This is a genomic window from Pseudomonas sp. GW823-FHT02F05 (genome assembly GCF_058797315.1).
This window is the reverse complement of sequence record NZ_JBXAJM010000002.1, coordinates 334,828-392,498: the sequence shown is the minus strand read 5'-3', so window position 1 is coordinate 392,498 and position 57,671 is coordinate 334,828. Positions and strand designations below refer to the sequence as shown.

Below are 57,671 nucleotides of genomic sequence, written 5' to 3'. Positions count from 1 at the left end.
TCGGCGCCGGCCTCTTCCCGGGATTTGAGTTGAAAGCCGGTGGGGTTCAGCGGGTCGACGGCCACATGGTGGCAATCGAGTCCTTCTTTAGTCAGGGTATCGACCACAAAACGCCCGAGGGAGTCGTTACCCACGCGGCTCAGCCAGGCCACGTTGAACCCCAGGCGCGACAGGCCGATGGCGACGTTGCTGTCGGCGCCGGCAATGCGTTTGTGAAACTGCCCGACCTGCGCCAGGTCGCCGGTCTGTTCGGCGACAAACATCGCCATGGTTTCGCCAAACGACAGGATATCGAGCTCAGACATGGGCGTTCTCCACATGGGGTTGGCCAAGGCGGGCCAGGGTCGCGACCTGTTGCGCGGTGACTTCGGTCAGGTCATCGCCCTGCAACGGAAATTCCACTGCCCGGGTAATACCTTGAGTCATGTGTTTAAGCAGTTGTTCCCACAGATGCAGGTCGGTGGCGCCCGGCGGCAAGGCGACGAGCTTGCCATCGGCGCGACGGGCCACGGCCTTGCAGTGCAGGTAATCCACATGCCGGCCCAGCAACCGCGCAGCAGTGAGCGCGGACTGGTCTTGCCACTGCCAGTTACCGATATCGAAGGTCATTTTCACCGGCAGGCCCAGGCGTTCGACTTCGGTAAAAAACCGTTGCATCGGTTCAATGCGCCCACCGTGCAGGGTCTGGTCGTTTTCCACCAGCAGCTTGACCGGGTGGCGATTGAGCAAGGCGTGCAGGCTTTCCAAGTCGTTTGTGTCGGTGAAGTAACCGAGGGACACCTTCAGCCAACCCGAGCCAAAGGCCTGGGCGCGGTCCAGGGTAGCGGCCAGCTCGGCATTGGGCTGGGCTCGGCCGGCGACCCAGAGTTCCAGGGGCGAGGAAAACACGCTGTCCAGGCCTTGCGCGGCAGCGGCCTGGGCCAGGGTGGCGGGGTGTTCGTCGGTCAGCAGCTCCTCACGCCATTCAATGCGCTGGGCACCGGCAGCGCTAAGCAATGCGACAAAACTCAATTGGCCCTGCTGGCGAACCAGGTCGGCGCCGTAGCTGGAAAGGCTGATGGAGACGGGGTATTTATGCATTGTTGTTTACCTCTGAAACCGGTTTCATTTTTATCGACAAGAACACACTGACTGCTTGTGGCGAGGGTCATAAGGGGGCGTCGAGCCGCGGATAATCAGCTCGGGTAAAAAATCCAGGGTGCGGGTGGGGGCGGTATCGCCGCGCAGGCGCTTGAGCAAACAGTCGAAGGCGCTGGCGCCAATCGCTTGCGTCGGTTGGGCGAGGGCGGTGATGCCGTTGCCCACCAGCGGGTACCAGTCCAGGTCATCCAGGGCGATCAAGCCCACCTCGCCGAACAGGTCGCAGCCCAGCGCCTTGAGCACCCGGGTGCAGGCCAGTGCGGCCACGCCGTTGGCGCAAAACAGTGCCTTGGGGCCGGGTTTGGCGAGAAAGGCTTGCAGACGCTTTTCCAGGTTGCCATCCAGTTCAACCACGGCGCCTGTCAACGCCGGGCGCTTGGCAATTTCGTGATTGAAACTCTCCAGGCGCTCCAAACGTGAACTGGTGCCGTCGGTGGTCTCGCTTACGAGCAGCACGTCGCGGTAACCCTGCAGCTCCAGGTGTCCCACCGCCATGCGCACCGCCGCCGGGTTATCCAGGCCCACCAGGTCGCTGTGCAGCGGCGCGACCTTGCGGTCCACCAGCACCAGGGGCATTTCCTGTTGCAGCTCCAGCAGTTGGTCGAGGTGATGGCCCAGGGTGTTCACGATCAAGCCTTCGATGTTGTACGAGCGCAGCGCCGCCAGGTGTTGGCGCTCTTGCTCGTCATCACGGTCGGTGTTGCACACCACCAGGCTGTAGCCGTGCTGACGGCAGGCGGTTTCGACGCCGTGCATCACGGCAATGGAATAGGGGTTGCGGATATCGGCCACCAGCATGCCGATCAGGCGGGTGCGGCCACGTTTCAAACCACGGGCCATCTGGTTGGGGCGGTAGCCAAGCTGTTCGATGGCTTGCTCGATGCGCAGCGCGATCGCGTCGGAGAGCAGGGCGCGGTCATCGCCGATAAAACGCGACACGCTGGCTTTGGACACGCCGGCGCGTTGGGCGACGTCGAGCATGGTGACACGGGTGCGCTGGGCGGCGGAAAAAGGAGTCACGGTCGCGGGCCTTTCTTATTGGAGTTTTCTGGGCCTCAGTCGGGAATACCCGGGCTGAAACCGGTTTCAGGAAACCTCAAGTCAACCGTTTCGTCAAGCATCCGATGTGGGTGGAATCAGCTACCAAGCGACGAATGGCAGTGCCTACCTGTTAGTTCTGACAGTATTCGATACCGCAGATTGCGCGTTTAATTGGTCACAGGCACGCCTTTGGGGTGTAGGTACAAGCGGTCTGACGGGAGAGTCTGATGAGCGCTCAAAAAACCACTGGAAGTAGACTTTCACGCAACGGCATTTTCCGATTGGTCGATATAGAGGTGCCCATCCTGGATGATGCTAATCCGCCGATTCCTGAGGGTTATATACCTCATCAATATCTTGATACCGATCTTGTTGTGCGCATTCCGCAACTGTGGGATGACGCTGCGCAGGCCGGTGAATTCAATATTGTCGAAATCGTTTGGTCACGCAGCGGAGGCGAAGGTGTCCCTCCTTTCAAGGAGCGGTGGGATGGCCCCATTACCAAGCCTTTCCCTTTTTCCGTCACCGTGCCGCGCGACTATCTGGAAAATGACGGTACCGTCCGGCTGGCTTATCGGATCACCGACGAAACCGGTATACCCACAACCTCGGACTTCCGTACCCTGGTAATTGACCGGACGCCGCCAAACAATAACGTTACGCCGCCAACGCCTGCCTTCCCGGTGGGTACGATAGATGAGGACTACGCGGCCCGGCATCGCACAGTCGATTTGGTATTGTCTGCTTACCTCGGCCGGCGGGCTTATGACAGGGTTTATTATTATATTTCGGACCAAAGTCCTCCACCTGATAGTGCTCCGAGTGGCTATGTAGAGTTTCCCGACGAAAATAGCCCACTTGTTATTCCCATTCTTGTGGATTTGTTTCGCCTGTACCGCAACGGAACTCAATACGTTCACCTGCGCCTTCAAGATCGCTCCGGTAATCGAGGCCCCAGGTCCGACCAGTCGCCCGTTGAAGTCCGATTAAAGGAAGCACCCTCAGACCTCAAACCTCTTGTCATCCCTGCCATGGCAAGTGGCTTGATCAATCGGCACGATGCACGGATTGGTGTGGTGGCCAACGTTCAGTATGACAACTGGAATGCTCGCGATCTTGTCACCATTCGGTGGGGCAGTACCCTGCTTGATGCGCAGGAGGTTACCGAGATGCCGTTCGGCGCCGGTATCCCGTGGTCGAAGTTGATAGCGATGGGCATGGGGTTTGCAGAAGGTTCGGCCACCTACACCATTACACGGTACGGCAGCAATACGCCCACGTTGCCCAGCCCCCCTACGTTAATCCGTTGGGACTTCAGGGTGGCAGGGCAAGACCATATCAACGCCCCCGCGTTGCTTAACCTCGACTTGCCAACAGTGACTGTGTTTGGCGAGGGCTCGAAGACGGACAACCATATTGATATACGTGATAAGGATCAGCGCGTATATGCCAGCGTCCTGCTTTATCACCAGCCTCGTGATGGTGAGGTGTTGGAGTTGTTCTGGGGGGGCTTCCCCAGTATGGATAAGCCGGTGGCAAGTTATATTGTGGATACCGGTAGTGGCGATGCTGAAGGCGTACGCGTGACGTTCAGTGATATTCCCTGGCAGGTGATTGTCGATGCAGGGAATGATGAAAAACTACGAGTGTACTACTCGACATTCAACGGCGTTAATGAGCAGCTTTCCAATTTTACTGAAGTCATGGTCGATGTTGTCCCTCCACAGGTATTAAGGCGTGTTGAGTTTCCAAGTGCCAATAGCAATATGTTTATAGGCTGTGACGCTAACCCGGCTATGTGGGATCACATACCTGTCCAGATTCTTCCGGAAACGGTCTTTCGCAAAGATGACGATCTTGTCGTGGAGTGGCAGGGCTATGAAGAGTTTGCGGGAGGGGGACAGGCGATTACATCAACTGCGGATACCCTGACGCATCGGCTGACTGAAGAAGAGGCGAAAAAAGGTTATACCTTCGAACAACGCAACTATGACGAGAAGATTAAACCCATCAAGTCACCAGATCCCCAGAGCCCGGGAAGTTCGGTGTCGGTTATCTATACGTTGTGGCGCAAAAACAGAGTGATAGGTTCCTCAAGATTACGCTATGCAAAAATTGATCGTAAAAGAGTGGGCAATATCTATTGCGGGCCGAATGGTGATGGCCCTGAAGACTAGAGGTATAAGCCGACTTGAGTAGTTGGTCGTCGATGTAAGTTGCAGCGTTTGGCAGTGGCAGCGCAACAGTTGTTCTATTTGAAACGTGTCTTGTTTCGAAGGCATGTGTTTGTTCGATTGTCTTGGTGTTACTCAGTGCAAAAGGAGAATACAGATGGCAACGTTGAGTAAGAAACAAAAGGCCGCCATTGCATCGCGCAAGGCCAATAAAGAACTGCTGTGCCAGCGCAGGGCGGGTGTGCTGGCGATGCCCCTGCCCACGTTTGATGCGTTGAATAATGATGGGTTGATTACTAAGGAGGCGTCGAAGAAACCGCTTACTGTAACCTTCGATATTGCGCAGTTTGCAGCGGACGAAGGTCTTGACCCTGCAATCACCAGACTCGCAGTTCATATGCGCGGTAAAGGCGCAACGAACTGGGGGGCGCCGATGTACATTGTAGACTTTAACCCAGCTTTTCCTGGCCACGAGCCTATTGGTCAACCGTTCACCCGTGATATTCCGGCGGCCCGTTTGGTGGAAGGGGAGCATGAGGTCGGCTATGTCATTCATGAAGGTAACTCGCAGACGGGATTGTTAAGAGGTGCTCCCCTGGAGGTCGACCTTACCCCGCCAGAAGACCCCAGGCACCCGGCAGCGCCCTTGTTCCCTGCTTATTTGGAGTCGAAAGGTGAAATTACTGAGCAGGATGTGGACGATCACCCAGCCGGGATGGAATGTACATTTCGCGACTATCCCATCTCTCGGCGCGCCGGTGATGATATCGAAGTCTTTTTTTCATCGGAATTTTCTTCACAGCTGTCTGAGCCTATTGACACCTTTCCTGTGGACGACTCGTTGAGTTTTACGCTGCCGTGGAACCTGATTACTGGTAATAAAGGAGGGCAGAACTACTTGTTCTACCGCCTGTGGGATCTTGCAGGGAATGTCAGCAAAGACTCGGTACCTGCGCGAATTGAGTTGAACCTGACACCAGCCCCTGATCCGCAGGAAGCCTATGTGCCGTTGGCGCTTCTTCCTGGTGACGGGCTGCTTGATTTACAAGACCTTTATGAGCCGAACGGGGTTTTCATTGCTATTCCAGAATATGAAAATAATTTAACCGACATTGACGTGATCGAATTGACCATCGGCACGCAGGCTCCGGAACGTTTTGACGTTAAGCTTTATCTGCCTTTTCCGTTAATGCTGCCTGTCGGCAGTGATACTCTTTTGGCCCATTATGGTGGAGGTGCTGGCGAGATTCCCATGACCATCGACTATTTTGTTGATCGCAATGGGACATCAACCGATGCGCCTACTCACACTATTGATGTCGATTTTTCTGCGCCTGGCCCTGCTCCGGGTGAAGATCCGGAAAACAGTTTGCTCGCGCGCGTGCGGGTCTTCGGCGTTGACCCGACTAAGGAAAATGAGCTCACAGACGCTGACTTCAATAGGGACGCGACTATCGAGACCGTGCTTTGGAGCACCCCTCTTCCCGCGCCGGGTACGATAATCAAATGGTATTGGGGGGATCTGGCCCACAAGTTTGATGAGTTGACACTGACGAACGAAGGGGGCGGTGACACTCTTACGCGAACGGTGCCTTGGTCAATCATTCGTGAAATCGGCAATAGAACGCTCCCAGTGTTCTATACGCTGGGATGGCCGACTAATGACAATACCCAGCGCTCACTTGCGCAGAATGTAGTTGTGGCGGCCAACAAAGTCGTATTGGAAGAGCCAAGGTTCGTCAAGGCGACCGCATTTTTGGCGTGTACCGACCTCAATCGAGCGACTCGCGAGGCGACGGTCAGGGTTCCTGGTAATACAGTGTATTTCCAAGAGCACATGGTCGTTCGATGCGAATTCCGCGTATTCAGTGACATTACCGGAGACACTCAGTTGGGCAATACACTGGCCCTAAGCTCGTTGCCGCTGACGCCCGATATGGTTTCCAACGGTTTCGACATAAAGATCCCCTATACGGCCCTTCGGCCAGCGGCGCGCAATTCGGTGGACTTTCACTATTTTGTGCCGATCCCGGGAGAAGGAGAGCAGCCTTCGGTAAGAGCCTGGACCCGTACACGGTTCACCGACTTGAACGGGTTTTTTTGCGAGGAGCAACCACCCACTGCATTGGAAGACGGCCTGGTAGAACAATAGACTGCGGACTGCGGGGTGCTTCGGCACCCTTCGGTTGCACTGCACGCGCTTTGCACTTTCACACAGCTAATCTCCCCATCTCTATCCTTATGTTCGGATTAATCCTACATATTAGGGTAAGCCTGATCTGTAACTTTGCGGCCTTGAATGGCCTGGCTCCACCCCTCTGGAAATAGGCCGAACAGTTCCGTTCTGGAATGCCTGTTAAATGAGTGGTGTCTTGTGAAGATCAATTCGTACTTTAAATTAAAACCCTTGGTTGCAATGATGCAGGTGCCATCTGTTGTGACCTTGTTGCTTCTGGCGCCAAATGCTCATGCTCGGTTGATCGAAAATGGCACCGAAACCATCCGGCACGATGATTATATCGATACCTTTGAATTGCAAAATGCCACGCTTAACGTCATACGGGGCTGGACGCAGGCCATTTATGCTAATGCCTCGAACCTGAATGTCAGCGCGGACAGTACGATCCTGGGGACGGTCGTCGCTCAGAACGGCTCTAATGTGGCTGTCGATAACAGTCGTGTCACTGCTTCCGGGGCTTACGAAACTGGCGTAACGCTGCTCAGCAGCACTGCGCAGATCAACGACAGTATGATTTCCAGTGCCGATTACCATGGTTTACTGGTGAGCAAATTTACAAACTCAACCGATATATCCACCGCGACGGTCAATGGCAGTGTCCTGGTGGGAGCAACCGGTGGTGCAGTTGTTACTGGTGGCAGTGCGTTGGAGTTGGTGCGCAGTCAGTCAATCGGCACGGGCGCCGACAGCTTTGGGTTGAGGTTGGAGAGCTCGGCGGCACGGGCGTCTGGGAGCAATATTTCAGGCGGACGTAACGGTATTGAAATGTCGTTTGACCGGCATGCGCCCGGGCCTAATACCCTTATCCTGGACGATTCTCATGTCACCGGTACCACAGGTGCTGCGTTGCTCGTAGACGGTGCTCGGGGCCAGGGTGCGGTGGCGAATATCGAGGTACGCAACGGTTCGACGCTCACCGGTGGTAATGGCAACTTGCTGGAAGTCAAAGGCGGCTCGACGGCGAATATGAATATCGCCAATAGCCAGCTCAAGGGCGATGTCGTTGTCAGCAGTGGTAGCCAGGCTCACCTTCAGCTCACTGATCTCGCCTCATTGACTGGCCGCCTGGAAAACGTTTCGTCGTTGAGTCTTGGCGAGCAATCCATGTGGGTCATGACCGGCAATAGCCAGGTGGGTGATTTGCGCCTTGCCGATAGCACGGTCAAGTTTGGGGATAGCGATGCGTTCTATCAACTTGACCTCAAGAGCTTGTCGGGCCAAGGCACTTTTGTCATGGGCACTGATTTCGCTCAGGGCCTGACGGACTTCCTGAATATTACGGGTGACGCAACCGGCCATCACGACCTGTTGCTTACCAGCAGCGGTACAGAACCGGTAAACCCAGGTGATGTGCATATCGTTCACACGGGTGGCGGTGACGCACAGTTTGCGCTGGTAGGCGGTAATGTGGATGTTGGGGCCTGGTCCTATGGCCTCCGGCAAGACGGTAATGATTGGTTCCTTGACCCGAATAATCGCACTGTCAGCCCAGGCACCCGGTCGGTATTGGCCTTGTTCAACACTGCACCAACCGTGTGGTATGGCGAGATGACATCTTTGCGTAGCCGCATGGGAGAGATTCGGCATAACGGCGCCGCAGCCGGTGGTTGGTTGCGTGCCTATGGCAATAAATATGAGGTCAGTGGTGGTGATGCGGGTGCCTATGAACAAAGCCAGCGCGGGTTCTCCTTGGGGGCGGATACCCCCTTGGGAGAAGGCCAATGGCTGCTGGGGGTAATGGCGGGCCATAGTACTTCTGATCTGGATCTCAGTCGGGGTACTTCGGGTAGTGTGCAGAGTTACTACGCAGGTCTGTATGCCACTTGGTTGGATGAGGAGAGTGGTTACTATTTTGACGGCGTCATCAAAGCCAACCGCTTGAACAATGATTCCACTGTCGGTTTGAGCGACGGCAGGCAAGCGAAGGGCAAATACAGTACAAATGCCTTGGGTGCGTCTGTGGAAGCGGGCCGTCATATCAAGCTGGATAATGATTTCTTTATCGAGCCTTTCGCCCAAGCGTCCGTGGTTACAGTACAAGGCAAGAGCTATAGCCTGGACAATGGTCTCAAAGCCAAGGGTAGCCACACCGACTCCGTGCAGGGCAAGTTGGGGGTGACAGTAGGCCGCGACTTTATGTTGGATGACGGCAGTATGCTTCAGCCTTACTTGCGTGGTGGCGTTGCCCACGAATTTGCCAAGAGCAACAAGGTGTCGGTCAATAACCAGACATTTGACAATAATCTGTCGGGGTCTCGTGTCGAGGTCGGCGTGGGTGTCGCCCTGACACTGTCCCAAAATATGCAATTGCATGCAGATTTTGACTACGGCCAAGGCAAGCACGTGGATCAGCCATGGGGGGCAAATTTCGGCGTGCGATATAGCTGGTAATCAGGCAGTGCCACTGGATTTCAACGATGCTTGAAAACGCCCCGAGGTTCGGGGCGTTGACTTTCATGCCGGGGTTTATCGAGGTTGAACGGTATTGACACGGGTAGGTCTGCGCCGCGTGGTTCTATCGAGGCTGAACAGCATTTGCACACGCAGTTCTTGGTTGTTGACGTCCATAAGATAGACGTCGAGTGCGCCTGTGACCGTATGGTCGTCGGAATTATGAAAGAATTCGACGGTGCCTCGATGTGCTTGATAAGCCGGGAGGGGCGTTTCATTAATGGTCATCAGGATGACGGCTAACTGATGTTCGTCACTGTCTTTCTCCAACTGATAACGGCCGGAGTCCGTGGTAGTGGGGTACTTGAAAATGACCACCTGTCTTGACGTTTCTGTGGGCGGTATCTTCATGGCGCCTTCCGCCAGCCAGAAGTTGTTTTTCAATTCATGTTTGCGAAAGTCCGCCTTGAAGTTTTCGCTTCCGATCGAACCTTGAAAAAAACGTTCTGCGGATTCGTGGCGGGCAGCTTTTCGGGCATTGGCATTGCTCATGGTACGGTTCTCCTGCGATGGGCGGTACGTGTGTGTGCGATGAGGGCGGTTTTGATTAATCGTTGGCACGGGAGCTGATTTCAGGGACAGGTTGTCAACCACGAGGAAGGTGGTGCCTATCACTTCTAAGGTGATCTCAGTCACGCCTGCAGGGATGGTCAGCGACGACGTGTAATTATCCCAGTCGCCACCCCCCCGAAGTTCTATCTGTGGCGTGTTACCGGGTGCAATATGGAACATCGCGAAACCGTGCCCTTCGGTTGGCGTCATGGCATCGATGGAAAAATCATAGGTCTGGCCGGGTGTGACCGCGATCTCTTGTTCGATGGACCCCCCGAGGTTTGCCTGGCACTCGTTGTCGGAAAATGTCACGGAGGAGCCCACTGGCCGGTTGGCTATCCAATGATCGCCGTTGTCGGCGAAATCACCGTTACGGATCAACTCGACAGGGACGACCACGCCGCCGTCTTCCACCAGATGGAGGCTATCGAACCAGACGTCGCCAGCATCACCCATCAGTTGTAGCGTCAGCCCGGTGGTGCCGGTAGGTGGGCGAAAGGTGCTCACATGATGGGTCCAGCCATGGTTCCCTGTTAGCGTGATTGTTTCAGTCGCCCCCGAGGGCTGCCATACCAGTCGGGCTGACCCGGCGCCGTTATAGGTAATCAACGTGTACAGGCTGAAAGAGTAGGAGGCGGTATCGGAAACCGATATGTCTTGTTCCGCCCGGCCTCGCCCCGTGATCACGCAATGCTGGCGGGAAAAATCAACTCGGCCTGGAGCGGTGGCAGTAACGTTCCAATAGCGTTCACGATGGGCGAAGTTGCCATTGAGCACCAAGTTACTGTTCATTGGTTGTGTTGACATGGATCAGCCCCGTGCCCTTGGATGGGTTGGTTGTGAGCGATTCAATTCAGCGCCATAAGCACGCGCTGCACAACTGTCAGAACTAACAGGTTTGCCGGTCCATTCGTCGGTTTTTCTTTACCCATACGCTTAGCCAGGCCTAGCCAAACAACCCTGCCGCAATATTGATTGAGAACCCCAGGATCGCGGTATTGAACAGAAACCCGATCAACGATTGCCCCAGCACCACTTTACGCAAGCTACGGGTGGCAACACCCACGTCCGATGTCTGCACGGCCACGCCGATGGTGAAGGAGAAATACAGGAAGTCCCAATAATTGGGGGTGAGCAAGCCCTCGGCAAAGCGCAGCGCCGGCTCCTTGCCTTGCCAGGTGTAATAGAGCCTGGCGTAGTGCACGCTGAAAATCACCCCGATCAGCAGCCAGGAGCCGATCACTGTCAGCCCGGTAAAAGCGTAATGCAGCAGACGTTCGGAAGTGGCCAGGTCCTTGCTGCCCACCAGTTCGAAGGTGATGGTGGCCAGGCTGGCGATGGCGGCGATGCACACCATGAACAGCACCAGGCCGGCGTTCTCGTCTTCGACTTCGGCGATGCGCTTGACGTCTTCGGCCTTGGCGCGAATGGTCAACCAGAGCATCAGTATCAGGTAGGTCCAGACCCCGGCGTTCCAGCCGATCAGGATTTTGCTGGCAAGGGTGTCGGCCGGCACCAGGAGGCCGACCGCAAGGCCCAGTACGGCGGCGGATGAGAGGCGAGGGTGGGTGCGGGCGAGGAAGGGCATGGTGGCTCACAAAGAACGCTGGAAACCATAGCCTATCCCTGTAGGAGCGAGCGTGCTCGCGAAAAACTTCAAAACACCGCGTGCATCCAGACGGCCCGCGTTATCGTTGACGATCTTCGCGAGCAAGCTCGCTCCTACAGTGTGGGCATTACTGGCGCTTGCGCACCAGCTTCATCACCACCACGAAGAACACCGGCACAAACACCACCGCCAATGTCGCCGTGATCATTCCGCCAATCACACCGGTGCCAATCGCCTGCTGGCTGGCCGAGCTGGCCCCCGTAGCAATCGCCAATGGCACCACGCCGAGGATGAATGCCAGGGACGTCATGATGATCGGGCGCAGTCGCAACCGTGCCGCTTTCAAGGTGGCGTCGATCAAATCCTCGCCCTGGTCATACAGGTCCTTGGCGAACTCGATGATCAGGATCGCGTTCTTCGCCGACAGGCCGATGATGGTGATCAAGCCGACTTTGAAAAATACGTCGTTGGGCATCCCGCGTAGCGACACGGCCAACACCGCACCCAGTACCCCCAGCGGCACCACCAGCAACACTGAGGTGGGAATCGACCAGCTTTCATACAGCGCGGCCAGACACAGGAACACGATCAGCAGCGACAGGCCCAACAGCAGCGGGGCCTGGGAACCGGACAAGCGCTCCTGCAACGACAAGCCCGTCCATTCCTGGCCCAGCCCGGCGGGCAGTTGGCTGACCAGACGCTGGATTTCGTTCATGGCCTCGCCAGTGCTGTGCCCCGGCGCCGCTTCGCCGCTGATGGCGATGGCCGGGTAGCCGTTGTAACGGGTCAACTGCGTGGGGCCCTGGGTCCACTTGGCTTCGACGAAGGCTGAGAGCGGCACCATCTTCCCGGCGTTGTTGCGCACGTGGATTTTCATCAGGTCGGCCACCTGGCTGCGCTGGTCGCCTTCGGCTTGCACCACCACGCGCTGCATACGGCCCTGGTTGGGGAAGTCGTTGATATACGCCGAACCTATCGCCGACGACAGCACGTTGCCTACGTCGGCAAACGACACACCCAGGGCGTTGGCCTGCTTGCGGTCCACTTCCAGCTGCACTTGTGGTGCTTCAGCCAAGGCGCTTTCACGCACGTTGGCCAGGATCGGGCTTTTCGCTGCAGCGTCCAGCAATTCGGTACGTGCGGCCATCAACCCGGCGTGGCCGACGCCACCGCGGTCCTGCAAACGGAACTCGAAACCACTGGACGTGCCCAGGCCGTCTACCGGTGGCGGCAGGATTGCATAGGCAATCGCGTCCTTGAGCTCGCTGAAGGCTATGTTCGCGCGATCGGCGATCAAGGAAGCGGAGTCATCGCTGCCACGTTCTGACCAGTCCTTGAGCGTGGTAAACGCCAGCGCGGCGTTTTGCCCGGAACCGGAGAAGCTGAAGCCCATGATCATGGTGGTATCACCCACCCCAGGCTCGCCTGCGTTATGTGCCTCGATCTGTTCGGCCACCTGCACCGTACGGTTCTTGCTGGCGCCCGGCGGCAACTGGATATCAGTGATGGTGTAGCCCTGGTCTTCCACCGGCAGGAACGAGGAGGGCAGGCGGCTGAACAACAGGCCCATGCCCACCAGTAATACCAGGTAGATCAGCAGGTAGCGGCCGCTGCGCTTGAGGGCATAGGCCACCCAACCTTCGTAACGGTTGGTGAGTTGGTCAAAGCGCTGGTTGAACCAGCCGAAGAAACCACCCTTGGCATGGTGCTCGCCCTTGGCAATCGGCTTGAGCAAGGTGGCGCACAGTGCCGGGGTCAAGGTCAGGGCCAGGAAAGCGGAGAACAGGATCGAGGTGGCCATCGACAGTGAGAACTGCTGGTAGATCACGCCCACCGAACCCGGCATGAAGGCCATCGGCAGGAACACCGCCACCAGCACCAGGGTAATACCGATGATGGCCCCGGTGATCTGGCCCATGGCTTTCTTCGTCGCCTCTTTGGGCGACAGGCCTTCGGTGGCCATGATGCGCTCGACGTTTTCCACCACCACGATGGCATCGTCCACCAGGATGCCGATAGCCAATACCATGCCGAACATGGTCAGCACGTTGATCGAGAAGCCCAGCAGCAACATGGTGGCGAAGGTGCCCATCAGCGCGATCGGCACCACCAGCGTGGGAATCAAGGTGTAGCGCACGTTCTGCAGGAACAGGAACATCACCGCGAACACCAGCGCCATCGCCTCCAGCAAGGTGTAGATCACCTTGGTGATCGAGACTTTGACAAAGGGCGAAGTGTCGTAGGGAATCTTGTATTCCACATTGGCAGGGAAGTAGCGCGACAACTCGTCCATTTTCGCCCGCACCAGCGTTGCGGTACTCAATGCATTAGCGCCGGGCGACAATTGCACGCTGACGGCGGTAGACGGCTTGCCGTTCAGGCGGGTGGAGAACTGGTATTCCTGGCTGCCGACTTCCACCCGTGCCACATCGCCGATGCGCACGGTGGAGCCGTCGGGGTTGGCCTTGAGCACGATGTCGGCAAACTCCGCCGGAGTGGACAGTTGCCCCTTGACCAGCACCGCCGCGGTGATCTCCTGGGTGTGGGTGCCCGGCAAGTCACCGATGCTGCCCGCTGAGACCTGGGCGTTCTGGGCGCTGATCGCGGCGTTGACGTCGGCCGGCGTGAGGTTGAAACCGATCAGCTTCTGCGGGTCGATCCAGATACGCATCGCTCGCTCGGCGCCATACAACTGGGCCTTGCCGACCCCGTCCAGGCGCTTGAGCTCGTTCATCACGTTGCGCGCCAGGTAATCACTGAGCGCCACGTCGTCAAGCTTGCCGTCGTTGGACGTCAATGTGACCAACAGCAGGAAACCGGCGGAGACTTTTTCCACCTGCAAGCCTTGCTGAGTCACGGCCTGGGGCAGGCGCGGCTCGACGACCTTGAGGCGGTTCTGCACATCCACCTGGGCCATTTCCGGGTCTGTGCCCGGCTGGAACGTGGCGGTAATGGTCGCCGAGCCCAGGCTGCTCTGGGATTCGAAATACAGCAGGTGGTCGGCGCCGTTGAGCTCTTGCTCGATCAGGCTGACCACGCTCTCATCCAGGGTCTGGGCCGAGGCGCCGGGATACACCGCGTAGATTTCCACCTTGGGTGGCGCGACGTTGGGGTATTGCGCCACCGGCAATTGCGGGATCGCCAGGAAGCCCGCCAGCAGAATAAACAGGGCCACCACCCAGGCGAAGATCGGGCGGTCAATAAAAAACTGCGGCATGACGGGTTATTCCTTTACGAGCGGGCTGTCGTCCACTTCAACTTTTTCACCGGGGCGTGCGTGTTGCACGCCCTCGACGATAATGCGGTCGCCGGGCTTGAGGCCGCTGGTGACGATCCAGCGGTTGTCGATCACCGCACCCAACTCCACCGGTTGCTGGCTGACGGTCTGTTCGGCGTCCAGCAGCAACACCATCGGGATACCAGCGCTGTCACGGGTGATTGCGCGTTGCGGCACGCTGATACCTTGTTTGTCCACGGCCTGTTCCACGCGCACCCGCACAAAGCTGCCGGGCAACAGGTCGAGGTCCGGGTTGGGGAACTCGCTGCGCAGGATGATCTGCCCGGTGCCCGGGTCGACGCTGATGTCAGCGAAGAGCAATTTGCCTGGCAACGGGTACAGGCTGCCGTCGTCCTGGATCAAGGTGGCCTTGGCCTGGTCCTGGCCGACCTGCTTCAAGCTGCCGGCACGAAAGGCGCGGCGCAGGTCGTTCAGCTCACGGGTGGACTGGGTGAGGTCGGCGTGGATCGGGTCCAGTTGCTGGATAATCGCCAGCGGCGTGGCTTCGTTCTGGCCGACCAGCGCGCCTTCGGTCACCAGGGCGCGGCCAATGCGCCCGGAAATCGGTGCGGTCACGGTGGCATAGCCCAGGTTCAGCCTGGCACGCTCGACGGCGGCCTTGTTGGCGGCCACTTCGGCGTTGGTCTGGCGCAGGGCGGCGCGGGCGTTGTCGTACTCCTGGCCGCTGATGGCGTTGCCTTCGACCAGTTGGCTGTAGCGCTGTTCTTGCAGGCGCGCCTGGAACGCATTGGCCTCGGCCTTGCTCAGGTTGGCCTGGGCACTGTCCAGGTCGGCCTTGAACGGCGCCGGGTCAATACGGAACAACACGTCGCCTTGCTTGACGTCGTGGCCTTCGTTGAACACCCGCTGCATGACCACCCCGGCGACCCGGGCGCGTACTTCGGCGATACGCGGTGCGGCGATGCGCCCGCTCAGTTCGCTGGTAATTGAGAGGGGCTTGGCCTGCAGGGTTTCGATCCGCACTTTGGCCAGGGGCATTTGTGGCGCCTCGTCTGCCGACTGACCACACGCGCTCAGCGCCAGTGTGAGGGCCAACAGGCAAAACGGCGCAAATAGATTCTTCGACATGCTCTTATCCCAATATTGACTGGCGCATCCTAGGGGCACCTGCGCCGTGGTGCTGTGAAGCTGTGTAGCGGGTCTGTGAAGAAGTGTAAGGTACGGCGCGCAGGGCGTCGGGGGCGTATATCCTTGCACAATCCTGCAACACACCAACAAACAGCATTATTTGGAAACACCATGCCCAACATCCTCCTGGTGGAAGACGACGCCGCACTCTCCGAGCTGATTGCCAGCTACCTGGAACGCAATGGCTACCACGTCAGCGTGCTCAGCCGCGGCGACCATGTCCGTGAACGCGCACGCCTGAACCCGCCGGACCTGGTGATCCTCGACCTGATGCTGCCGGGCCTCGACGGCCTGCAGGTGTGCCGTTTGCTGCGCGCCGATTCGGCGGGGCTGCCGATCCTGATGCTGACCGCCCGCGATGACAGCCACGATCAGGTTCTGGGGCTTGAGATGGGCGCCGACGACTACGTGACCAAACCCTGCGAGCCGCGCGTATTACTGGCCCGGGTGCGCACATTGCTGCGTCGCAGCAGCCTGTCCGAACCCCAGGTGGCCAGCGACCAGATCGTCATGGGCAACCTCTGCATTGATCTGTCCGAACGCACCGTGACCTGGCGCGAACAGGCGGTCGAGCTGTCCAGTGGTGAATACAACCTGCTGGTGGTGCTGGCCCGGCATGCCGGCGAAGTGCTCAGCCGCGATCAGATCCTGCAACGCCTGCGCGGTATCGAGTTCAACGGTACCGACCGTTCGGTGGACGTGGCCATCTCCAAGCTGCGACGCAAGTTCGACGACCATGCGGGCGAGGCGCGCAAGATCAAGACAGTGTGGGGCAAGGGGTATCTGTTCAGCCGTTCCGAGTGGGAATGCTGAATCATGTTTCGCGTACTGCTGCGCCTCTACCTGATCACCATCGTCACCTACAGTGCGGCGATTTACCTGATTCCCAAGCTGGTGATCCAGCTGTTCGAACACCGCTACATGGACTACAACATCGAACAGTCCCGCGGCCTGCAAAAACTCATGGTCAAGCAGTACCAGCGCGCACCGGTGGAGCGCTGGTCCCAGGTGACCGACCAGTTGAGCCGCGATTTTGCACCCTTGAAAGTGCAACTGTTGCTGCGCCAGGACGCCCGCTACACCCCTGAGGAAGAACAGCTGCTGGAGCAAGGCAAGCCAGTGATCCGCCTGGGCGAATGGGGCTGGATGGAGGAAATCAGTTCGCCGATCAACCAGCAGTTCGCGGTCAAGCTGACCGTACCGCCAGACCCGTTGGACATGAACCTGCTGTACTGGTCGATGAACGTGCTGGTCGGTGCCGCCTTGCTGGCGTGCCTGCTGGTGTGGCTGCGTCCGCACTGGCGTGACCTGGAGCGTTTGAAAAGTACCGCCGCGTTATTGGGCAAGGGCCATCTGGAGGCGCGTACGGGGCTCGCACCCAGCTCCAGCATCGGCGGCCTGGCGGCGGTATTCGACACCATGGCCGACGATATCGAGCGCCTCTTGAACCAGCAGCGCGATTTGCTCAATGCGGTCTCCCATGAACTGCGCACACCGCTCACCCGCCTGGATTTCGGGCTGGCCCTGGCGCTTTCCGAAGATTTGCCCCCGGCCAGCCGCGAGCGCCTGCAAAGCCTGGTGGCGCATATTCGGGAGCTGGATGAGCTGGTGCTGGAATTGCTGTCTTACAGCCGCCTGCAAAACCCGGCGCAATTGCCCGAGCGGGTAGAAGTGGCGCTCGACGAGTTTATCGACAGCGTGTTGGGCAGCGTCGACGATGAGCTGGAGAACCCCGATATTGTCATCGATGTGGTCCTCGATTGTGCCGTGGAGCGCTTCAGCCTCGACCCGCGCCTGACTGCCAGGGCCTTGCAGAACCTGCTGCGCAATGCGACGCGCTACTGCGACAAACGCATCCAGGTGGGCGTGCGGGTATGCCCCAAAGGCTGTGAAATCTGGGTGGACGACGATGGCATCGGCATACCGGCGGAGCAGCGCGAGCGCATCTTCGAGCCGTTCTACCGCCTGGACCGTAGCCGCGACCGCGCAACCGGTGGCTTTGGCCTGGGCCTGGCGATCAGCCGGCGCGCCCTGGAGGCCCAAGGCGGCACTTTGACGGCCTTGGCGTCTCCCTTGGGTGGGGCGCGGTTTCGTGTGTGGCTACCTAACCTTTCGTGATCAAAGCACTTTGACTGCGCGGCCGATCCCGTGGATCGGCCCGGTGGGTTTGCCGGTGGGCGAGCCATTGGGCCCTTCCAGCGTCAGTTCAAACAACTGGTTCGGCGCCAGCGGCGGCAGCTTGTCCAGCGGCACCGACAAGGTCTGCCCCGGCTTGACCAGCCCCAGGGATACGGGCCCCTGCCAGCCATCGCCCTTGGTCCAGAACTCCAGGGCTTTGTCGGCAGGAATCTCGATCACCCCTAGTGGAATCAACTGGATCTGCTGATTATCACTGGCCTGCACCACCCAGCCCGGTGCCTGGCTTTGCGGCGCCATCAGCACCACCACGAAGCTGGGTGTGGTGATGGGCGGGCGCGTCAGTAATAAAGCCGCCAGCACCACGCTTGCCATCAGGCCCGCGGCAGAAAGCCCGCGCCAGAACGCCAGCAGGTTCCACCACGCCACGCTCGTTTCGGGGGCTTTGATTCCGCGTTCAATGCGCCGCCACAGCTGTGCCGAAGGCGGCACCGGTTGTGCCAGCGCGACCAGAGGCAACAGACGCTGCTCCCAGGCATCCACCGCTGCACGCAGTGCCGCATCATGGGCCAGGCGTTGTTGCACCTCTGCGCGCTGTTCGGCGGGCAGTGTCCCCAGCACGTATTCACTGGCCAGTTCATCCAGGCTGTCGTTCATGCCATGCACTCCCGCAAGGCGGCGAGGCTGCGTTTGATCCAGGCTTTGACGGTACCCAGAGGGGTACTGAGTTTTTGCGCAATTTCGCTGTGGGAGTAACCGTCCACATAGGCGTGCAGGATGCAGGTGCGGCGTGTCGGGTCGAGCTGCTCCAGGCACTGGTGGATCTGCCCGGAGCGTGCCGCAAACTCAACGGTCTGGGCAGGCTCTGCCATCGGTTCATACTGGTCGTCCAGTGGCACGTCACGCCCGGCGCTGCGTACAACGTCCAGGGCCAGGTGGCGAGTCACGCTGAACACCCAACCCCGTGCGGAACCTCGCAGGGGGTCGAAACTGCGCGCGCCGTGCCAGATCTTGATAAAGGCGTCATGCACGATGTCCTCGGCCAGTGCCTTGTTGCGGGTAATGCGCAGCGCCACACCGAGCAAGCGGCTGCTGTCCTGCTCATAGAGTTGGTGCAGGGCGCGATGATCGCCGCGGGCGCAGGCTAACAGGCACACTTCATAATCAAAGATGATTTCAGCCAAACCAGAATTCCTGCCACTGAGGAGACGTCTACGCGTGGTAGGCGCGAGGTTGCTCGCGCCTACCTGGCCAGCGTAGCTGAGTTTGCTCAGTTGGCGGCCCAGAAGATGTAGTCCGCCTGGTATTTCACCCCTTCCTTGGCGCCTTTGTTCGCCGTGGTGCATGGCGTAGCGGGAGCGACTCCGCCCTTGAGGGCAACCCGCTGGATATACGCCACGCCACTCATCGCACCTTTGCCCTCGGCCGGGTTGGCCTTGACCAGTTGATAGGGCAGGTTACCGGGGCTCGACGGCGCCACGGCCAATTGCGTGCCGGTGATGGTCGAGCCGTCCTTGGCCTGCCACGTGGCAGGTGGGCCGAAGTAGGTGCCGACCTGCTGGCCATTACGGTCGTTCAACACGGCTTTGGGGCCGACGAAGGTCCACTCGGTCTGGCCGGCAGCGCTGGCCTTGTCGCGGCATTCATAGGTGATTTCGCCGACCCCGGTGGTTTGCATCGCCACCTTGTGGCCATCCGGCACCTTGATGCTGTCCGGCAGGCCCGCCTGGGCAAACGCCGACGGTGCGGCGAGGAGCAAGCTGGACAGGCACAGCAGTGTTTTAGCGTTCATGGTGTTTCTCCATTGGGTAGAACAGCAGGGTTACGTTGATGACTACGGCCCAGGCCCGCCCATTGGATGCAGGGCTTTGCGAAAAAAGTGAAGATTTCCAAAAAAGCATAAACTCAGATCGCATCGGTATAAGTGGTTATAAGAAAAATCGCTATCCTGCGGCCAGAAATTTATAAGGCCTCGGGTAGCTGGAATGGATGTAGGTAATATTGGTTTCGTGGTTGCCGGCCTGATCGTGGGTTTTATCGTGGGCATGACGGGGGTGGGCGGCGGTTCGCTGATGACCCCGATCCTGCTGTGGTTTGGCATCAACCCAGCCACTGCGGTGGGCACCGACCTGCTGTACGCCGCGATCACCAAGTCCGGTGGTGTGCTGGTACACAGCAAGAACAAGAACATCGACTGGACCATCACCGGCTGGCTCACCCTGGGCAGCGTGCCGGCGGTGTTGCTGACGTTATGGTTCCTGGCCAGCCTGCACACCGACCCCAGCGCGATGAACGCGGTGATCAAGCAGGCCCTTGGCGTGGTATTGCTGCTGACGGCCCTGGCGATCCTGTTCAAGAAAAGCCTGTTGGCCTTTGCCCAGCGTCATGCTGGCGACTCCTACCATCTGCGCCCGCGCAATCTGAATGCGCTCACTGTTGTGACAGGTGCGATCCTTGGCACCATGGTGGCCCTGACCTCGATCGGCGCCGGCGCCCTCGGCACGGTGGCGCTGTTTATCCTGTACCCGTTCCTGGCCACGCGGCGCCTGGTTGGCACCGAGATCGCCCATGCCGTGCCCCTGACCTTGGTGGCGGGCCTGGGCCATGCCAGCATGGGGAACATGGACTGGCATCTGCTGGGCTTTTTGCTGATGGGGTCGCTGCCGGGGATCTACGTTGGCAGCCATATGACCGGCAGGATTCCCGACGGGGTACTGCGGCCGTGCCTGGCGGTGATGTTGATGGCGGTGGGGTACAAGTTGGCGTTCTGAGTGAGTGGCCTGACACCCCACGATCCAAATGTGGGAGCTGGCTTGCCTGCGAAGGCGGCCTCACAGTCGACACCGTTATACCGAGTACATATCCATTCCTGCGGTAACGGCCACCTAGGGGTCCGCCCTTACGGCGGGTCACTTTGGAAAAGCCCCAAAGTAACCAAAGGGCTCTTGCCCCACCACTCGGCACCTCGCTTAGGCTCGGTGTGCCCGTAATCCGCCAGTGATTTGGGGGGCCGCCGCCACGCGCCATCCATGGCGCGGGGCAGCTAAACCGGCATCCCTGCCGGTTTACCCCCCAAATCCCTGTCGAATTCCGGCCAGCGTGGTTTAACGGGGCGCCTGAGATCAAAAGCAGATCAAGATCAAGAGCGACTCGCTTCGCATCGTGGGTACGCTTGGTGCTGGTCGCAACTGTTGCTCCAGCAACAGCAGATCCACAAACTGCTGCGATCCCAGACACTGGCAAGCCATCGCTTCAATCCCCCTTTTTTTCCGCAACCCCCAGGCTACGGGCATTTGCCTGCCCCTGGCACGCTTGCTGCGTAAGCCCTTGTAAATCCCTTGTACGAGGTACCGTCCGATGAGTCAGCAAGCCGTGAAATTTGCCTATTGGGTGCCCAACGTCAGCGGTGGGTTGGTCGTCAGCAAGATTGAACAACGCACCCACTGGGGTATTGATTACAACCGCAAACTGGCGCAACTGGCGGAGGCGGCGGGTTTTGAGTATGGCTTGACGCAGATTCGCTTCACCGCAGGTTACGGTGCCGAGAACCAGCATGAGTCTGTGGCGTTCAGCCATGCGTTGCTGGCGGCGACCACCACCCTCAAGGTCATCGCGGCGATCCTGCCCGGGCCGTGGCAACCGGCGTTGGCGGCCAAGCAATTGGCGACCATCGACCAACTGACCAATGGCCGTATTGCGGTGAATATCGTCAGTGGCTGGTTCAAGGGCGAGTTCCAGGCCATTGGCGAACATTGGTTGGAGCATGATGAGCGCTATCGGCGTTCCGAAGAGTTTATCCGTGCTCTCAAAGGCATCTGGACCCAGGACGATTTCACCTTCAAGGGCGATTTCTATCGGTTCAACCAATACACCCTCAAGCCCAAACCCCTGGGCCAGCCGGAAATCTTCCAGGGTGGCAGTTCGCGGGCGGCTCGGGACATGGCGGCGCGGGTGTCGGATTGGTATTTCACCAATGGCAACACGCCTGAAGGGGTCAAGGCCCAGGTCGATGATATCCGTGCCAAGGCCGCTGCCAACCAGCATTCGGTGAAGGTGGGCGTGAACGCCTTCGTGATCGCCCGCGACACGGAGGAGGAGGCACGGGCGGTGCTGGCGCAGATTATCGACCAAGCCGACCCGGAGGCGGTCAACGCCTTTGGTGACGCGGCCAGGCAAGCGGGCAAGGCGTCGCCGGAGGGCGAGGGGAACTGGGCCAAGTCCAGCTTTGAGGACCTGGTGCAATACAACGATGGCTTCAAGACCAACCTGATTGGCACCCCGCAGCAGATCGCCGAGCGCATCGTGGCACTCAAGGCCGTGGGTGTGGACTTGGTGCTGGCAGGCTTTCTGCACTTCCAGGAAGAGGTGGAGTATTTCGGCAAACGCGTATTGCCGCTGGTGCGCGAGCTTGAAGCCAAGGCCACTGTAGGAGCGAGCTCGCTCGCGAAAAACGTCAACGAAGAAGTGGGTAGCCTGGTTTAACGCGCAGTCCTTGAGGCCTTCGCGAGCAAGCTCGCTCCTACAGGGTGTGAAGGTTTTGAGTGGCTTGCAAGGTCAACACCTCAAACCCGTCCGCCGTCACCGCCACGGTATGTTCCCATTGCGCCGAGAGGCTGTTGTCCTTGGTGACCACCGTCCAGCCGTCTTTCAGGCTGCGGGTTTTGGCGCTGCCCTGGTTAAGCATCGGTTCGATGGTAAACACCATGCCTTCGCGCAGTTCCAGGCCGGTGCCAGGCCGGCCGAAGTGCAGAATTTGCGGTTCTTCGTGCATTTGTCGGCCGATGCCGTGGCCGCAGTATTCGCGCACCACGCTGTAGCCGTTGGCTTGCGCATGGCTCTGGATAGCATGGCCGATATCGCCCAGGCGCGCCCCGGGCTTGACCTGGCGTATACCGGCCCACATCGCCTCGAAGGTCATGTCCACCAGGCGCCTGGCCTTGGGCGTCACGTTGCCGATCATGTACATCTTGCTGGAGTCGGCAATGAAGCCGCCTTTTTCCAGGGTGATGTCGATGTTGATGATGTCGCCGTCCTTGAGCAATTGCTTGGCGCTGGGCATGCCGTGGCACACCACTTCGTTGATCGAGGTGTTGATGCAGAAGGGGTAGTCGTACTGCCCAAGGCTGGCAGGGCGGGCCTTGAGGTCATTGCGGATGAAGGCTTCGACGGCGCTGTCCAGCTCCAGGGTAGAGCGGCCGGCGGCGACGAAGCCGTCGAGCATGTCGAAGACTTGCGCCAACAGGCGCCCGGCTTCACGCATTACGGCCAATTGTGCGGGAGTCTTGATCATCAGCTGCGCCCTCGGATCAGGTCGGGTTTGTCCAGCAACAGCTTGTTGATCAGCTCGTTGTAGGGCAGGTGCGGGTTGAGTTCGGCGAGCAGGCCGATCTTGATCCAGAACTCGGCCTGGGCGTTGATGGAGCGGTCCATGGCGGCGCTGGCCAGGCGCAGTTGTTCGTGCAGCTGATCGGTGATCTTGACGATGCCCATAAGGTTCACTGTGTTTAATTGATATACGAATCGTATATGTTTCGTATGTTTATCGCAAACCGCCTTCGGCTGAACGGTGATGGGTTGATTGGTTGCGATATGTTGCCGAAAAAAGGATTTCCACATAAACGCCGGTCCCCACGCTGCGGGTTAAACGTTTAATCGATGTAGTTCGACGATGATGCCAAACAGGTTGTCTTCTTTAATATGAGCAAGCGGTTTGCTTATGAGGAAAGGTTACAACCACCACAGTTTTTGCCGAGTAGGCTTACTGATTGAAAGCGTCTTCCAGGGTTGGCAAGACGTGGCAGGCAAGTGCCTGTCGGATACATATAACTGTTGGCAGTCTCAAAAAAGGAGAGGTTAGCCATGCTTTCAGAACTAGAGCTTCGCAGCATCATTGAAGGGAGTTTCCTGCCTAAACGGTGCGAATGCACCAAAGCCGAAGATGCCTCGTTGACGATCAAGGTCTACGACGACCGCGACCGGGACCGGGTGGATTTGGAAGTCAAAGGTATACACCCTGACAAGCTCGACAGCAGTCGAGCGATTTGCAACCTGATCACCGGGTTGCGTGAGGACCTCAAGCAAAGCCACGCACCGGTACTGCAACGAGCCGGCGCGCGCGGTTATTACTAGCGGATGCTTGAGTGTAAGTTGACCCCATGGGCCTGGTAGTTGCCAGGCCCAATGTTGACGTCCTTCCTGTTTACCAGCGCACTCTTACGCCGAGATTGCCACTGACACCCTCAAAGTTGTTGTCGTCCAGTTGGGTGCCATAGTTACCCTCCATATAAACGCTGAACGCGGATGACAATTGAGCTACAACACCGACACCAATATCAGCCGTGGAGGACTTGTGATCGCTCTTGATCCGGTCCACCTTGTCGAACGTCACCGTGTCGCTACCGCCGAAGGTGTGCCAGACATTCGCCCGTAGGTACGGCTCCACGGGTGTGTTGCTGACCAGATAGCGGCCCTTGAGGCGTGCGCCGATGCGGCCGGTCCAATACTCCTGGGAGTCGAAAGAGACCTTGGAAATGCCATCGTGCTGACTGTCCAGATCGATCTTCTGGCCGATGACTTGGGCCTGAGGTTCCATCTCCCAATGCTCGGACAGCCTGAACGGGTAGCCGGCCTCGGCGGATAACGCCAAGGCGTGGCCCTTGGTATCCATCTTCACCCCTCGGTCGGACTTGTTGTCGCCATCCAGGCGGGTACCCATGGCCACCAGGTCGACGTACCAGCCGGTCGGATCGGTGAGTGTCCAGTAAGCGCCGAAGTTGTCGCCGTCGAGTTTGACCCGCCCGGAGCGATGGTTCTGCCAGCCCATTGCAAAGCCCTTCACGTCGCCGCGCAGGCGGCTCTGGCCGATAAAGAGGCCAAGGCGTTGCGTCTGCCCGCCGCTGGTTTCGGCGGCGTAAAGGTCATGGCCAACCTGATAGCCCTTGACCGTGCCGTCAAAATTCGGCGCCACGGTGCCCGACCAGCTTTTGTTGAAATCACTGCCATAGGCGCGGCCCCAACCTGCCGGCACTGCACCGGTCTCGGTCAGCAGGCTTTGCTCGCCCTGGCGTTCATGGAAGGTGCCCAGAGCCTGCAACGTCATCAGTTGCGCAGCGGGGATGTCTACGGAGTAGACCGGAACTTCCAGGCGATACAGTGGAATCGGCGCGGCACCTGCCACGGCGGTAGGAAGCACAGGGTTACTCGCCGCCGATTGCGGCGACGTGGCCGCGGCGACTTGGCTGGGCGGTGGCGCGGCAGGCTCGATCGGGGGCTGCGGTTGCGCAGTGGGTGGTTCCACAGAAGGTTCATCCGAATCCACTACAGGTGGAGTGGCGGGTATCGGCGGCACCGGCACCACCACGGGCGGTGTCGGCGGTACGGGTGGGACCGCAGGCGGTTGCACGGCCACCACCGAGGAACGAAGGAACCAGCTGTTTTCTGTATTGGCGGTGGTGCCGCCCTTGAACAGCAGGTATTCATAAGCTCCGGCGGAGACCGAGCCCTTCAAGGCGAACGCATCGTTGGTGCTGACGGCGCCGTTGAGCGCCTGGACCACTTCGATACCGTTGTTCTGGGTCAGCCCGCCGATACCGCCGAGGTTGTTGACGCTCAATTGGGTGTGACCGCTGATGTTGCCGTCGGACACTACCAGCTTGTCGGTGGCAGAGTTTTCGTCGCCCAGTACGGTCTGCAGGTGCAACTGGCCGTTGTTGCCCACGTAGTTGCCATGCACCGTCAATACGCTGGTCGCGCTGTTGTCGGTGGTCATGTCGACAGTGCCGGCGTTATTGAGCGTCGCCAGTTGCCCGGCGGTGTAGGGGCGGATGCTGCCTTGGGTCACGGCCAGGGTACTGCTGCCGTCGATGTTGAACGTGCCGGTATTGCTGCCACTGTCACCGAGGAAAAAATCCCCGGCCAGGTCCAGGCGTGAGTGGTTGGTGAGGTTGACGGTCTCCCAGCCGATATAGCGGGCCGCGGTGCTGGATGTCGTTGTGTCGAAGGTCAATTCATCGTTGCCCAGGCCACCATCGACGGAGGGTGTGGTGGCCAGCAGGCTTTCATTCAAGCCGCGCAGCAGGGCGGTGTCGTCACCATCGCCCATCAACACCGAGGACTTGATCTGCCCACCGTCAAGCCACCGGAAAGTGTCGTTGCCGACGCTGGCACGGATCTCACCACTGATCACGCCGCCACTCACGGTAATGCTGTCGTCACCACCGCTGGTGCTGATATTGCCGCCGATGCTGCCAGCGGAAATGATGATGGTGTCAGTATCAAAACCGGTGACCAGGTTGCCCAGGATGGCGCCTCCGGACATGTCATAGAGGTTCTTGTCCAGCTTCATATTCACTCGGCCAATCGTGCCACCGCTCTGGTAGGCCACATCGCCGTCCTCAAAGGCATCGACGATGGTGCCTCCCTCCATCCTGAAGGTGTCGAGCCCATCGCCGTGGAACAGCGCCTGTATTTGCCCTCCGAGCATGACGAAGTCATCGATGCCAGCCCCTTGTTGCACCGCGCCGGTGATCTGCCCGGACTCTATGCGCACCGTATCCACGCCAGGGCCAAAGGTGACATTACCGTTGATGGTGCCGGTGCCGCCTGCGGGGAGGGTCAGATGGTTATCCCCGGAAAGGTCGGTAAGGCCGGGACTGCTGCCGCTGTCGCATGTATAGGTATCGTTACCGGTTCCCGGGGTGAGAACGCAGGCGGCATGAGAGGGTTGAGGGATCATGTACTGCAGTGAGATGAGGCCGACAGCTAAAACGGCCCGGGTCGAGAAACCACTGGGCTTTTGCATGGGTGTGTCCTGGGTTTGTTGTAATAACTGCTCCTGTTTTTGGGTTTAGCACAGTTTTCCAGTAGCGCAATTTTTTATGCATGGCGCGCAGGCCACGGAATACGTGGCCTGCGTGATGGCACTTTGAGTTTTGGCCGCTCAGCTCAAGCCAGTTGTTGACGATAGGGCAGGTCTGGGCCGGTCTTGCCGCAGGTCAGTGCGGCAGCCCGAATCGCGAAGCCCAGCATGGCGTCGATCTGCTCGCGACTGAGGCTTTGCAGCCCGTCAACCGAATCCAACTGCTGTTCCGTGAGCCACGCAATCAGCGCCGCCTGGAAGGTATCACCAGCGCCCACCGTATCGGCCATCACCACCTTGACGGCTGGTTGCGACCAGGTGCCATGCTGGCGGCTGAACACCGACGCGCCATCGCCCCCACGGGTGAGGAACACCAGTTGGCAACGGTGGTGTAGCCAACCTTGCAGCACGCTTTCCGGTGTCTGGTCGGGGTAGAGCAGGTGAAGGTCTTCGTCGCTGACCTTGATCAGGTCGGCGTGTTGCACCAGCTCTGCGACGCGTGCGCGCCACAGGTGAATATCGGGCTGCGGGTTAAGGCGCACGTTGGGGTCGAGGCTGATCAAGCGCTTGCCGCTTTCACGCTTGACCAGGCTGAGCAGTGTGTCACCAATCGGTTGCACCACCAGCGAAAACGAGCCCACATGCAGCCCGCGAATCTCGTCGCCCAAAGGTGGCAAGTGGGTCAGTTGCAATTGCCGGTCGGCACACCCTTCGCCGCGAAAGCTGTACTGCGGCGAGCCATTGGCGCCCACGGCTACCATCGCCAGGGTGGTCGGCGCGTCGAACTCAACCAGAAAGCGTTCGCTGATACCTTCGTCTTTCAGTACTTGCTGCAAGCGCCGTCCAAGGTAATCGGTGGACAGGCCGGCGAAGAACCCCGACTCGATCCCCAGGCGGCGCAAACCCACCGCGACGTTGAACGGCGAGCCACCGGCAATCGCCTTGTAATTGAGCTTGGCGGCCTGCCCGCTGGCATCCTCCTCGCTGAAGAAATCAAACAGCGCTTCACCACACACCAGATACATAGTTGCTCGCTCTTAAAGGGTTGCCACGTGCTGTTGATAACGCTGATACGCCTGTTGATAGGCACTGACATTGGCGGCCACGGGTAAGGTGCGGCTGGCCGGGTCAATGCTCACGCATTTGTCGCACAGGCTGGCCAGCGGTTCGCCGCTCTGGCACCACGCCGCCTGGATCGCCGCGCCCAGGGCGGCGGCCTCGCTCTGTTCGGTACACACCACTTCGGTGTGCATGATATCGGCGACCATCTGCCGCCACAGCTGGCTTTTCGAGCCGCCACCGATCAGGCGGATGCTCTGGCTTTGCAGGCCGGTCTGGCGCAGCAGGTCCAGGCCATAACGCAGGCCGAAGGTGGTGCCTTCGACCACCGCGCGGCACAGGTTGGCGCGGGTCAGGTTGGTCATGGTCAGGCCCTGCAGGCTGCCGGTGGCGTGGGGCAGGGCGGGTACGCGTTCGCCGTTGAGGAACGGCAGCATGCTCACGCCATCGGCGCCGATGGGTGCCTGTTCGACCAGGGCGTTGAAGGTGTCGAGGTCCAGTTCGAACAGCTCGCGAATCGCCCCGGTGGCGTTAGTCAAGTTCATGGTGCAGATCAGCGGCAGCCAACCGCCGCTGGAGGAGCAGAAGGTCGCCACCGAGGCTTGGGGGCTGATGTTTGGCTGGTCGGCAAAGGCATACACGGTGCCCGACGAGCCCAGGCTCATGGTGATCACGCCGGGGGCGATATTGCCGGTGCCAATGGCGCCCATCATATTGTCACCGCCACCACTGGACACCACCGCGTCGGGGTTGATGCCCAGGCGCTCGGCAATGGCCGGCAGGATCGTGCCCACCGCTTGGTCGGCCTCGATCAGTGTCGGCAAAGCGGCTTGCAGGCGGCCACTGGGGTCGATGTGCTGGAGCAACGCCACATCCCATTCCCGGCGGCGCACGTTGAAGTAACCGGTACCCGACGCATCGCCATACTCGGCGCAGGCGCGGCCGGTGAGCCAGTAGTTGAGGTAGTCGTGGGGCAGCAGGATATGGGCAATGCGCGCGAAGACTTCCGGGTGCTGTTCACGGGTCCAGAGCAGCTTGGACACCGTGTAGCCTGGTGCGATGGCCACGCCCAGGCGCTCCAGGGAGCCGCGTTCGCCACCCAGATGCTGCAGCAGCCGGTCGTTCTCCGGCGTGGTTTCGGTGTCGCACCACAGCTTGGCCGGGCGCAGCACTTGGCCATGATCATCCAGCAACACCAGGCCGTGTTGCTGGCCGGATACGCCGATGCCGAGGATGTCCTGGCCATCCACGCCGGCCTGTTGCAGGGCGCGATGGGTGGCCGCGGTGAAGGCGTCCAGCCATTCCTGGGTGTGTTGTTCACGACGGCCATTGGCGCCGCTGATCAAGGTGTGCGCCGCGGCGCCCAGGCCCAGCACCTTGCCGCTGGACGCATCGAGGACGATGGCCTTGGTGCCCTGGGTGCCGCAGTCGATGCCGAGGTAGAGGTTTTGCTGGGTCATGATGGAGTGCTCAGCAGTCTTATTGTTGGATTGAAAATACGGTCAATGTGGGAGCTGGCTTGCCTGCGATAGCGGTCTGGCAGTCACCGCAGGGTTGACTGGACCACCGCTCTCGCAGGCAAGCCAGCTCCCACATGTTTAATCCGGTTTGTTCAGGAGGTTTTGCAGTGTGGCTGTGACGCCTTTGTCGCGCAGGCTTTCGTAGCAACGTTCGAACGCTGCCACAAACGCCGCCGACTTGGGAATAGCCGTGCCAAAAATCTCTTCCACCCCCAGCAACCGCTGGCTGATCAGCGCGTCATCGCTCACCAGCTCCTGGCAGAACGCTGCCCGTGGGTCCGGGATGCTGTAGTGCGCGCCGTTTTCATCCACGCCTTTCAAATACAGCGCCCAGGCCGCCACCACCAGGGCGGCACGGTCCGTGTCGCGGCCGTCGGCAATCAGGCGGTTGATGGTCGGCACGGTGAACTTGGGAAACTTCGATGAACCATCGGAGCATACGCGCTCCAACTGGTCGGCAATCGCCTGGTTGGAAAAGCGATCCACCAGGGTCTGCTTGTATTCGGTCAGGTCGATACCAGGTACCGGCGCCAGGTTCGGCGTGACGTCCAGGTCCATGTAGGCGCGCATATACGCCACGAACAGGGGGTCGTTCATGGTCTCGTGAACGAACCGGTAGCCCTTGAGGAACCCCAGGTACGTGAGGGCCAGGTGGCTGCCGTTGAGCAGGCCGATCTTCATTTCTTCATAAGGCGTGACGTCATCGGTGAACTGCACGCCGACCTTTTCCCAGGCCGGGCGGCCGTTGACGAATTTGTCTTCCAGCACCCACTGCACAAACGGCTCGCACACCACCGGCCAGGCATCGTCGATCCCGTGCTGGTCGTGCAGTTGCAGGCGGTGGGCGGTGCTGGTCATTGGCGTGATGCGGTCAACCATGGCATTCGGGAAGCTCACGTTGGCCTTGATCCAGTCATGCAGGCCCGCGTCGTGCAGGGCGGCGAAGGCCAGCAAGGCCTTGCGGGTGACGGCGCCGTTGTGAGGCAGGTTATCGCAGGACATCACCGTAAAGGCCGGGGTGCCAGCGGCGCGGCGCTGGGTGAGCGCAGCGCAGATAAAGCCGAACACGGTTTTCGGCGCTCTCGGGTGCGCCAGGTCATGCTGGATCTGCGGCAGGTGGGCCATGAACTCGCCGTTGCTGTCATCGATGCAGTAGCCGCCTTCGGTGATGGTCAGCGAGACGATGCGGATCTGGGGGCTGGCAAGTTTATCGATGAGCGCCTGGGCGCCGTCTTCGGCCAGCAGCATGTCGCTGATCGAGCCGATCACGCGCACTTGCGTGTCGTCGGTGTCGCCCAGTTCATACAGGGTGAACAAATAATCCTGGCCGGCCAGGTCATCGCGGGCCTTGCGGTCTTCACTGCGCAGGCCGACGCCGCAGATGCCCCAGTCCAGGCCCTCGCCGGTGTTCATCAGGGCATCGGTGTAGAACGCCTGGTGCGCACGGTGGAAACCGCCGACGCCAATGTGCGCGATGCCCTGGCGGACATCGGCAAGCGCGTAGGTCGGAACCTGCACTTCGGGCGCCAGTTGGGTGAGGTTGGCTTTATTCAGTTTCATCTGGAAATACTCACGAAATCAGGCGGCAGCGCGCAGTGGACGGGCCACGGCTACGCCATCGGTGTCGAACAGATGGCAGTGCGCCGGGTCCAGGTGCAACTGCAGCGTTTCGCCGTATTGGCTGGCCATGTCGCCACGGATACGCATGGTCAGCGGTTCGCCGTTGCGGGTGATGACGTGGCAGAAGGTGTCGCTGCCCAGGCGTTCGCCAACGTCAGCGGTCACGGTCAGAGTGGTTTGCCCTGGCGCGGCGATTTCCAGATGTTCCGGGCGAATGCCCAGGGTTACCGCGCTGCCCACGCTCAGGGCGGCGCCGCTCAACGGCAGGCTGATCAGGGTGCCGGCGTCCAGTTGCACCTCGCAGCCTTGGCTGTCGACGCGGGTGACCTGGCCCTTGAGGAAACCCATCTTCGGCGTGCCGAGAAAACCGGCCACAAACAGGTTGGCTGGCTGGTGGTACAGCTCCAGCGGCGAGCCGACCTGTTCGATGCGCCCACTGTTGAGCACCACCACCTTGTCGGCCAGGGTCATGGCTTCGACCTGGTCGTGGGTCACGTAGATCATGGTCGCTTGCAGTTCTTTATGCAGGCGCGCCAGCTCCAGGCGCATCTGCACGCGCAGTGCGGCGTCGAGGTTGGACAGCGGTTCGTCGAACAGGAAGATCTTCGGGTTACGCACAATCGCTCGGCCAATCGCCACGCGCTGGCGCTGGCCACCCGAGAGTTGCTTGGGCTTGCGCTCCAGCAAAGGCCCCAGCTCAAGGATGCGTGCCGCTTCGCTGACTTTGCTCTCGACCAGCTTCTTGTCGACACCCGCCAGGTCCAGGGCAAACGACATGTTCTTGCGCACGCTCATGTGCGGGTACAGCGCGTAGGTCTGGAACACCATGGCCAGGTCGCGCTTGGCCGGGGTGACTTCGGTGATGTCGCGGCCATCGAGTTCGATGGTGCCGTCGCTGACCTCTTCCAGGCCGGCGATCAGGCGCAGCAGGGTGGATTTGCCACAGCCCGACGGGCCGACGAACACCACGAATTCCTTGTCGTTCACTTCCAGGTCGATGCCCTTGATGATGGAAAAACCTTCGAAGCCTTTTTGCAGATTCTTGATTTTCAGGTTGGCCATGATGGGCCTCCTTTTCGAATTATTATTTGACGGCGCCAAAGGACAAACCGCGTACCAACTGCTTCTGGCTGATCCAGCCAAAGATCAGGATCGGCGCGCAGGCCAGGGTCGAGACGGCGGACAGCTTGGCCCAGAACAAGCCTTCGGGGCTGGAGTAGGAGGCGATCAAGGCGGTCAACGGCGCGGCGCTGGAGGAGGTCAGGTTCAGCGACCAGAACGCCTCGTTCCAACACAGGATCAACGACAGCAGTACCGTGGACGCCAGGCCACCCTTGGCGATTGGCAGCAGCACGCGCACCATTTCCTGCCACAGGGTGGCGCCGTCCAGGCGGGCGGCTTCGAGGATGTCCTTGGGGATGTCCTTGAAGTAGGTGTACACCATCCACACCACAATCGGCAGGTTGATCAGGGTGTAGATGATGATCAGCGCAATGCGCGTATCCAACAGGCCAAAGCTCTTGGCCAGCAGGTAGATCGGCATCAGTACGCCCACCGGCGGCAGCATCTTGGTGGACAGCATCCACAGCAGCGTGCCCTTGGTGCGCTGGGTTTCGTAGAACGCCATAGAGTAGGCGGCCGGTACCGAAATCAGCAGGCACAGGGCGGTGGCGCTGAACGAAATCACCACCGAGTTCCAGGCGTAGGCAAAGTAGTTGCTGCGCTCGTTGATGTGCAGGTAGTTCTCCAGCGTCGGCGTGAAGATGAACTGCGGCGGCGTGGCGAAGGCGTCGATTTCGGTCTTGAAACTGGTCAGCACCATCCAGAAGATCGGGAAGAAAATCAGGATCGCAATGGCCCAGGCCAGCGTGCCGAGCAACAGGCTTTGCAGGCGGCGGGATTGTTGAAGCGTCATGGCGCGGCCCTCAAGGCTTGTCAGTCAGGTTTTTGCCGATCATCCGCACCAGGATGATCGCCGCGATATTGGCGATGACCACGGCAATCAAGCCGCCGGCGGAGGCCATGCCCACGTCGAACTGCACCAGCGCCTGGTTGTAGATCAGGTAGGCGAGGTTGGTCGAGGCGTAGCCGGGGCCACCGTTGGTGGTGGTGAAGATTTCGGCGAACACCGAGAGCAGGAAGATGGTTTCGATCATCACCACCACGGCAATCGGGCGGGCCAGGTGGGGCAGGGTCAGGTGCCAGAAAATCGCAATGGCGCCGGCACCGTCCAGGCGTGCCGCTTCCTTTTGCTCTTGGTCTAGCGACTGCATCGCGGTCATCAGCAGCAGGATCGCAAAGGGCAGCCATTGCCACGACACAATGATGATGATCGACAGCAGCGGGTAATGCGCCAGCCAGTCCACCGGTTCGGCGCCGAAGAACTTCCACACGGCGGCGAGAATCCCCGACACCGGGTGGAAAATCAGGTTCTTCCAGATCAACGCGCCGACGGTGGGCATGATGAAGAACGGCGAAATCAGCATTACCCTCACGATGCCGCGCCCCAGGAACTCACTGGCCTCCAGCAACGCACTGATCAACACGCCGAACACCACGCTGATCAGCAATACGCTGCCTACCAGCAATAGGGTATTGGTGGCGCCAGGCAGGAACCCCGAGTCGGTGATGAAGTAGCTGAAGTTTTCCAGCCCCACGAACTGGTTTTCGCCGGGGTAGAGCAGGTTGTAGCGGATCAGCGAAAAGTACAGGGTCATGCCCAGCGGTACGATCATCCACAGCAGCAGCAAGGCCACCGAGGGGCTGACGAGAAACCAGCCGGGGTTGGCCAGGCGGTTTTTGGTGGGTGTATTCATGATAATCAAGGCCAGATAGAGACAGGTGCGCAAAAGCCCTGTAGGAGCGAGCTTGCTCGCGAAAAAGGTACATCCGACACCGCGATGTGCTTGGAATACCTTCGCGAGCAAGCTCGCTCCTACAGGCTATGGGGTTACTTGGGGTAACCGGCCCGCTTCATTTCCCGCTCGGTGGTGGTCTGCGCGGCGGTCAATGCAGCCTCGACGGTCTGCTGACCGGTCAGCGCACCCGAGAAGAACTTGCCCACCTGGGTACCAATCGCCTGGAATTCCGGAATGGTCACCAACTGGATACCGATATACGGCACCGGTTTCTCGGTCGGCTTGGTGGGGTCGGCCACTTTCAGCGATTCCAGCGTCACCTTGGCGAACGGTGCGGCCTTCATGTACTCCTCGCTGTAGGTCGAGGTGCGTGTGCCCGGTGGTACGTTGGCGATGCCATCGGTCTTGGCCACAAGTTGGCCGTATTCCTTGGAGGTGGCCCAACTGGTGAATACCTTGGCGGCATCCTTGGCTTTGGAGCTGGTCGGGATCGCCAGGCTCCAGGAATACAGCCATGACGTGCCCTTGTCGGTCTTCTCGTGGGGCGCAAACGTGAAGCCCACATGCTCGGCGACCTTGCTCTGGCTCTTGTCGGTAACAAACGAGCCCGCCACGCTGGCATCCACCCAGATCGCGCACTTGCCGCTGTTGAACAGTGCCAGGTTCTCGTTGAAGCCGTTGCTGGAAGCACCCGGCGGGCCGGATTTCTTCATGTTGTCGACGTAGAAGTTCAGCGCGTTCTTCCACTCGGGGCCGTTGAATTCCGGCTGCCACTTCTCATCGAACCAGCGCGCGCCGAAGCCGTTGGCCAGTGTGGTGATCAGCGCCATGTTCTCACCCCAACCGGCTTTGCCGCGCAGGCACAGGCCATATTGCTCTTTGGACTTGTCGGTGAGCTTGGCGGCGAATTCGCCGATCTGGCTCCAGGTCGGGTGCTCAGGCATGCTCAGCCCGGCGTCCTTGAACAGGTCGGTGCGGTAATAGGTGATCGAGCTTTCGGCGTAGAACGGCAGGGCGTACAGCGAGCCCTTGACGGACAAACCGTCACGCACCGAAGGGAACACGTCATCAAGGTCATAGGAAGCCGGCAGGTCTTTCATCGGCTCCAGCCAACCCTTGGCGCCCCACAGTGCGGCTTCGTACATGCCGATGGTCAATACATCGAACTGCCCGCCCTGGGTAGCGATGTCGGTAGTCAGCCGTTGGCGCAACACGTTTTCTTCGAGCACCACCCAGTTCAGCTTGATCTCCGGGTGCTCGGCCTCGAAGGTTTTCGAGAGCTTCTGCATGCGGATCATGTCGCTGTTGTTGACGGTGGCAATGGTCAGGGTTTGCGCGCCAAGGCTGACGGCGCTGAGGGTCATGCATGCAGTCATGCAAGAACAGGCAAGCAGGGTTTTTACTGTGAACTTCATCGCGCACTCCATTTCCGCGCCCAGGGGGCTACAGAAGGACGGTTATTGTTGTTGTGTCTTCCTACAAGGAGTCAGGAAGAGTGTGCGTTGATTACAGCCTTCAAAAGCGGCGGTGACAAATCCTTGGGAGCACTGGGACTGATACTTTTTTGCACTGAGAATCTTCGAGCGCGGATCAGGCACCCGAAGAGGGGTAATGCCTATTTGCTATTTATAGGCACTCCCCAGCCAAACGGCTGACGATGTATCCGATACAAAGCCTTCCAGCACAGGCCCATAACCTGCCTGTGCTTTCGCGTCATAGGCATACCAGCTACCGTTCTGGCATACCGCATTGAGTTCGACCGGCTCGTTGGCTCCGGAGCGCAGAATGCCTTGCGCCATATTGGCCTGCTGAGCAAATTGCTCGCCCAGTTTGCGTGGTGAACAGACCGTCAGGGGTGTATGGGTGCTTTAGTGGTTTTTTTTCGAACGGGCCCCAGCACGCTGATGCTCTCGATCACCATTTTCCGGTTGGAGTCAAATTTGAAGCTTACCCACACCTCGCCAGTCGCCGTGGACCTGATGTAGAACCGATAAAGGCTTGGCTTTTCGACTGATATGTCGTTGAGCCGTCCTGTTCCTTCCGGATGAGCGGCGATGAGTGTTTCACCGGCTTGTTCGCCGCGCAGCCTGATGACCACTTCAACGTCGGCGGCCCCGGTCAGCGCTTTGCCCCAGTCTCTATTGACCGATGTCGAGAACCAGCGACTTTGTTTGTCGTAATTGTCGATATGTATCTGGCCTTCGCCGGTCCAGCCGAAGGTCTCTCCGGGTATTTCAAAGCGGCTGAACTCATTGATTGCACGAGGGGTGGCTGTTTTCTTCATGACGGGGCTCCAATGGACTATTCACAGAGCCAGAGTTCACAATCGCCGTGATCCAGGGAACTGTCACATCTACCAGTTCAGACGGGTGGGCGCTTGCTCAAGCCAGGCTCTGCTCAGTCAACGGGTGCGCCGCCCTGCGCGCGGGCTCATAACCTCAAAGCTCGCGAGCTGGCGGAGGCGGGGGGAGTAAAGATTTTCCACTCATGGTCATGGGGTCGACGTGGGTTGGGGAGCTTTTCCAAAATCCAATACCTGTCCTTCATGACTTCGAACTGTGTGACAGTACCGACGGGGGCCTTCACGGGAACGTTCAAGCGTTTGGATAACTCTTCAGCGAAACCTGTACTGCCGGATTTACTACTGATCATTCTGATTTGGGTAGCGCTGGTTTTTTCCAGCATGGGCGCGATCAGTCCAACGAACGCTTCGGGTGAATAAGACTGCGCATTTTTCAATTCGCTTTTGAAGGTCACTCCACCTTTGTCGCCATGCCCAATGATGTTTAATCGGATTTCATTACTGCCCGCTGGTCGATCCAGGAAGTACTCATACTGGCCGTCTTCAGAGGGGGTAAAGGCAATACTGTTTTTAATTTTTTCAGGCTCGGGTAGATCCTTGAAATCCTTGTACTCACCCAGGGCGTTGAGTTCTTTCGAGGGGCTTTGAATTTCGGCAGGGGCCGCACTTGTTCGTTTCTTGGACGAGCCGAAGCGCTTGGGCCGGTAATCGACTTCGATCTCCTCCCAAAGAGGTTTTTTAATAGTGCCCCAGTTAACATTTACTTTTTTGCCACTCTGTTTTTCCACGTGGGTAAATATATCAACGTCTTTCAGTTGTTTGTTTAACTCCATCTCTGCCAATTCGATAATGTCGGCTTTAGAAAATCTTGGGTACTTTGCCTTGTATTTTGCAAGGGCAGTTTTGTAGATATCCTCAGGGTCTATGCCCGTACCAGATGTGTAACTCACGTCCACTGGGCCTTCATAACCTTTGACCGGCACGCCAGTCAGCGCGTGCAGTTGTGATGCCAGTGAGTTATCACCGCCCTTGGCGGAGTAACAGACCAGCAAACGCACTTCCGGGTAATTCCTGATGTCAATGCCACGGGCGAAAAGCTCATTATTGATGTCTTCAGCCGTAAAGACTTTGTCATTCTCCCCGACAATCAGCGCTCCTTGCTCACCTTCAGGCTTGGCCGCGTGACCGATGATATTCAAGCGTTTAACTTCCTCACCTTTACGATTGTAAGTATCTACATTGGTCTGGATCTCACCGTCCACAGGTGTGATCTTTTCCAGCGGGCCTCCCATTCGAAAGCGTTGTGGCGGCGGGGTAAGGCGTGCATCGCCGTCGATCAATACGCTGGTGTTGGTTGCCGACCTGTTTGAGGTGACGGCTGAAGGCTCCGACAATGAGCGCTCCTTGAACTGGGCGAGCAACGTCGTCAGGTTGACCAGCAGGTCCGTCAGGGCCGCCTCTTTATTTTGCGCGTCATCATCGAGCAGGACGCCCAGGTCATTGATTATGCCCTGGGACTGCATCATCAAGCCGAGCATGGCACCGGGCCCGCGCAATACTGGCAGGACAGAATTGAGCAACAGGAAACCGCCTTCCTTGAGGCTCGCCCAGCGGCTTTGTGCGTCGGATGTCGATTGCTGTCCGGCCAAGGTGATCAAGCTGCGGGCGTTGGCTTCGTACAGGTGGTTTATCAATGTTCCCGCCTGCAGCGTCTGTTGCAGGCGGGTATCCATGGCCAAGGGAATAGTTTTGTTCATCGGGACAGAGCCCAGGTTTAAACCGAATATCACCAGGTTTGGATGTTTGAAACCGTTGCCACTGTAGGTGTTGCGGGTCTGTTCATCAGGCAACCAGGCGAGGATGTCGTTTTGCAGCTTGCCTTTGTTCTGTATGGCTTCCAGCAGCGCCTGGCGGGTTGGAAACTGCATCAACGACGCATCGCCCATCAGGGGGCGGTACAGGATGTGCGGGCCGTTCGTGCTGTCCTTGGGTTCGATCAGATAGGCGCCTTCGACCACATCGGTTTTCCCATTGGCCCGGTTATCGAACGCCAGCGGTCGGATCACGATTTCCTGGCCATCAACGATCCTGGGGCCAGGGCCTGGCTTGAATAGCTCCTGAACGTAGCGAAAACCCGTGGTGTTGAAACCGGACTCTGCCTTGATGCTCAGTTCCAGCGCCTTGAACTGCAGCTCCAGCGGTACCTGCTGAGCGAACAGTGCCTGGCGCCGGGCTTTTTCGGTTTGGTCCTCAAGCAGTTTTTTCCTCAGCAAGTCAGGGTAGGTTTTGCCGATATCAAGGTCGTCGACCAACTGCTTGAGTACGCCTTCTTTCTCTAGCTCCGGCACCCTGACTTTGAAGTCAGAGCCTTTATACTTGAGCCCTGTATTGTAAAAGACCTCAATCTGGCCGCTGGGTAATCCTGACAAGTTATTGAGGAGCATGTCTGTCAGGCTCATGGTCTGGCGGACGATTTCCCCGGCGGTACCCTGTGCCCCATAAGCGACTTTGAAGACCACCTCGAGTTTAGCCGCGGGGTGCGCCGTGAGTTTTTTGCTTCTGGGCAAAAAGTCGAATTGCTGCTGGGCGAACGTGTGGATGTCCTTGATATCGCTGTTGTAGCTGCGGCCTTCGTTCAGTTGGTTGAAACTGGCCAGTCCCAGGCTGAGTTCATGCATGATGAAACGCTCGGCCTCGCCTGCGTTGCTCATCCAGTCGGGCAGTGTGGGCGGCGCCTGCACCGAACTGTCCGGGCCACGTGGGGAGGCAGGGGAAATCAGACTGCTGCCGAGATGCCGATTGATGAGGACGTCGGCCTGGCCATCGAACAGATTGCCGGTCATCTCTTCCTTTGAACCGCCCAGGCTTTCGAGCTCATCCCAACTGTTGAAGGGAGTGATTTTGCCGTTGGGCTCCACCAGCAGCAGGATGTCGCGATTGGCTTGCGCCAGGTAGCGATGAACCACCATGTTCGGTGCGGAGTCGGCCAGGCTGTAGACGGTGGCGCCCGATGAGTTGGGGTCAAGTGGGGCGGGGCGCGTGGCGCCTTCGGGATGCCTCACGACCATGTCGATGGTCTTGCGCTGTTCATCATCCAGGCCGGATTGTTTAAGGCTGGCCAGTTGCAGGTTGCTTTTCAGAATGCGGCTGACCAACGTCCGGTGACTGCCGCTGAAAACGGCACCGGTATCAATGCCCGTGTTGAACGCAGGTTTGGCCCAGTACTCACGCAAATTTGCCTCATAGGCCTGGTTCAGTCGGTCCGGCAGCGCACCCATGACGCCGCTCAGAGCTGAAAAGTCGAGGACTAGCGGAGTGTCGGCAGCGGTGCCTGTGCGTGCCAGTCGATCGGGACGCGTGTCAAACGCCCTGGCGGAATCGAGGAAGTCTGGGGCGTCACCGCCAGTCAGGTAGTCGAAGGCAAGTGCCATCAATTGTGTGCGCTTGGGTTTGGAGGGATTGTCCGGATCGGGCGTTTCAATGGCAATCTGGTTGATGTCGAAATCCAGCCCTGGAGAGGCTTCCTTCAGCTTGTCGCTGAGCACTCGAGCGACCACCGAGTAAACGTTGGGCTCACCGGCAAACTGGCGACGGGCAATATCTGCGACGGGGTCAGTGGTGGCGCTCGAGGTTCCGATCGGTGTGGTGGCCGGTTCTGCGCTGCCGGGCGGCGCCGGCGGCTGCACGACGTCCGGGCGTTGTGCCTGGGGGAACTTGCCAGGCTCAAGCATGACCTGCAGCGCAAGGTTCTGTATGGCTTCATCCCGCATATGCCTGACGTGCTGAACGTCCTGTCGGTGGGGCCGCGCAGCATTGCCTTCAGGAGCAAGTAGCGATGGGAATGTCTTGATATCCTGCAACACCCGGATTTGCTCGAGTGCCTCGGCCTTCGTCGTCGGAACCCTCATGGCGTAAAAAGCACCGACGGCATGGGTGGTGGCGGTGTGTTCGCCGATATACAGAATCGGGACGTTGTTCGTAGAGAGTTTGCGCACAACCTCGAAGACGTTGACAGCGGCTTCCTCGAAGCCATCGTCGTATTTGGAAAAACTGCTGCGTTTGCCGTTAATGGTGCCATCCAGAAATCCGGAAGGCGTTAGTTTCAGGTTTGAAAGGTTGATGTTGTTATTCTTCGCAAACGTCGCGAACGGCTCGTTTTTGAGTGCGTGCGTCAGCTGTGACCAAAGCTGCCCGAATGTTGAGTGAGTTGGAATGTCATGGACTGTGCCGAAGGAAGACGGCATGTAACGGCTGGTAGCGTGTACATTGACCTCCTCCATCAGGGCGGTGGCGAGTTTATCTGCCATGTCCGCGTCAGCCTGACTCACCAACGGCTCGGCTGTGTTTCGGCCTTCCAGGGTCACTACACCGGCCGATGGGCTGCGTGGGGTCCGAATCAAGCTGGTTTGCGCGTCCACTGTTGCAGGGGATGGAGGCAAATTTCGGGGCGGGGTGGGTAAGGGCGAGTACGTTGCAATAATGCTCATGGGGGCCTCATGGGTACGATAAGAAAGCGCGTGGTCAGCAACTGACTTGTCACTTTTTGGTCATACACAGGGAGGCGTTCCGCCCCAGCTATTACGGGATGTGATCGGGACAGGCGTGAGAGCGTTCGCCAGATGGCCAGCTTGCGGTTTTTAACTGAAGTGCGAGGCGTCTACCGGCATCAGGTTCTGCTCCGTCAACCGCTGCATCGCCAACCGTCGGTAGTGGGAAGGGGTCATGCCCTTGAGTTGCTGAAAGCGTCGGTTGAAGTTGGAAATATTGTTGAAGCCTGACTCAAAGCACACATCCGTGACGGCCTTGTCACCGTCCGCGAGTAATTCACAGGACTTGCTGATGCGCAGCCGGTTGACGAATTCGATAAAGGTGCGACCGGTCGCCTGCTTGAACACCCGCGAGAAGTAGGTCGGCTTCATCCCCAGGTATTGCGCCACTTCTTCCAGCGGTAGCTCGCGGGCGTAATGTGCAAAGATGTAATCCACTGCCCGGTTGGTGCGGTCTATGCTGTGCTCGTCGGCCAATTGCGGCGTGGTTACGCCGGAGAGCAATTGGTAGTCCTCGCACACGCTCAACACGTCCAGCAAGATAAAAAACTGCCCCAGGCGCGCCATGCCCTTGGCGTCCTCGATGTGTTGCATCAAGGTCATGGCCTGGGTGATGGTTTTTTTGCAGCGAAATTCGATGCCGTACTGCGCGCGCTCCAGCAGCGGTGCGAGGTTCTTGAGTTCAGCAAAAATATGGCTGCCGCTCTCGAACAGGTCATCGGTGAAGTTCACCAGCATGTCACGCTTGGGCACCACTTCGTCTTCTTCCACCTGGCTGATCCAGTTATGGGGCAGGTTGGGGCCGGTGAGGAACAGGCTTTCGGGGTAGAAGTTGCCGATGTAGTCACCGATAAACACCTTGCCGGAGCTGGCGACGATCAGGTGCAGCTCGTATTCCTTGTGGAAGTGCCAGCGCACCAGCGGGCAGGGGAAGCCGTGTTGGCGATAGATGATGGACAGGCCGTTGTGGTCGTCCATCAACTCGTAGGAAGGGTCAGTAATGCGCGTTGCTCGGGTCATGCTGCCGTCGCTTTATTGTGATCGCTGCGTAGGATAATGCCCCGTCACGCACGTCCTCGCCAGCAGCAGTGTTTACAGGGTGCGGTTTTTCGCCTCGATCCACTGGGACATATATTGGGTACTTTTATGCGCGTGGTGGCGCAGCATGCTGCCGGTGAAGTTGTCCCTGCGATGGGCAGCGAGGTTGCGGCGACAGCGTTCCAGGCATTCCACCAAGGCGGCCCCGTGGATGTTCTGGTCATAGCGCCGGGCCAGCAGTTGGCGCCCGTGTTCCTGGGCGCGGGTCCAGCGCTCACGGTCCTGATAAAGGGCCACGGCAGCGGCAGCCAGGGCCGGGGCATCCTGTGCAATCACGCCTGGCCAGGGCTGGTCATCGCCCATGGCCTCGGCGCCGATTGGGGTCGTGACACTGGGCGTGCCGCACAGCATGGCGTCGACCAACTTGCCCTTGATGCCCGCGCCAAAGCGCAACGGTGCCAGGCAGATGCGCGCGGCGGTCATGACTTGCAGCGCATCTTCGGCCCAGTTCATTACATGGAAACCCTGGGCCTGATTGTGCAGGGCGGTGGCCTTGGGCGGGGTGTAGGCGCCGTAGATATGCAATTGGGCGCCTGGCAGTTGTTGGCGGATCAGTGGCCACAGGCGGTGCTTCATCCACAGCACCGCATCCCAATTGGGCGCGTGGCGGAAGTTACCGATGCTGAGGAAATGCGCACGGTCTTCAAAGGGCGCAAATGCGTCGGTGGGCGGTTGCAGCATCAAGGGGCACCAGTGGAGCAGGGCGGCAGGCACCTTGAACTGTTCGGTGAGCAGGCGGATTTCCACGTCGGAGATCATCAAGCTGATGTCACAGCGGTAAATGGCGGCGATTTCGCGTTTGGCCAGGTCGGTGTCGGCCATGCGTTGGAACTCGTCTTCCAGCGCCGGCGCGAACAGGGCGCTGAAGTCGTCGCTGTCGGGTTGGGCTTTCACCTGCTCTTTGAGCCGCTGGTGACGGGCGTCGCGCAGGCTTTGCAGGTCGGAGGTTTCCAGCACGCGCAGGGCGTCGGGGCAGCATTGTTCTACGCGCCAGCCGAATTGCTCCTCCATCATGAAACGGTCGAACAGCACGATATCCGGGGCCAGTTCGCGAATAAAGTCGTCGAAACTGCTGTTATTCAGTTCGATGGTGCGTTCGGCGATCCCGAGTGCCGGCAAGTCGGCCTTGTGCTCGCCAATGGTGGCCGGGCTGCTGAAGGTAATGTCCCAACCTTGCGTAAGAAAACTCTCAAGGATTTGCATCATATGCCCGCCCGCGGCCGAGGAGCGGGGCTCCGGCCAGACGTAACCAATGACCAGGACTTTGGTGACAGGCTGATTCATCGACGACGGTTTCCTTGAAGGGCGGGCGAAAAGCGCGCAATTAAACCACAACCTGACGACATGACAATTTGTGTCTGGCGGTAGGTAGCGTCGGCACTTTGTGGTTAACTTCCGCCTCTCGAATTTGTTTAACCAAAAACCAGCATAAGGATTCCGTTCATGGCTCAAGTCACCCTTAAAGGCAATCCGGTCCAGGTTGAAGGCGAACTGCCGAAAGTCGGCGCCAAAGCTGCAGACTTCACCCTGACCGCCGGCGACCTGTCCAACGCCACCCTGGCTACCTTTGCCGGCAAGCGCAAAGTGCTGAACATCTTCCCAAGCGTTGATACCCCAACCTGCGCCACTTCCGTGCGCAAGTTCAATGCCCAGGCCAACGATGTGGAAAACACCGTGGTGCTGTGCATCTCCACTGACCTGCCATTCGCCCAGGCGCGCTTCTGCGGCTCCGAAGGCCTGGAAAACGTGAAGAACCTGTCGGATTTTCGTGATTCGGACTTCGCCGTTGATTACGGTGTGGCCATTGCCGACGGCCCGCTCAAAGGCCTGACCGCTCGCGCTGTCGTGGTGCTGGATGAAAACGATAACGTGCTGCACAGCGAGTTGGTCAAGGAAATCGCTGAAGAGCCGAACTACGACGCCGCCCTGGCTGTGTTGAAGTAACTGTTTCTACGTATGACTGTCGTTTGGCAGTAACACGTATGATGCATGATTGCGGCCTGGCCTAGTCCAGGCCGTTTTTATTTGAGCGTCAGCGGTTTAGCGAAATAGCCGGTGGACTAAGATCAGAAGTTAAACGTTGTAAGCCCAAGGTAAATAGCCGGTAAAGGTGCTTTTCTTAAGGCCCCCCAGTGCTTATCTTTCAGCCTCCCAAAGTAGAAGCTCTCGCGCCCAATGGTTGATCACTCCATGCAATCCTCCCCCCGCAACTCCCGCCGCTGGCTGTTTGGCCTGCTCGTGCTGCTGGTTATCGCCGGCCTGTGCTGGAAATTCTGGCCCAGCGGCGCGGCCCATAAAGACGCTCCGGCCGGGCACACGGGTAAAACCGGCATGGCGCGCCCGGGCTTCGGCGGGTCCACTGGCCCAGTGCCGGTGCGCGTGGCCCCTGCAGTACTGGGTGAGTTCCCGGTGTACTACAAGGCGCTGGGTACGGTCACGGCGCTGAACACCATTAATGTGCGCAGCCGGGTGGGCGGCGAGCTGGTCAAGATCGCCTTCGAGGAAGGGCAAATGGTCAAGGCCGGCGACCTGCTGGCAGAAATCGACCCGCGCAGCTACCAGAACGCCTTGCTCCAGGCCCAGGGCACCTTGCTGCAGAACCAGGCCCAGTTGAAGAACGCCCAGGTCGATGTACAGCGTTATCGCGACCTGTACGCCCAGGACAGTATCGCCAAGCAAACCCTGGACACCGCCGAAGCGCTGGTCTTGCAATACCAGGGCACGGTCAAGACCAACCAGGGCGCGGTGGACGACGCCAAGCTCAACCTGGAATTCACCAAAATCCGCGCGCCCATCAGCGGCCGCGTCGGTTTGCGCCAGCTCGACGTCGGCAACCTCGTCGCCGCCAACGACACCACCGCCCTGGCGGTTATCACCCAGACCCAGCCAATCAGCGTGGCCTTCACCCTGCCGGAAAATACCCTGGAAACCGTGCTGGCTCGTTACCACGCCGGTAACAAGTTGCCCGTGGAAGCCTGGGACCGTGGCGACGTGAAAAAGCAGGCGGTCGGTGTACTGCAAAGCCTGGACAATCAGATTGACGTCACCACCGGCACCCTGAAGTTCAAGGCGCGTTTCGATAACAAGGACCAGGCGCTGTTCCCCAACCAGTTCGTCAATGTGCACCTGCTGGCCGATACCTTGAAGAACGTGGTGCTGGCGCCATCTGCGGCGATCCAGTTCGGCAACAATGGCACCTTTGTCTACAAGCTCGACGGCGACAAGAAGGTCAAGGTCCAGCCCTTGGTGGTAGGTGACACCGATGGCGAAAACACCGTGATCAAGGAAGGCCTGGTCGCTGGCGACCGCGTGGTGCTGGAAGGCACCGACCGCCTCAAGGACGGCAGCGAGATCGAAGTGGTCAACGCCAGCAGCGAGGTGCCGACCACGCCGACCGAGCACCTGCAAGGCAAGCCCGCAGCGAAAGGGGAGACCGGGGCTGACGCCGGCAAGGCGCAAAAGGTCGGTTCATGAACCTGTCGCGCCTGTTCATCCTTCGCCCGGTCGCCACCACGCTGAGCATGCTGGCCATTGTCTTGGCCGGCATCATTTCGTACCGCCTGCTGCCGGTGTCGGCGTTGCCCCAGGTGGATTACCCGACTATCCGGGTGATGACCCTGTACCCCGGCGCCAGCCCCGATGTGATGACCAGCGCGGTCACCGCACCGCTGGAGCGCCAGTTCGGGCAGATGCCCGGGCTGACCCAGATGGCCTCTACCAGCTCCGGCGGCGCCTCGGTGCTGACCCTGCGTTTCAACCTCGACATCAATATGGATGTGGCCGAGCAACAGGTGCAGGCCGCGATCAACGCCGCCACCAACCTGTTGCCCAAGGATCTGCCGGCGCCGCCGGTGTACAACAAGGTCAACCCGGCGGATACCCCGGTGCTGACCCTGGCAATCACCTCCAAGACCATGTTGCTGCCCAAGCTCAATGATTTGGTCGACACACGCATGGCGCAGAAAATCGCGCAGATCAGCGGTGTCGGCATGGTCAGCATCGCCGGTGGCCAGCGCCAGGCCGTGCGTATCAAGGTCAACCCCGAGGCCCTGGCGGCCAATGGCTTGAACCTCTCGGACGTACGCGCCCTGATCGCCGCCTCCAACGTCAACCAGCCCAAAGGTAACTTTGACGGCCCCACCCGCGTTTCGATGCTCGACGCCAACGACCAACTGGTCTCGCCCGAGCAATACGCCGAACTGATCCTGGCCTACAACAATGGCGCTCCGCTGCGGCTCAAGGATGTCGCGCAGATCGTCGACGGCGCCGAAAACGAGCGCCTTGCCGCCTGGGCCAACGAGAACCAGGCCGTGTTGCTCAATATCCAGCGCCAGCCGGGCGCCAACGTGATCGAGGTGGTAGACCGTATCAAGGCCCTGCTGCCGAGCATCACCGACAACCTGCCGGCCGGCCTGGACGTGACGGTGCTCACCGACCGCACCCAGACCATCCGCGCTTCGGTCAAAGACGTGCAACACGAGCTTCTGATCGCCATTGCTCTGGTGGTCATGGTGACGTTCCTGTTCCTGCGCCGGGTCAGCGCCACGATCATTCCGTCCATCGCCGTGCCGCTGTCCCTGGTGGGCACCTTTGGTGTGATGTACCTGGCCGGATTCTCCATCAATAACCTGACGCTGATGGCCCTGACCATCGCCACCGGGTTTGTGGTGGACGACGCCATCGTGATGCTGGAGAACATTTCGCGCTATATCGAGGAAGGCGAGACGCCGATGGCGGCCGCGCTCAAGGGCGCCAAGCAGATCGGTTTCACCCTGGTGTCCCTCACGCTGTCGTTGATCGCGGTATTGATCCCGTTGCTGTTCATGGCCGACGTGGTCGGGCGGCTGTTCCGTGAGTTTGCCATCACCCTGGCAGTGGCGATCCTGATTTCCCTGGTAGTGTCCCTGACCCTCACGCCCATGATGTGTGCGCGCCTGCTCAAGCGCGAACCCAAAGAAGAAGAGCAGGGCCGCTTCTACAAAGCCAGCGGCGCCTGGATTGATTGGCTGATCGAAGCCTACGGCCGCAAGTTGCAGTGGGTGCTCAAGCACCAGCCGCTGACGTTGCTGGTGGCGATCGCCACCCTGGGGCTTACGGTGGTGCTGTACCTGGTGGTGCCCAAGGGTTTTTTTCCGGTGCAGGACACCGGGGTGATCCAGGGTATTTCCGAGGCGCCGCAGTCGATTTCCTTTGCGGCCATGAGCCAGCGCCAGCAGGAACTGGCGAAGATCATTCTCGCCGACCCTGCGGTCGAGAGCCTGTCGTCCTACATTGGCGTGGATGGCGATAACGCCACCCTCAACAGCGGCCGCTTGCTCATCAACCTCAAGGCTCACGGCCAGCGCGACTTGAGCGCAGCCGAGGTCATCACCCGCCTGCAACCGCAGATTGACAAGCTGGTGGGTATCCGCCTGTTCATGCAACCGGTGCAGGACCTCACCATCGAGGACAGGGTCAGCCGTACCCAGTACCAGTTCAGCATGTCCTCCCCGGACGCCGAGTTGTTGGCGTTATGGAGCGGCAAGCTGGTACACGCCCTCAGCCAGTTGCCGGAACTCACCGACGTGGCCAGTGACCTGCAGGACAAAGGCTTGCAGGTGTACCTGGTGATCGACCGCGACGCGGCCTCGCGCCTGGGCGTAAGTGTCTCGACCATCACCGATGCGCTGTATGACGCCTTCGGCCAGCGCCAGATCTCCACCATCTACACCCAGGCCAGCCAGTATCGAGTGGTGTTGCAGGCCCAGTCCGGCGAAACCCTCGGCCCGGCGGCCCTCAACCAGATCCATGTGAAAACCACTGACGGTGGTCAGGTACGGCTGTCGAGCCTGGCCCATGTGGAACAGCGCCAGGCGCAATTGGCAATTGCCCATATCGGCCAGTTCCCGGCGGTGATGATGTCGTTCAACCTGGCGCCCGGCGTAGCGTTGGGCAAAGGCGTGGAACTGATCAACCAGACCCAGAAGGACATCGGCATGCCGGTGGGCGTGCAAACCCAGTTCCAGGGCGCGGCCCAGGCGTTCGAAGCCTCGTTGTCGAGCACCTTGCTGTTGATCCTGGCGGCGGTGGTCACCATGTACATCGTGCTCGGTGTGCTCTATGAGAGCTACATCCACCCGATCACTATCCTATCGACCTTGCCGTCGGCGGCGGTGGGGGCCTTGCTGGCGTTGCTGCTCAGTGGCAATGACCTGGGCATGATCGCGATCATCGGCATCATCCTGCTGATCGGTATCGTGAAAAAGAACGCGATCATGATGATCGACTTCGCCCTCGACGCCGAACGCAACCAGGGCCTGGACCCGCAGACCGCGATCTACCAGGCCGCGCTGTTGCGCTTCCGGCCAATCCTGATGACCACCCTGGCTGCCTTGTTCGGCGCGGTGCCTTTGATGCTAGCGAGCGGCTCCGGCGCCGAACTGCGCCAGCCCCTGGGCCTGGTGATGGTCGGCGGGTTGCTGGTGAGCCAGGTGTTGACGCTGTTCACCACGCCGGTGATCTACCTGTACTTCGATCGTCTTGGCCGGCGCTGGCGCAAAGAGCCACAACGCCTGGAGCCGGTTGAGCCATGAACCTGTCCGGACCTTTCATCCGCCGGCCGGTCGCGACCATGCTGCTGAGCCTGGCGATCATGTTGCTCGGTGGCGTCAGCTTCAATTTGTTGCCGGTGTCGCCATTGCCGCAGATCGACTTTCCGGTGATCGTGGTGTCGGCCAGCTTGCCCGGCGCCAGCCCCGAGGTGATGGCGTCTACGGTGGCCACGCCGCTGGAGCGTTCATTCGGCGCGATTGCCGGTATCACCACCATGAGCAGCTCGTCGAGCCAGGGCTCTACCCGGGTGATTCTGGCGTTCGATTCCGACCGCGATATCAACGGGGCGGCGCGGGAAGTGCAGGCGGCCATCAACGCGTCGCGCAACCTGCTGCCCAGTGGCATGCGCAGCATGCCCACCTACAAGAAGATCAACCCGTCCCAGGCGCCGATCATGGTGCTGTCGCTGACCTCCGACGTGTTGCAGAAGGGTCAGTTGTACGACCTGGCCTCGACCATTCTGTCCCAGAGCCTGTCCCAGGTGCCGGGTGTGGGCGAAGTGCAGATCGGCGGCAGTTCGCTGCCGGCGGTGCGCATCGAACTGGAACCCAAGGCCCTCGATCAGTACGGCGTCGCCCTGGACGATGTGCGCAACACCATCGCCAATGCCAACCAGCGCCGGCCCAAAGGCTCACTGGAAGACAGCGAGCGCAACTGGCAGATCCAGGCCAACGACCAGTTGGAGAAAGCCAAGGACTATGAGCCCCTGCTGATTCGCTACCAGGACGGCGCCGCCCTGCGCCTCAAGGACGTGGCGAAGATCACTGATGGCGTGGAAGACCGCTACAATAGCGGCTTCTTCAACAATGATTCGGCGGTGTTGCTGGTGATCAACCGCCAGTCCGGCGCCAACATCATCGAAACCGTGCGGCAGATCAAGGCCCAGTTGCCGGCGTTGCAGGCGGTGTTGCCGTCCAGCGTCAAGCTCAGCCTGGCCATGGACCGCTCGCCAGTGATCACTGCCACCCTGCATGAGGCGGAAATGACCCTGCTGATTGCCGTGGGGCTGGTGATTCTGGTGGTGTACCTGTTCTTGGGTAACTTCCGTGCTTCGCTGATCCCGACCCTGGCGGTGCCGGTGTCGCTGGTGGGCACCTTTGCGGTGATGTACCTGTATGGCTTTTCGCTGAATAACTTTTCGCTGATGGCGCTGATCCTCGCCACCGGTTTGGTCGTGGACGATGCCATCGTGGTGCTGGAGAACATTTCCCGGCACATCGACGAGGGCGTGCCACCGATGAAAGCCGCCTACCTGGGCGCCCAGGAAGTGGGCTTTACCTTGCTGTCGATGAACGTGTCGCTGGTGGCGGTGTTCCTGTCCATCCTGTTCATGGGCGGCATTGTTACCAACCTGTTCCGCGAGTTTTCCATCACCTTGTCGGCGGCGATCATCGTCTCGCTGATTGTCTCGCTGACCTTGACACCCATGCTGTGTGCTCGCTGGTTGAAGCCGCATGTGAAGGACCGGCAGACCGGTTTGCAGCGCTGGAGCCAGAAGATCAACGAGCGCATGGTCGCCGGCTACGCCACCAGCCTGGATTGGGTGCTGCGCCATCGGCGCCTGACCTTGCTCAGCCTGTTCGTCACCGTGGGCGTGAATATCGCGCTGTACGTGGTGGTGCCCAAAACCTTCATGCCCCAGCAGGACACCGGCCAGTTGATCGGCTTTGTGCGCGGTGACGATGGCCTGTCGTTCAGCGTCATGCAGCCGAAGATGGAGATCTTTCGCCAGGCGGTGCTCAAGGACCCGGCGGTGCTCAGTGTGGCCGGCTTTATCGGTGGCAACCAAGGCACTAACAACGCAGTGATGCTGGTGCGCCTCAAGCCGCTTGGCGAACGCAAGATCTCCGCCCAGGCGGTGATCGAGCGCCTGCGCAAGGAGGTGCCGCTGGTGCCGGGCGGGCGCTTGTTCCTCATGGCCGACCAGGACCTGCAGTTCGGGGGCGGCCGCGACCAGACCAGCGCGCAATATTCCTACATCCTGCAAAGCGGCGACCTGGCCGCGTTGCGCCTGTGGTACCCGAAAGTGGTGGCGGCGATGCGTGAGTTGCCGGAGCTGACCGCCATCGACGCCCGCGAAGGCCGCGGTGCGGCCCAAGTGACGTTGATTGTCGACCGCGACCAGGCCAAGCGCCTGGGCATCGACATGGACATGGTCACGGCGGTGCTCAACAACGCCTACAGCCAACGGCAGATTTCCACCATTTACGACAGCCTCAACCAGTACCAGGTGGTGATGGAGGTCAACCCAAAATACGCCCAAGACCCGATCACCCTCAACCAGGTGCAGGTGATCACGGCCGACGGCGCACGGGTGCCGTTGTCGACCATTGCCCACTATGAGAACAGCCTGGCCGACGACCGCGTCAGCCATGAAGGCCAGTTCGCTTCGGAGAATATCGCCTTCGACATGGCGCCCGGGGTCACGGTGGAGCAGGGCACGGCGGCTATCGAGCGTGCGATTGCCAAAGTCGGGTTGCCCGAGGATGTGATCGCCAAGATGGCCGGCACTGCCGATGCGTTCGCCGCGACCCAGAAAGGCCAGCCGTTCATGATTCTCGGCGCGCTGGTGGCGGTGTACCTGGTGCTGGGTATCTTGTATGAAAGCTACATCCACCCGCTGACCATCCTGTCTACGCTGCCGTCGGCCGGTGTCGGTGCGTTGTTGGCGATCTACCTGCTCGGGGGCGAGTTCAGCCTGATCTCGCTGCTGGGTTTGTTCCTGTTGATCGGCGTGGTGAAGAAGAACGCGATCCTGATGATCGACCTGGCGCTGCAATTGGAGCGCAACGATGGCATGAGCCCGCTGGAGTCGATCCGCAGCGCCTGCCTGTTGCGCCTGCGGCCGATCCTGATGACCACCCTGGCCGCGATCCTCGGTGCCTTGCCGTTGCTGCTCGGCAGTGGTGATGGTGCAGAAATGCGCCACCCGTTGGGCCTGACCATTATTGGCGGCCTGGTGTTCAGCCAGGTCCTGACCCTTTACACCACCCCGGTGGTTTACCTTTACCTGGACCGCGCGCGCCATCGCTTCAACGCCTGGCGCGGCGTGCGTACCGATGCTGCCCTGGACACTGCGCTATGACCGACTCAACCCAATCCCTCGTAGCTGCGGGCCTGCTGTGGCGAGGGAGCTTGCTCGCGCTGGGCTGCGAAGCGGCCCCCAAAAAGCCTGGGAGTGCTTCGCCCTCCAGCGGGAGCAAGCTCCCTCGCCACAATAAAGCTGCCGGAAATGGCATGAAGTTATTGGCCGTGATGATGTGTGGTGTGTTGCTCAGCGCCTGCGCCATCGGCCCTGACTACAAACGCCCGGACGTCATCGAGCCGGTGCAGTTCAAGGAGGCCCAAGGCTGGCGCCAGGCTAACCCGAGCGACTCCCTGGCGCGTGGCGCCTGGTGGGAGCTGTACGGTGACCGACAACTCAATGACCTGGTGGTGCGCCTTAACACGTCCAACCAGACCGTCGCCCAGGCCGAGGCGCGTTTTCGCCAGGCACAGGCGCTGGTACGCAGCTCACGGGGGGCCTTTTACCCCAGCGTTGACCTGAGCGTCGGCAAGACCCGCGCCAGCCAGGGCACCGGCAGCAGCAGTGCCAGCCTCAGCAGTTCCAGCAGCGGTATCCGAGACACCCTCAACGCCCAGTTGGGCGTGAGTTGGGAAGCCGATATCTGGGGCAAGTTGCGCCGAGGCCTGGAGGCCAACGAAGCCAGCGCCGAGGCGAGCTCGGCCGACTTGGCCGCGATGCGCCTGAGCCAACAGTCCGAACTGGTGCAAAGCTACCTGCAACTGCGGGTCATGGACGAGCAGACGCGTTTGCTGCAAGCCACGCTGGACACGTACCAGCGCTCATTGAAAATGACCGAAAACCAATACCGTGCCGGTGTGGCTGGCAAGGATGCCATCGCCCAGGCGCAAACCCAGCTCAAGACCACTCAGGCCAGCCTGATTGATCTGATCTGGCAGCGTGCCCAATTGGAAAACGCCATCGCCGTACTGATCGGTGAAGCGCCAGCCAACTTCAACCTGGCGGTGAGCAAAGACATCCCGGCCCTGCCGCAGATACCGGTGAGCCTGCCGTCCCAGTTGCTGGAGCGTCGCCCCGATATCGCCTCGGCCGAGCGCTCGGTCATCGCCGCCAACGCCAATATTGGCGTGGCCAAGGCTGCCTATTACCCCGACCTGACCTTGAGCTTGGCGGGGGGCTACTCCAGCAGCACCTATGAAGATTGGATCAGCCTGCCAAACCGCTTCTGGTCGGTAGGGCCGAAACTGGCGATGACCCTGTTCGATGGCGGCCAGCGCTCGGCGGAAGTCGACCGCACCGTGGCCAGCTATGACGAGACCGTGGCCAAATACCGCCAGACCGTACTGGACGGTTTCCGTGAGGTGGAAAACTACATGGTCCAGCTCAAGGTGCTCGCCGATGAGGCGGTGGTCAGCAATGAAGCACTGGAAGCCGCGCGTGAATCCTTGCGCTTGACCGAAAACCAGTACAAGGCCGGGTTGATTGCCTATCTGGATGTGGTCACGGTGCAGGCGACGGCATTGAGCAACGAGCGCACGGTATTGACCTTGCTGCAGTCGCGGCTGGTGGCCAGTGTGCAGTTGATCGCAGCATTGGGCGGAGGCTGGGATGGCCAGACCTCCCTGGCCGAAAAGGAGTAACCGGATACGCCGCGCATCCTGTGGGAGCAAGATCAAATGTGTGGGCTTGCCCCAATGCCAGTCAGTCAAGCACAGCACCCTGTGGGGAGCTGGCTTGCCTGCGAAAGCGTTAGTGCAGTAGCAGATGCGGTGACTGACACACCGCCTTCGCGGGCAAGCCCGCTCCCACAGGAAATCTGCGCAAGCCCCGCACATTTTGATGTCCATGATGTGGTTGAAAACAGCCAGATAAAGCCAGCCGATTGACGCCAGAAATTGCGTGATGGCCAATGGATTAATTAATCACCTGTCCTGTATTCATACTCGCTACAATCGCCCGATTTGCCACCCGGCACGGGCTTTTGCGCCGGTCGCCTGCGAGACGTCCCATGCTGATCGGTAGCTATTCAACCTCCCTTGTCGTGATTTCCCTGTGCGTGGCCATCCTGGCGTCCTACACCGCCTTGGACCTGGCCGGGCGTATCGCGACCGCCAAGGGGCGTGCCGTTTACCTATGGATCACGGGTGGCGCAGTGGCGATGGGCGTCGGCATCTGGTCCATGCACTTTATCGGGATGTTGGCCCTGCGCCTGCCGTTTGCTCTCGGGTTTGACGTGGGCATTACCCTGTTCTCGCTGTTGATCGCGGTGCTTTCCAGTGGCTTCGCGTTATGGCTGGTCAGCCAGCCACGCTTGCCGGCCTGGCAACTGGCATTTGGCGCGCTGGTGATGGGGGCCGGTATCGCCAGCATGCATTACACCGGCATGGCCGCGATGCGCATGACGCCGGGCATCGACTACGACCCGGCCTTGTTCGGCGCTTCGTTGTTGATCGCGGTGGTGGCTTCCGGCGCCGCGCTGTGGATCGCCTTCAACCTGCGGCGCAACACACCTTATGTGCGTCTGGCTCGGGGCGGCGCAGCCGTGGTGATGGGCGTGGCCATCGTTGGGATGCACTACACCGGGATGGCTGCGGCGCGCTTTGCCGATGACAGCTTCTGCGGTGCCGCACTGACGGGCCTGAGCGGCAAGGGCCTGGATAACCTGGTCTTGGTCACTTCGCTGGCGGTATTGGTCATTGCGCTGTTGACGTCGGTGCTGGATGCGCGCCTGGAAGCGCGCACCGCCGTACTCGCCGATTCCCTGACCCTGGCCAACCAGGAACTCACCCACCTGGCCCTGCATGACATGCTCACCGGCCTGCCCAATCGCACCTTGCTGGCAGATCGCATACAACAAGGCATCCAGGCGGTGCACGAGCGGGGCGGTTGCTTTGCCTTGATGTTTATCGACCTGGATGGTTTCAAACCGGTCAACGATGCCTTTGGTCATCACCTGGGCGACCAGTTGCTGCGCGAAGTTGGCTTGCGCCTGCGCGAGGACTTGCGCAGCCAGGATACCTTGGCCCGCATCGGCGGCGATGAGTTCGTGTTGCTGGTGCAACTCACCCAGCCCGATGATGCGATGGGCTTGGCCGAGCGCCAGGTGGGCCTGATCAACCGCACGTTCACGGTGGCCGAGCATGAGTTGCAGATCTCGGCCAGCATCGGCATCGCCATGTTCCCGGGCAACGGTAGCAACCCCCAGGAACTGCTGATGAACGCCGACGCGGCGATGTATCACGCCAAGGGCATGGGCAAGAATGGCTACAGCTTCTTCGATGTGTCGATGAACACCAATGCGCGCAAACAACTGCAATTGCTGCAGGACCTGCGCATTGCCCTTGAGCAGGGGCAATTTCGTTTGCATTACCAACCCAAGTTCGACGCCGTCAGTGGTCTTGCCGTGGGGGCCGAGGCGCTGTTGCGCTGGGAGCATCCGCATCAGGGCTTGCTGATGCCCGCTACGTTTATTGCACTGGCGGAGAAAACCGGGCTGATCATTCCCATCGGCGAATGGGTGCTCGATGAAGCTTGTCGCCAGATGAGTCAGTGGTACGCACAGGGTTATGAGCACTGGCGCATTGCCGTGAACCTCTCGGCGTTGCAGTTCTGCCACGCCGGGTTGGTCAACAGCGTAGCGGCTGCACTGGAACGGTACCAATTGCCGGCCAACAGCCTCACGCTGGAAATCACCGAGACCACCGCCATGAGCGATGCCGATGCGAGCATGACGGTATTGCAGCAACTGTCGGACATGGGGGTTGACCTGTCCATCGATGACTTTGGCACCGGTTACTCCAGCCTGATGTACCTCAAGCGCCTGCCGGCCAACGAGCTGAAGATCGATCGCGGTTTTGTGCGTGACCTGGAACACGACAGCGATGACGCGGCCATCGTCTCGGCCATCGTGGCCCTCGGCCAGGCCCTGGGCCTGCGGATCGTCGCCGAGGGGGTGGAAACCGATGTGCAGCAGCACTTCCTCACCCGCCTGGGGTGTGACTCCTTGCAAGGCTACTTATTGGGGCATCCATTGCCGGCCGATAGCTTCATGGCGAATATCCGGGGCGCCGAACAGCCGGCGCCTGACAAAAGCAGTCAGTGACGGGTATTCTTGGATCCAACCCTAAACATCCGGTTGAATCGGGAGGCCGCAGCCATGGACAAAGTCGTCATCATCACGGGGGGCAGTCGTGGCATTGGCGCCCAAACGGCATTGCTCGCCGCTCGCCAAGGCTATCGCATCTGCATCAACTACCAGTCTGATGAAGACGCTGCCCTGCGTGTACTGGATCAGGTTCGCGCGCTGGGTGCCCAGGCGATTGCCGTGCGGGCCGATGTCAGCAGCGAGGATGAAGTGATCGCTCTGTTCAATCGCGTTGATACGGAACTGGGCCGGGTCACCGCGCTGGTGAATAACGCCGGCACCGTGGGGCATAAGTCGCGGGTCGATGAGATGTCCGAGTTTCGTATCCTCAAAATCCTCAAGACCAATGTGCTGGGCCCGATCCTGTGTGCCAAACACGCGGTATTGCGCATGTCGCCCCGGCATGGAGGGCAGGGAGGCAGTATCGTCAACGTGTCGTCGGTGGCGGCGCGGCTGGGCTCGCCGGGAGAGTATGTCGACTACGCGGCCTCCAAGGGGGCGCTGGACACCTTTACCCTGGGGCTGTCCAAGGAGGTGGCGGGCGAGGGCATTCGCGTCAACGCCGTGCGCCCTGGCTATATCTTTACCGATTTCCATGCCCTGAGCGGCGACCCGGACCGGGTCAGCAAGCTGGAATCCGGTATCCCGATGGCGCGTGGCGGGCGCCCGGATGAAGTGGCAGAGGCGATTATCTGGTTACTGTCGGACAAGGCATCGTATTCCACCGGAACGTTTATCGACTTGGGCGGCGGCCGTTAAAACGAGCGCACGATCCGCCCTAGTGTCTCCATGGCCTTTTCCGACGCCTCGTTCCAAGGGCTTCCGTAATTCAGGCGAATGCAGTTTCTGAACCGCTGAGTGGCGGAAAAGATCGGCCCCGGCGCAATGCTGATGCCCTGGGCCAGAGCCATCTGGAACAATTTCAGCGAGTCGGTCTGCTCCGGCAGTTCCAACCACAGAAAATAGCCTCCCGCCGGCTGGCTGACCCGTGTTTGCGCCGGAAAATAACGAGCGATGGCCGCCAGCATGGCGCTTTGCTGTTCTTCCAGGGCGTAGCGCAGTTTGCGCAGGTGCCGGTCATAGCCGCCGTGTTGCAGGTAGTCGGCAATCGCCGCCTGGGCCGGCATTGACGGGCACAGTGAGGTCATCAGTTTCAGCCGCTCGACCTTCTGTGCGAAGCGCCCGGCGGCGACCCAGCCCACGCGGTAACCCGGTGCCAGGCTCTTGGCAAAGGAGCCACAGTGCATCACCAGCCCTTCGGTGTCGAAGGCCTTGGCCGGTTTCGGGGCCTGTTGCCCGTAATACAATTCGGCGTAGACGTCATCTTCGATCAGAGGCACTTGATGGCTGCGCAGCAGTTCCACCAGCGCCTGTTTTTTCTCTTCAGGCAACGTGGCGCCCATGGGGTTCTGGAAGCTGGTCATGGTCCAGCAGGCCTTGATCGGATAGCGCTCAAGGCTTTGGGCCAGGGCGTTCAGGTCAATACCGTCGCGCGGGTGCACCGGGATCTCCACAGCCTTGAGCTTCAGGCGTTCAAGCACTTGCAAGCAGGCGTAGAACGCCGGCGCTTCGATGGCCACCAGGTCGCCCGGTTCGGTCACGGCCTGCAGGCACAGGTTGAGTGCTTCGAGGGCGCCGTTGGTGATCAGCAACTCCTCCATCGGCAGCATCAGGCCGCCGACCATATAGCGCAGGGCAATCTGGCGGCGCAGTTGTGGGTTGCCTGGCGACATGTCGGTGACCACCAGGCGGGGGTCCATGTCGCGGCTGGCACTGGCCAGGGAGCGGGCCAGGCGCGGCAGCGGGAACAGCATGGGGCTGGGGAAGGCCGAGCCGAAGGGCACGGTGTTGGGGTCTTTGATCGAGTCCAGTACCGAGAACACCAGCTCACTGACACCCACATCGGTGGACTCATGCACCTGCTCACTCACCACCGGCTCGGAAAACGGGCTCGGCGCGTGGGTGTTGACGAAGTAGCCAGAACGCGGGCGCGCCCTGATCAGGCCACGACGCTCCAGCAAGTAATAGGCCTGGAATACCGTGGACGGGCTGACGCCGTAGGCCTGGCTGGCATAGCGTACCGATGGTACGCGCTGGCCGGGGCCGAGGACGCCGGAGCGGATCAGTTCTGCGATGTCGTCGGCAAATTTTTCGTAGCGTTTCATGGCGGCCTGATTAGCTTTTTGAATGTGTATGCAGGGCGAACTGTAGGAGCGAGCTTGCTCGCGAAAAACGTCAACGATAACGTGTGTTTCCTGAATGAACGCGGCGACGGTGAGTTT

General features: G+C 59.8%; 40 protein-coding genes (1 of these 40 running past the window's edge). 15 read left to right on the top strand and 25 right to left on the bottom strand.

The genetic code is table 11. From position 1 onward, the window contains the following. The 3 genes in view from AC1RAC_RS04205 to AC1RAC_RS04195 are tightly spaced (at most 30 nt apart) and all read right to left on the bottom strand, a layout consistent with a single transcriptional unit that may run on beyond the window. Window positions 1-305, bottom strand: the 5' portion of a protein-coding gene (locus AC1RAC_RS04205; RefSeq protein ID WP_054897473.1) for a sugar kinase. It extends 637 nt beyond the left edge of the window; only the first 305 of its 942 coding nucleotides appear in the window; it begins with the start codon at window positions 303-305; its stop codon lies beyond the left edge, outside the window. Further along, window positions 298-1,080, bottom strand: coding sequence for a sugar phosphate isomerase/epimerase family protein (locus tag AC1RAC_RS04200; RefSeq protein WP_054897472.1), 783 nt, complete (start codon window positions 1,078-1,080; stop codon window positions 298-300). The genes AC1RAC_RS04205 and AC1RAC_RS04200 overlap by 8 nt, the downstream gene beginning before the upstream one ends. A gap of 30 nt (window positions 1,081-1,110) precedes the next feature. Then, window positions 1,111-2,160: a LacI family DNA-binding transcriptional regulator gene (locus AC1RAC_RS04195; RefSeq protein ID WP_492616285.1), complete on the bottom strand. Its 1,050-nt coding sequence runs from the start codon at window positions 2,158-2,160 to the stop codon at window positions 1,111-1,113. A 248-nt stretch (window positions 2,161-2,408) separates the two neighbouring features. Between AC1RAC_RS04195 and AC1RAC_RS04190 the strand changes: the two genes are divergently transcribed. From AC1RAC_RS04190 to AC1RAC_RS04180, 3 genes are all read left to right on the top strand, one after another. Then, window positions 2,409-4,358, top strand: a complete 1,950-nt coding sequence (locus tag AC1RAC_RS04190; RefSeq protein WP_054897471.1) for a hypothetical protein — start codon at window positions 2,409-2,411, stop codon at window positions 4,356-4,358. Between the two features lie 154 nt (window positions 4,359-4,512). Further along, window positions 4,513-6,507, top strand: a complete 1,995-nt coding sequence (locus AC1RAC_RS04185; protein ID WP_492616284.1) for a hypothetical protein — start codon at window positions 4,513-4,515, stop codon at window positions 6,505-6,507. Between the two features lie 222 nt (window positions 6,508-6,729). Continuing rightward, entirely contained in the window at window positions 6,730-8,985 is a 2,256-nt protein-coding gene (locus AC1RAC_RS04180) for an autotransporter outer membrane beta-barrel domain-containing protein (protein WP_314543949.1), read from the top strand. 75 nt (window positions 8,986-9,060) lie between these two features. On the opposite strand, the gene AC1RAC_RS04175 is transcribed toward AC1RAC_RS04180, so the two are convergent. The 4 genes from AC1RAC_RS04175 to AC1RAC_RS04160 all read right to left on the bottom strand — a co-directional run bounded on the left by AC1RAC_RS04175 (window position 9,061) and on the right by AC1RAC_RS04160 (window position 15,572). Next, a complete protein-coding gene (locus AC1RAC_RS04175) occupies window positions 9,061-10,404 on the bottom strand; it encodes a carbohydrate binding domain-containing protein (RefSeq protein ID WP_139271528.1) in 1,344 nt (447 codons plus the stop codon). Window positions 10,405-10,543: 139 nt separating this feature from the next. Then, window positions 10,544-11,185 carry a DUF1345 domain-containing protein gene (locus AC1RAC_RS04170; protein ID WP_054897468.1) on the bottom strand — a complete coding sequence of 214 codons (642 nt, stop codon included), beginning with the start codon at window positions 11,183-11,185 and terminating at the stop codon, window positions 10,544-10,546. A gap of 148 nt (window positions 11,186-11,333) precedes the next feature. Beyond that, the gene (locus AC1RAC_RS04165) at window positions 11,334-14,423 is read right to left on the bottom strand and encodes a multidrug efflux RND transporter permease subunit (protein WP_492616283.1); all 3,090 of its coding nucleotides are present in this window, start codon (window positions 14,421-14,423) and stop codon (window positions 11,334-11,336) included. A 6-nt stretch (window positions 14,424-14,429) separates the two neighbouring features. Then, a complete protein-coding gene (locus AC1RAC_RS04160; protein WP_034127674.1) occupies window positions 14,430-15,572 on the bottom strand; it encodes an efflux RND transporter periplasmic adaptor subunit in 1,143 nt (380 codons plus the stop codon). Window positions 15,573-15,743: 171 nt separating this feature from the next. Here AC1RAC_RS04160 and AC1RAC_RS04155 point away from each other — a divergent pair, with 171 nt between their 5' ends. Further along, window positions 15,744-16,445, top strand: a complete 702-nt coding sequence (locus AC1RAC_RS04155) for a response regulator (protein WP_003190934.1) — start codon at window positions 15,744-15,746, stop codon at window positions 16,443-16,445. Between the two features lie 3 nt (window positions 16,446-16,448). Next, on the top strand, window positions 16,449-17,750 hold the full coding sequence (locus tag AC1RAC_RS04150) for an ATP-binding protein (protein ID WP_072447837.1): 1,302 nt from the start codon (window positions 16,449-16,451) through the stop codon (window positions 17,748-17,750). Here AC1RAC_RS04150 and AC1RAC_RS04145 read toward each other — a convergent pair whose 3' ends face one another. The 3 genes from AC1RAC_RS04145 to AC1RAC_RS04135 all read right to left on the bottom strand — a co-directional run bounded on the left by AC1RAC_RS04145 (window position 17,751) and on the right by AC1RAC_RS04135 (window position 19,560). Next, window positions 17,751-18,425 carry an anti-sigma factor gene (locus tag AC1RAC_RS04145; RefSeq protein ID WP_057977202.1) on the bottom strand — a complete coding sequence of 225 codons (675 nt, stop codon included), beginning with the start codon at window positions 18,423-18,425 and terminating at the stop codon, window positions 17,751-17,753. Then, window positions 18,422-18,952, bottom strand: coding sequence for a sigma-70 family RNA polymerase sigma factor (locus tag AC1RAC_RS04140; protein ID WP_034127671.1), 531 nt, complete (start codon window positions 18,950-18,952; stop codon window positions 18,422-18,424). Before AC1RAC_RS04140 ends, AC1RAC_RS04145 begins: the two co-directional genes overlap by 4 nt. An 86-nt stretch (window positions 18,953-19,038) precedes the next feature. Next, window positions 19,039-19,560 (bottom strand): DUF3455 domain-containing protein, encoded by a 522-nt coding sequence (locus AC1RAC_RS04135; protein ID WP_054921463.1) that lies wholly within the window; start codon window positions 19,558-19,560, stop codon window positions 19,039-19,041. Between the two features lie 193 nt (window positions 19,561-19,753). Here AC1RAC_RS04135 and AC1RAC_RS04130 point away from each other — a divergent pair, with 193 nt between their 5' ends. Continuing rightward, on the top strand, window positions 19,754-20,539 hold the full coding sequence (locus AC1RAC_RS04130; protein ID WP_054921460.1) for a sulfite exporter TauE/SafE family protein: 786 nt from the start codon (window positions 19,754-19,756) through the stop codon (window positions 20,537-20,539). Between the two features lie 586 nt (window positions 20,540-21,125). Then, on the top strand, window positions 21,126-22,250 hold the full coding sequence (gene sfnG / locus AC1RAC_RS04125; RefSeq protein ID WP_054897460.1) for a dimethylsulfone monooxygenase SfnG: 1,125 nt from the start codon (window positions 21,126-21,128) through the stop codon (window positions 22,248-22,250). 37 nt (window positions 22,251-22,287) lie between these two features. Here the strand turns inward: sfnG and map are convergent, their stop codons facing one another. Then, window positions 22,288-23,058, bottom strand: coding sequence for a type I methionyl aminopeptidase (gene map / locus AC1RAC_RS04120; protein ID WP_236282866.1), 771 nt, complete (start codon window positions 23,056-23,058; stop codon window positions 22,288-22,290). Beyond that, on the bottom strand, window positions 23,058-23,258 hold the full coding sequence (locus AC1RAC_RS04115; protein ID WP_003190946.1) for a ParD-like family protein: 201 nt from the start codon (window positions 23,256-23,258) through the stop codon (window positions 23,058-23,060). The genes map and AC1RAC_RS04115 overlap by 1 nt, the downstream gene beginning before the upstream one ends. 369 nt (window positions 23,259-23,627) lie before the next feature. Here AC1RAC_RS04115 and AC1RAC_RS04110 point away from each other — a divergent pair, with 369 nt between their 5' ends. After that, window positions 23,628-23,897, top strand: coding sequence for a DUF1652 domain-containing protein (locus AC1RAC_RS04110; RefSeq protein ID WP_054897458.1), 270 nt, complete (start codon window positions 23,628-23,630; stop codon window positions 23,895-23,897). A gap of 70 nt (window positions 23,898-23,967) precedes the next feature. On the opposite strand, the gene AC1RAC_RS04105 is transcribed toward AC1RAC_RS04110, so the two are convergent. The 12 genes from AC1RAC_RS04105 to AC1RAC_RS04050 all read right to left on the bottom strand — a co-directional run bounded on the left by AC1RAC_RS04105 (window position 23,968) and on the right by AC1RAC_RS04050 (window position 42,913). Beyond that, window positions 23,968-26,568, bottom strand: coding sequence for an autotransporter family protein (locus AC1RAC_RS04105; protein WP_492616282.1), 2,601 nt, complete (start codon window positions 26,566-26,568; stop codon window positions 23,968-23,970). 143 nt (window positions 26,569-26,711) lie between these two features. Further along, window positions 26,712-27,650: a carbohydrate kinase family protein gene (locus AC1RAC_RS04100; RefSeq protein WP_089042608.1), complete on the bottom strand. Its 939-nt coding sequence runs from the start codon at window positions 27,648-27,650 to the stop codon at window positions 26,712-26,714. A gap of 12 nt (window positions 27,651-27,662) precedes the next feature. Further along, window positions 27,663-29,144, bottom strand: a complete 1,482-nt coding sequence (gene xylB, locus AC1RAC_RS04095; protein ID WP_492616281.1) for a xylulokinase — start codon at window positions 29,142-29,144, stop codon at window positions 27,663-27,665. Window positions 29,145-29,282: 138 nt separating this feature from the next. Then, window positions 29,283-30,764 carry a mannitol dehydrogenase family protein gene (locus AC1RAC_RS04090; RefSeq protein ID WP_492616280.1) on the bottom strand — a complete coding sequence of 494 codons (1,482 nt, stop codon included), beginning with the start codon at window positions 30,762-30,764 and terminating at the stop codon, window positions 29,283-29,285. 18 nt (window positions 30,765-30,782) lie between these two features. Then, window positions 30,783-31,886 (bottom strand): ABC transporter ATP-binding protein, encoded by a 1,104-nt coding sequence (locus tag AC1RAC_RS04085; RefSeq protein WP_054897453.1) that lies wholly within the window; start codon window positions 31,884-31,886, stop codon window positions 30,783-30,785. A 22-nt stretch (window positions 31,887-31,908) separates the two neighbouring features. Further along, complete coding sequence (locus AC1RAC_RS04080; protein WP_005788583.1) at window positions 31,909-32,739, bottom strand: carbohydrate ABC transporter permease; 831 nt, start codon at window positions 32,737-32,739, stop codon at window positions 31,909-31,911. 10 nt (window positions 32,740-32,749) lie between these two features. Next, window positions 32,750-33,640, bottom strand: a complete 891-nt coding sequence (locus AC1RAC_RS04075) for a carbohydrate ABC transporter permease (RefSeq protein WP_014718700.1) — start codon at window positions 33,638-33,640, stop codon at window positions 32,750-32,752. A 134-nt stretch (window positions 33,641-33,774) separates the two neighbouring features. Next, entirely contained in the window at window positions 33,775-35,097 is a 1,323-nt protein-coding gene (locus AC1RAC_RS04070; protein ID WP_054897451.1) for an ABC transporter substrate-binding protein, read from the bottom strand. A 434-nt stretch (window positions 35,098-35,531) separates the two neighbouring features. Continuing rightward, complete coding sequence (locus AC1RAC_RS04065) at window positions 35,532-35,966, bottom strand: hypothetical protein (protein ID WP_034127648.1); 435 nt, start codon at window positions 35,964-35,966, stop codon at window positions 35,532-35,534. 146 nt (window positions 35,967-36,112) lie between these two features. Beyond that, window positions 36,113-40,291 (bottom strand): dermonecrotic toxin domain-containing protein, encoded by a 4,179-nt coding sequence (locus AC1RAC_RS04060; protein WP_492616279.1) that lies wholly within the window; start codon window positions 40,289-40,291, stop codon window positions 36,113-36,115. Window positions 40,292-40,621: 330 nt separating this feature from the next. After that, window positions 40,622-41,551, bottom strand: a complete 930-nt coding sequence (locus AC1RAC_RS04055; RefSeq protein WP_054921441.1) for an AraC family transcriptional regulator — start codon at window positions 41,549-41,551, stop codon at window positions 40,622-40,624. A 72-nt stretch (window positions 41,552-41,623) separates the two neighbouring features. Continuing rightward, on the bottom strand, window positions 41,624-42,913 hold the full coding sequence (locus AC1RAC_RS04050; protein ID WP_072447861.1) for a glycosyltransferase: 1,290 nt from the start codon (window positions 42,911-42,913) through the stop codon (window positions 41,624-41,626). A 159-nt stretch (window positions 42,914-43,072) separates the two neighbouring features. Between AC1RAC_RS04050 and tpx the strand changes: the two genes are divergently transcribed. The 7 genes from tpx to AC1RAC_RS04015 all read left to right on the top strand — a co-directional run bounded on the left by tpx (window position 43,073) and on the right by AC1RAC_RS04015 (window position 56,148). After that, window positions 43,073-43,573: a thiol peroxidase gene (tpx, locus tag AC1RAC_RS04045; RefSeq protein ID WP_043051500.1), complete on the top strand. Its 501-nt coding sequence runs from the start codon at window positions 43,073-43,075 to the stop codon at window positions 43,571-43,573. A 231-nt stretch (window positions 43,574-43,804) separates the two neighbouring features. Continuing rightward, a complete protein-coding gene (locus tag AC1RAC_RS04040) occupies window positions 43,805-45,103 on the top strand; it encodes an MdtA/MuxA family multidrug efflux RND transporter periplasmic adaptor subunit (RefSeq protein WP_054921437.1) in 1,299 nt (432 codons plus the stop codon). Next, the gene (locus AC1RAC_RS04035; protein WP_014718694.1) at window positions 45,100-48,201 is read left to right on the top strand and encodes an MdtB/MuxB family multidrug efflux RND transporter permease subunit; all 3,102 of its coding nucleotides are present in this window, start codon (window positions 45,100-45,102) and stop codon (window positions 48,199-48,201) included. Before AC1RAC_RS04040 ends, AC1RAC_RS04035 begins: the two co-directional genes overlap by 4 nt. Continuing rightward, window positions 48,198-51,305 carry an efflux RND transporter permease subunit gene (locus AC1RAC_RS04030; RefSeq protein ID WP_054897446.1) on the top strand — a complete coding sequence of 1,036 codons (3,108 nt, stop codon included), beginning with the start codon at window positions 48,198-48,200 and terminating at the stop codon, window positions 51,303-51,305. The genes AC1RAC_RS04035 and AC1RAC_RS04030 overlap by 4 nt, the downstream gene beginning before the upstream one ends. A gap of 152 nt (window positions 51,306-51,457) precedes the next feature. Continuing rightward, window positions 51,458-52,885, top strand: coding sequence for an efflux transporter outer membrane subunit (locus AC1RAC_RS04025; RefSeq protein ID WP_057977224.1), 1,428 nt, complete (start codon window positions 51,458-51,460; stop codon window positions 52,883-52,885). A 368-nt stretch (window positions 52,886-53,253) separates the two neighbouring features. Next, window positions 53,254-55,347: a putative bifunctional diguanylate cyclase/phosphodiesterase gene (locus AC1RAC_RS04020; protein WP_072447866.1), complete on the top strand. Its 2,094-nt coding sequence runs from the start codon at window positions 53,254-53,256 to the stop codon at window positions 55,345-55,347. Window positions 55,348-55,401: 54 nt separating this feature from the next. Beyond that, window positions 55,402-56,148 (top strand): SDR family oxidoreductase, encoded by a 747-nt coding sequence (locus AC1RAC_RS04015; RefSeq protein WP_034127640.1) that lies wholly within the window; start codon window positions 55,402-55,404, stop codon window positions 56,146-56,148. Here AC1RAC_RS04015 and mapR read toward each other — a convergent pair. Continuing rightward, a complete protein-coding gene (gene mapR, locus AC1RAC_RS04010) occupies window positions 56,145-57,554 on the bottom strand; it encodes a GntR family transcriptional regulator MpaR (protein WP_054898710.1) in 1,410 nt (469 codons plus the stop codon). The genes AC1RAC_RS04015 and mapR overlap by 4 nt on opposite strands. Between the last annotated feature and the right edge of the window lie 117 nt (window positions 57,555-57,671).

Excerpts from the sequence above, each read along its gene's own strand:
- AC1RAC_RS04070 (WP_054897451.1), bottom strand. The coding sequence starts at position 35,097 with ATGAAGTTCACAGTAAAAACCCTGCTTGCCTGTTCTTGCATGACTGCA.
- AC1RAC_RS04115 (WP_003190946.1), bottom strand. The coding sequence starts at position 23,258 with ATGGGCATCGTCAAGATCACCGATCAGCTGCACGAACAACTGCGCCTG.
- AC1RAC_RS04145 (WP_057977202.1), bottom strand. The coding sequence starts at position 18,425 with ATGAACGACAGCCTGGATGAACTGGCCAGTGAATACGTGCTGGGGACA.
- AC1RAC_RS04110 (WP_054897458.1), top strand. The coding sequence starts at position 23,628 with ATGCTTTCAGAACTAGAGCTTCGCAGCATCATTGAAGGGAGTTTCCTG.
- AC1RAC_RS04035 (WP_014718694.1), top strand. The coding sequence starts at position 45,100 with ATGAACCTGTCGCGCCTGTTCATCCTTCGCCCGGTCGCCACCACGCTG.
- AC1RAC_RS04050 (WP_072447861.1), bottom strand. The coding sequence starts at position 42,913 with ATGAATCAGCCTGTCACCAAAGTCCTGGTCATTGGTTACGTCTGGCCG.
- AC1RAC_RS04160 (WP_034127674.1), bottom strand. The coding sequence starts at position 15,572 with ATGTCGAAGAATCTATTTGCGCCGTTTTGCCTGTTGGCCCTCACACTG.
- AC1RAC_RS04080 (WP_005788583.1), bottom strand. The coding sequence starts at position 32,739 with ATGACGCTTCAACAATCCCGCCGCCTGCAAAGCCTGTTGCTCGGCACG.
- AC1RAC_RS04185 (WP_492616284.1), top strand. The coding sequence starts at position 4,513 with ATGGCAACGTTGAGTAAGAAACAAAAGGCCGCCATTGCATCGCGCAAG.
- AC1RAC_RS04025 (WP_057977224.1), top strand. The coding sequence starts at position 51,458 with ATGAAGTTATTGGCCGTGATGATGTGTGGTGTGTTGCTCAGCGCCTGC.
- tpx (WP_043051500.1), top strand. The coding sequence starts at position 43,073 with ATGGCTCAAGTCACCCTTAAAGGCAATCCGGTCCAGGTTGAAGGCGAA.
- AC1RAC_RS04150 (WP_072447837.1), top strand. The coding sequence starts at position 16,449 with ATGTTTCGCGTACTGCTGCGCCTCTACCTGATCACCATCGTCACCTAC.
- AC1RAC_RS04170 (WP_054897468.1), bottom strand. The coding sequence starts at position 11,185 with ATGCCCTTCCTCGCCCGCACCCACCCTCGCCTCTCATCCGCCGCCGTA.
- AC1RAC_RS04200 (WP_054897472.1), bottom strand. The coding sequence starts at position 1,080 with ATGCATAAATACCCCGTCTCCATCAGCCTTTCCAGCTACGGCGCCGAC.
- AC1RAC_RS04190 (WP_054897471.1), top strand. The coding sequence starts at position 2,409 with ATGAGCGCTCAAAAAACCACTGGAAGTAGACTTTCACGCAACGGCATT.
- AC1RAC_RS04030 (WP_054897446.1), top strand. The coding sequence starts at position 48,198 with ATGAACCTGTCCGGACCTTTCATCCGCCGGCCGGTCGCGACCATGCTG.
- AC1RAC_RS04155 (WP_003190934.1), top strand. The coding sequence starts at position 15,744 with ATGCCCAACATCCTCCTGGTGGAAGACGACGCCGCACTCTCCGAGCTG.
- AC1RAC_RS04165 (WP_492616283.1), bottom strand. The coding sequence starts at position 14,423 with ATGCCGCAGTTTTTTATTGACCGCCCGATCTTCGCCTGGGTGGTGGCC.
- AC1RAC_RS04130 (WP_054921460.1), top strand. The coding sequence starts at position 19,754 with ATGGATGTAGGTAATATTGGTTTCGTGGTTGCCGGCCTGATCGTGGGT.
- AC1RAC_RS04105 (WP_492616282.1), bottom strand. The coding sequence starts at position 26,568 with ATGCAAAAGCCCAGTGGTTTCTCGACCCGGGCCGTTTTAGCTGTCGGC.
- xylB (WP_492616281.1), bottom strand. The coding sequence starts at position 29,144 with ATGACCCAGCAAAACCTCTACCTCGGCATCGACTGCGGCACCCAGGGC.
- AC1RAC_RS04060 (WP_492616279.1), bottom strand. The coding sequence starts at position 40,291 with ATGGCAGATAAACTCGCCACCGCCCTGATGGAGGAGGTCAATGTACAC.
- AC1RAC_RS04075 (WP_014718700.1), bottom strand. The coding sequence starts at position 33,640 with ATGAATACACCCACCAAAAACCGCCTGGCCAACCCCGGCTGGTTTCTC.
- sfnG (WP_054897460.1), top strand. The coding sequence starts at position 21,126 with ATGAGTCAGCAAGCCGTGAAATTTGCCTATTGGGTGCCCAACGTCAGC.
- AC1RAC_RS04100 (WP_089042608.1), bottom strand. The coding sequence starts at position 27,650 with ATGTATCTGGTGTGTGGTGAAGCGCTGTTTGATTTCTTCAGCGAGGAG.
- AC1RAC_RS04090 (WP_492616280.1), bottom strand. The coding sequence starts at position 30,764 with ATGAAACTGAATAAAGCCAACCTCACCCAACTGGCGCCCGAAGTGCAG.
- AC1RAC_RS04040 (WP_054921437.1), top strand. The coding sequence starts at position 43,805 with ATGGTTGATCACTCCATGCAATCCTCCCCCCGCAACTCCCGCCGCTGG.
- AC1RAC_RS04175 (WP_139271528.1), bottom strand. The coding sequence starts at position 10,404 with ATGTCAACACAACCAATGAACAGTAACTTGGTGCTCAATGGCAACTTC.
- AC1RAC_RS04085 (WP_054897453.1), bottom strand. The coding sequence starts at position 31,886 with ATGGCCAACCTGAAAATCAAGAATCTGCAAAAAGGCTTCGAAGGTTTT.
- AC1RAC_RS04065 (WP_034127648.1), bottom strand. The coding sequence starts at position 35,966 with ATGAAGAAAACAGCCACCCCTCGTGCAATCAATGAGTTCAGCCGCTTT.
- mapR (WP_054898710.1), bottom strand. The coding sequence starts at position 57,554 with ATGAAACGCTACGAAAAATTTGCCGACGACATCGCAGAACTGATCCGC.
- AC1RAC_RS04020 (WP_072447866.1), top strand. The coding sequence starts at position 53,254 with ATGCTGATCGGTAGCTATTCAACCTCCCTTGTCGTGATTTCCCTGTGC.
- AC1RAC_RS04135 (WP_054921463.1), bottom strand. The coding sequence starts at position 19,560 with ATGAACGCTAAAACACTGCTGTGCCTGTCCAGCTTGCTCCTCGCCGCA.
- AC1RAC_RS04015 (WP_034127640.1), top strand. The coding sequence starts at position 55,402 with ATGGACAAAGTCGTCATCATCACGGGGGGCAGTCGTGGCATTGGCGCC.
- AC1RAC_RS04055 (WP_054921441.1), bottom strand. The coding sequence starts at position 41,551 with ATGACCCGAGCAACGCGCATTACTGACCCTTCCTACGAGTTGATGGAC.
- map (WP_236282866.1), bottom strand. The coding sequence starts at position 23,058 with ATGATCAAGACTCCCGCACAATTGGCCGTAATGCGTGAAGCCGGGCGC.